Origin of the sequence: Polynucleobacter sp. AP-Kolm-20A-A1 (assembly GCF_018688315.1) — a bacterium.
Taxonomy (GTDB): Bacteria; Pseudomonadota; Gammaproteobacteria; order Burkholderiales; family Burkholderiaceae; genus Polynucleobacter.
Window position 1 is genome coordinate 1,202,351 of record NZ_CP061315.1, and the last position, 57,671, is coordinate 1,260,021.

The window sequence follows — 57,671 nt, forward strand, 5'->3', positions numbered from 1 at the left end:
GCAATTTTCATACGCTAGGTAATCAATATGGGTCCACAAAAATTTACCGCCGCCAATTCTGCTGAAGCCTTAAAAATGGTGCGCGAGAAAATGGGTTCCGATGCGCTAGTACTGGCCACTCGGGATGTTCCTGAGGGTGTAGAGATAGTAGCGATCTCACCAGATGCTTTGGCCCACCTAGCAACACAACGCCCTCACCCAGCCAGCCCAATAACAAGTACTGCCGCACCAGCTGTCACCACTCCTGAGCCGACACCAAGCTTTAATTCGATTGCTAGCTCTATTGCCAATCCACCTACCCCTACTTCAGGCTCTACCCCTGATGTTGGTGGCTTAGTCATTGCTGATGTTATTCAGACTGAACCGCGCGCAAATGTAGTGGATCACCAATTAGGTGTTGACCCAACCCCCGAACAAGCTCCTCGTGTTGAAAAACTCATCGCTGAAGTCGAAGAAGTGAAAAAAATGTTGCAGTCACATTTGGCTGGCAACTACTGGGGAAATCTTCAACAGCAATCCGCAAGCGCTGCAGAAGTGACAAAAGCTTTATTGAGCGCTGGTTTTTCACCAAAGCTTTGCACTCAACTCATGCAAGATCTGGATGGCAGCAATAGCGTGACTACGCTATTAGGCATGGCCCAGAAAAAGCTTGAGCAGATGATTCATACGATTGATCCAATCGCCGCCTTTGATCAAGGTGGGGTATTTGCTTTCATTGGCCCTACAGGCGTTGGTAAAACCACTACCGTTGCTAAAGTGGCTGCGCGTTGCGTATTGCGCTATGGCCGTAATCAAGTCGCCCTACTTAGCACCGATACATACCGTATTGGCGCTCAAGAGCAATTAAAAGTCTTTGCACGCATCCTTGGTCTACCCGTTATCTCCTTGCGTGATAGCGAAGATCTGGCGAGTAAGCTCCAGGAACTTTCCCAAAGAAGAATCATCTTGCTAGATACCGCCGGTGTAAATCAACGCGATGTCTTGATGATCGAGCAATCACAGCTTCTTAAAGAGGGCTCACGCCATGCGCATCGCATTCTGGTAATGAGCTCCACAACAGATCTGCGCACCCAAGAAGATGTAATTACCCTGCACAATCAAGCCTCAAAAGAAGCCAATCAAACTGGCATTTTGGGTGCGATCATTACCAAGACCGATGAAGCAGCACAAATTGCACCGGTATTGGATTCATTAATTCGCCATGAGTTGCCATTAATGTTCCTCTCCAACGGTCAACGTGTTCCAGAGGATTTGAGTCAGGCTAATGTGCCCTATTTGGCACATCGCGCAATGCGCCCACGTCAATTAAGCAGCAATCTGAATATTCAAGATGAGCAAGTGCCAGCACTGATGGCGGACTACCTCAATGACTGGACGAAGAATAACTTTTCATGAGTCTTTCTAGCAAACAGCCCAGCATCGGCAATACAGACCAAGCGGAGGGCTTACGCAATCTCTTTGGCAACAATCTGCCAAAAGTATTTTTTCTAAGTAGTGCGCTTGATCCTGATAGCACCGCTGCTATCGGCCTGGGCGTAGCACATGCCCTCAGAAGATCAGGCTTTAAGGTTCTGCTGGTTGATGAAGTATCTTTTCATAATCGCCAGAGATTGAATTCACAGATCTACAGCACTAAATATGATTTAGGCCAGGCACTGTCAAATTTAGTGTCGTTTGAAAAAGCAGTTATGCAAGTTGAAGATAACCTTTGGTTTACAACTGCCTCACGTGCTCGTCATTACTTTGCAAGCAAACAACTGGTACGCCCTGCTTTAGATGTGCGCACCCAAGAATTCGGCCTGGGCCTTGATTACATTGTTGTGGTCAGCGATGATCCAGCACCAGCTGTAATGCCATATTTAAGCGCTAACCTCAATCACATCGTCTTAGCGTCTTGCAGCAAAAGCAATCAAGCCAAAACGATCGCTCTGATTAATCAACTCATGATTAGCGGTGCCGATGAGCCTGTCTCGATCATGATGGTCGGCGGCAATGATCGTAATGAAGGTGATGAGGCCTTCAGAGCGCTGGCACAAGAAGCCTCTGCGCAACTAGATACCTCATTAGCGCTTTTGCACTGGGTGGGCGCTAAATCACTAAGCGACTTTAATGATGAGGCATCGACCCCAGCACAAGCGCAGATCGAGCCCGTCATTCCGGCTAGCTTATTTAGGCATATTGCCCACCAGATCAGCAGCTAATTACGATGCGCCCTTCCGTAGGAAACCCCTATCAAGCAATCAGCCTCGATGAGGCGATTAAATTGCATGCGCCCTTAGTTAAAAAGATTGCCTATCAAATTGCATCTCGCCTATCCGCCAACGTTGAAGTGGATGATCTCATTCAAGAAGGTATGACAGGTTTATTAGATGCTTTGCAGCGCTATCAACCGCAACCGAATTTAAGTTTTGAGGTGTACGCCAAGACACGTATTCGGGGGGCAATCTACGATTCTTGTAGAGCAAATGATATTTTGCCAAGACACCAGCGTGATCAAATCACCGCTCTTGAAAAAGCAACTCGCTCTCTAGAGCAACAGTTAGGGCGCGCACCAGAAGATACTGAGATTGCGCAGGCTGCAGGCCTTACGCTGGACGAATACTTTAACGTCGTTGCAGGCGCTGTAAACCTCACACCAATTGACGACCTACCCGATGAACTCATTCCACCGGATAAGCAAAATGATCCGATGCAACTGACATCGATGAAGCAGATGGCGAAAAGCTTAGAAGGATTACTGAAGAAGCTTCCTGAAAAAGAGCAGCTTGTGATGGCTCTGCACTACCAAGAAGAGTTGTCTTTCAGGGATGTAGCTACTGTCTTAAATTTGACACCAGGCCGAGTAAGTCAACTCCATACCCAAGCCATGATTCGCATTCGTGCGGGCATGAAAAAAGACGCCTAAGCGCCCTTATAGAATCTGGGTTTTAGGTCCTTAGACCTTTAGACTTTTTTGGAAAAAGTACCAGAGCCGAGACCAGGCACATTACCAGTACTTGAGTAGGTAGCAGAATCTGACTGCTGTGCAATGAAGGCTTGTAACGCCGCATTCTTTTGCGCAGCCAAACGAATCAACTCACCATTGATGTGATGATCTACAGTGGCTTGCTCAAGTTGCGTCTTCACTTCTTCTTTTAGCGGTGAAGGCAACGCATCCATGTCGTTACGGAGTTGCTCTACACCACCAGGATAAGTATTGAGTTTGTCGAGCGCTTGTTGTGCCCCTGCAATGGCATTAGGCAATGCATCAATGTCTTCGGCCTCTAGTGCTGCACGTAATGATCCGACAGCACTAGCTACTTGCGAAATTTGAAACTGAACGGGATTGCTCACTTAGAACTTGGAAGAATTACCGGCAGCGGCAACTGCTTCACGCAAAATCAGCTCAGCTGTTTTAGGAAAATCCACTTTGAATTCACCCTTCTCGATTAGCTTGCGAATTTTCTCTAATGCGTCTGCATCAGAGATAGAGCGGGAACTAGAAATGGATACAGTGCTAGCTGCAGTAACGACTGGATTGAGATCCAGATTTACTCCAGCATTGGGTGTTTTGGCAGCTGAAGTGGAGTTTGATGCGGACGCAGCGCCACCCTGAGAGCTTTTCTTCGCCTCAGTTTGACCTGGTAATACCGATCTGTTCTCGTTAATCTTCACGCTATATATTCCTTGTTTGCTACATTCTTTACTGCATTTACTATCTTCAAAGCTAGTCGATTTTAATCTCAACCGTCGCAGGACCTATTACTTTACCCTGTAAAGCCTGGCCATCTGGCATTTTGACCTTAACGGAGTCACCACTTGACCCCCCTGACTGAGCAACCCCAGACCCTGCGGCCTCAAAGCCAGAACCAATAATTTTGACCTTAACCTGGTCGCCTACCCTTATTACGGATGATTCCCGTAAATTGTTTAGGAGAATCGGATTCCCTGGCGCAATAGGCCGAATAACCTGTCTACCAACAGCATCCTCAGCTTTTTGGACGAATCCATCAGGCAAATCGCTTAAATCCCCCTCGGAAAGCACAAAATCCCCCTGAGAAAGCCTGGAATTGCCCTGAATTTGATGGGAAGTGACCAAATATTGCCCAAAAACCTGGATTTTGACCGGCAGAGAAACAAACCATTTAGCCCCTTTATTGCATCTGACGGGGATATTGACCCGACCCCAGAGGCGCGTACGAGCTGGTAATTCGATTTCATAGCCACCCGGGCAATCTGGCACCCGAATACGGGGATCCACATACTCCACAGAGGTTTTATAACTCAGCATCGCTGGATGCTTGGCCACCAAAGCCTTGATCTCCTTATCCAGCGCCGGAGGCACTTGGGCAAAAGCCTGCCCTACAAAGAAGCTAGCTCCCAGCAAAATGAGTCTCAAAATGGAGGAATGAGTGATTTTTAACAAAACTGACCTTTAATTTATTACCTTAGTGCCACTGAGCACCGCTTACACAGCTACCCAAGAATACGGGGAACTCGCATCATCCAACGCAATACCCTTCATCCAGTATGGTCCTGATAATACCGAAGGAAGCGCAAAGCTATTCATATTCACAATTGGGAACACCTCATTGGCATGCAAAACCTCATGCGTGCAACCGCTACTCAGTCGCAATACTTTATCGCAGCCCACCGCAGAACCCAAGGCATCGCTAGCAGCAAACTGACCATCGAGATTGGAGATGGAGAGGAGCTGAGCCCAACTCACGACGTAATAATCTGAGCCGCGCTTGAATGGCAAAAAGCGCATGCGCTTTAAGCTGGCCGGCATCGTAATGCGTAAGCGGTCATGCTCTTGTCCAATTCTGCCCTGAGCTTTGGCAATAATCTCGCCCGCTAATTGCAAATTGGCTTGATCAAGCTGTACGCCATACAAATCAACAAATAAAGTGAGTGCTTGTTTGTTGGCTACCAAGCGCTGTGCTTTTGGTAAGACGCTAATCGCACTGACTAAAGTATCGACAACATCAGCATCAGCAAAAACGCCATCGACCACCATCTCTGTGGCCAAATCCGTCAGAGCATTTGCTAAAGTCAACTGACCTAAAGCGCTTAATGCGTCCTGATGCTCAGACAACAAAAAATCAATCGGTTTATTTGCTGGTAAATTTTGCGCGCTCAGCATCTGCCGTATACGCTGCACTAAATTGAGACCCATTCTTCGCTGCGCAATAACGGAAGCAGCAGGCACAAACTCTCTTGGATCAATTACCGCTGAATTCAGTGAGGAAGATGTGAGTGCCGGATCGGAAGTCTGCGTGGAAGTAGTCGCTTCAATGTCTGCAGCCGGGGCTTCAGATTCAGTGGCAGCTTGCTGCTCAGGCATACCCCACTCGTCAACCATTGACTGCATTTGAGGCGACTGAAATGATGCACCACCCAATAAAGCCAACATATCAGTAGATAAACGCTGAATCTCTTCAACGTGCGCAGCAGACATGACCATGTCATCAGACTGCTCTAATGCAAATAGCGCCCGCTTTAACAACTCCACCAGATTTTGTGCAATCGGCAGAACAGATGACTGCTCAAGCGAGAGCTGACGAGAGACATCATCAGTCAAGGCACTTAATTGCGATAAGCCAACACTTCCCAAAGCATCCGCTAGGTCACGCGCATGTAAGCCTGCTTGAGTTAACGCCGGTGGATTGGTCTCGATAGACCAAGCCATACCTTCGTAGGCTCGATTGATATCTGCAATAAAGAGACTGAGGTAATCATTTGCCACTATCGACCACCTAAACCATAACCAGAGTCTTCTGTGTCAGCAGGAATATCGCCCTGCACTACTTTATCCAAAGCGGCGCCCATCTCTTCAAGGACACCTTCCATTCTTTCGATCTGACGTTGCAATTGTGTCAATGCAAGAATGAGACCCTCTGAATCTCGTGAGATACGTGATGCATCTTGCAACTCAAAATGATATTTTTGCGAAACGACTTGATGCATCGTATTGCTCATGCCGCCTAATGCGTGCTCTAGATGCTCAACCACCGTATTTAGGCGCATTGACTGCTCTGAGAGGTTCATCTGCATTGGCATGCCCGAGTTATGCAGACCCAACTGAATCGCCTGTTCTCTTAAAGCAACAATCTCCACCTTCATGGCAGCGATCTCAGCATCAATTAATTGAGTAGGATCTGGCAACTCTTGAATTTTCTTACGACGTCCAGAATTTTCATCGGCAAGCACACCATGAAAGCGCTTAGCCGCAACCAATACTTTGCCGCCTAAGTCAGCAATTTGATTTAAAGCGATCTGGGTGTAAGGCAGGATATCGTGCGCGTCTTTTAATGACTCCCACTTTTCTTCATCGAGCTCGCTCTCATCGATACCGCCATATTGATTACGCTTACCGTAAGTAAAGTTCACAACCAGTGCAGCAAGCAAGCTGAGTAAAGTCAAAATCTGCGAAACCTGGAGCATCAAAGTCTGATTGCCGTCGCGTGAGAGCACTTCTAAGCTAGTGGCATAGCTTCCAATGCCATCGCGATCTTGAGTCAGCTCTGCTACTTTGGCTCTGGCAGCGTTAAATTGCTCTAGGGCCTGGGCATAATCAGCCGATTTGACGTACAGCGGGATTTTCTTGAGGGCTTTATAGATTTCTTCTTGGCGTGGATTGAATTTATCACCGCTTGCCAATGCATCTAAGGCAGGCTTTTGCTCTGTTAAGACATTGAGGCCGGTCATGAGCTTGCTAAACGCAGCAGCATCTTGTGAATTGGCCTGCCACTTATATCCAGCATCTACTAGCTCAGGCAAAGTCTCAGCAATCTTGCGATATGGCGACTCTTTGCGAATGCGATCGACATTTAAGAGACCCTTCTCTCCAGTTAATCCCTTAAGAGAGTCAATACCCGCTGGTAAGGCAATCAATAACTTTTCATTATTCGTGAGTTGCTTAAGGCTATCTCGCAATACCGTTAACTTGGCACGAACATGCTGCTCTGATTTGACCTTTTCGCCAGCAAGTTTCTCTAAAGTCGGATTAAGTTTGTCGCTATCGATGTTTTTATCAATTTGCTTAAGCAGTTTATTAATGCGATTAAAGTAATCGGCATTCACTTCTTGCGTGGAGTCACTAATTTGCTTGGCAGAAATAAAGAACTCGTACCAAGCCTTGACCTGCTTGGCTTTGTGCTGAGTTTCGGCAGCCACGATTACCTGCTGGCGCTCTAGCCAATGGCCGGCAACCAGTGAGATCAAACAGACGCCTAGAAGAAGTCCAATCAATAGACGCTTGCTTGCATCTAGACTCATCTGAATTCCAGAACCACCCCATAATTTAGACATTCAATTCCTCCACGGGATTAGCGGCAAGCAAAATTTGATCTCCATACTGGATCGATAAATCAGAATTCATATGCGCCTCAAATGGACCAAATGTTTTTTCAACTCGAAATCCAACAGCTGCATCTTCATTTGTTTTTAAAACGATGACCCAGGGCAGTACTTGATTTTGAAGTAATGATGGGGAGCGCTCGAAACCACACTCCAATAATCTCTCTGGAGGTAGCAAAAAAATAGGTGCGCCTTCGTGCACCTCTAACCCATATGGATGTTTTTGTTTATCCGTATCTGGGGGTGAATAAAACACAGAGGCAACAAGGCCAAGAGGGATCGCAAGCTTATATTGATCGACCTCGAATCCAAGCCACTGCATTAAATTACTTTTCATATATAAAGAGATTCTTAGGGCAAATACGGGTATTAGCAAAATTTATACCAATAATGCAGATAATACCCATAAAAGTACGACTTTTATACTTAAAATATAGCTATAAAAATTATATTGAAGATAAGTAACCATTGGCAAAAATGAAGTCCAGATGAAGATATCACTCGGTCAACTTCAGAGCGGCCAACTTACCCTTACCCCCCAGCTTCAAAAGGCAATCAAACTATTGCAAATGTCCTCGCTCGAGATGGAGCAGGAGCTGCTAGCTGCTGCCGAAGAGAACCCCTTCCTGGAATACGATTCCAGTCCCGAGGAAGAGTATCTAGAAGCCATACCGGAGTTCTCCCACCGGACCTCCTCCACCCAGGCACAACGCATTGATCCAGACGACATGGATCAGTTCTCCACCATAGCCGAGGAAGTCACCCTGCTCGCCCATCTCATGTCCCAAGTTGGCACTTTAAGGGTGGATGAGTCCCAGCGAAAAATTTTGCAGTACTTGGTGGGCTGCCTTGATGACCGCGGCTATCTCAGGGAAAACCTGGATGAGCTCGAGGAGACCTTGAGCCCGGTTTTGGATCACGAGGATGGCAAGCCTCTTGATCAAATTAAAGCCTGCCTAAAGATTCTGCACTCTATGGATCCTGCTGGTATCGGCGCATTTGATTTAGCCGACTGCTTATCGATTCAACTTCACAGACTTCCAGCCACAGCTCAGGATGCCGCAGCATTCAAACTATGCGAAGAGATTATTTATTCCCATTTAGATTTGGTTGGCAGTAAGAACTGGCTCAAACTGAAGCAGATCACCAAGTGCAAAGAACTTGATCTCAAGATTGCGCTGGAGATGATTCAAAAGCTCAACCCCTCCCCTTGCGATGAATTTATTTCTACCAAGCGTCAGATCATCACACCAGATGTCATTGTGAGAAAGACTAGCAAAGGCTGGGAGGTCATCCTCAATCCCAACAATCAGCCCAGAGTCTCTTTGCGCTCAGAGTATGTGGGGATCATTAAGAGCCAAAAGCCAAGCCCTGAAAATGAAGAGTTTTTTCAAAAGTTTGGTGAAGCCAAAATTCTGATTAAGCAAGTTCATCAAAGAAGCGAAACCATTCTGAAGGTGGCAAAGGCGATTGTGAAAAGACAGCAATCCTTTTTTGAGTTTGGCGAGCTTGGCATGAAGCCGCTATTACTTAAAGAGATAGCAGAAGAAGTGGGTGTCCACGAATCCACTATCTCACGAGTCACCAATGAGAAATACCTCACCTGCATTAAAGGCACCTACTCTTTGAAGTACTTCTTTGGAGCCCAGGTTGTACAAGATGAAGGCATGAATCAAGTCTCTTCCAAGGCAATCAAGGCACTCATTAAAAAGATTATTGAGGCTGAGCCAAGTACAAAGCCAATCTCAGATGGCGCTATCTCAGATTTATTGGCCAAAGAAGGCTATCAAGTAGCCAGGAGAACTGTGGCCAAATACCGTGAGGCCTTACGCATTCCTCCGGTGAGCCTGAGAAAAACCTGGCCCGCTAAAAAATAGCGCTTATTAAAGTACGTGTTTCAGGCCGGTGTAGATAGATAAGGCCGTAGTACCGACAGCAACAATAGTACCGCCGTACTCTTCAACCTTCTTAAGCATTTTGTGCATTTTGTCTGGGGAAATTTTCTCTGATGAAAACAAAGAAATCAAATTGCCCAGCAACGAAAGTCGCGCCAAACTCTTGCGACGATGTTTACTTGCATAAGCCATTCCACCTAAAAGCATGCCGGTTAAGAAGCTAAAGGCGATGCTAGAGGAATACTCAAGCAACTCTTTCCACTCGAAATTATTTTGAGGGAATATCGGCGAGCCATCTACCGCAGTGGTAATGGCGCTCATACCAATAACGGTAGCAATGGACATTGCCACAACACCAACAAACCAAGGAAATACCGATCTCGGGTGACTCTTAAATAGAAAGTACCCAAATGGCAAAGGCAATAACATCGAAATGATGCGCAGATACAGAATCTTTGTATCGTAGACGATGGTAATTAAGGCATGTGAAAGCAGCAGCAATGCTAATGGAATAATCAAATAGCAACCAATATCCATCAAAAGCTGAGTAACCTTTCTAGGGTGCTTAGCTCTGAGCTCATACTCCTCAAGCAAAGCCTCTAGATGGGCAATCTTTTCTTCATAAGCTTCATTGCTTGGGATCGCGGCTAATTGCTTTTCAAGCTCTTCAGCTTTTACCAGTGAGGGCTTTAGTAAATACAAGTCCCTGGCACAGGTTTTACATACATTGGCTTTCTCATCTACCTCGGACAAACAATAAGGACACTTCATAAATTATTTTGTCACCACCAAAGTAAATACTGAATTGGTTTCACGACCTTCGTTATCGGCTACGCTCACACGAATGGTATGGCTGCCAGGAGGAACTTCTGCCTTAGAGAAATCAATTCCTTTATCGCTAATAGCATCACGCAATCGCGGTGTCAGATTGACAAATGGTGATTTCATATAAACCACCTTAACAGAATCAACATCAATCTTTGATTCGCCGCGTGGCACAAACACAATTCGAAAATCAAATGGTGACGTAGTAGCTACATCAGGTGCAGGAGAGTTCACTTTGATGGTTGGCCCCCGAGAAATCCCGCGTGTCTGCCCGCCCGCCGAAGGCAAAGCTGCCTCCTTGGCACTAATGAGTGGTGCAGCATATACAGTGCTTGCAGCTTGCATCAATACCGCGAATGAAGAGAGCAAGACTAATTGTTTAATGTTTTTCATAATGATTGCGCGCCGTTCAGTTTGCACTTAATTGTTTTGAACTTTGAAGTAAAAATCACCGCTCAAGCTGGTGTTTTCCCAAGGTGTTTGTGCATTATTGGTTTCTTGCTGCACTGTTCTGCGTACTTCTTTAAATACAATCTCTACTGGGCGATTAGGCACTTCCATCGCTTTGATTAAATTACGGGTATAGGGACTGTTCTTGCCATTGCCATCCATAGCCACTTTGCCTGGCGATGTGGAGTAGGCAATGATGGTTCCGCTGGGTGCTTCCATGCTAGCAAGGCCCCTCGCCCCGGATCGGTATGCCTTCGGAAATGGATTATCACGACAAGCATCCACAATCAAAATATTGACGCTCTTTTTTGCGGTGCCCATCTTCTCCAGGATAGAAGCAACATCTAAGCTTTGATCAGCTGCCTCGTCTTCATGCTGAATATCTGCATTAACTGGAATAAAGTAGTTCTTGCCTTTTACTTCAACGCCATGACCTGAGTAATAAACCAATCCCACATCACTAGAAAGTAGTTGGTCGCCAAATTGACGGACAGCTGCACGCATTTGTTGCAAGTTGCCATCGCGCACATTAATTACGCTAAAGCCAAGACCACTCAATGCTTTTGAAAAGTCATCTGCATCATTTTTAGGGTTACGCAATGGATTTGTTTTGTAACCTGCGTTACCGATGACGAGTGCAATACGTTTTCCACCTGCCGTTGGGGTTGCCGAACCAAGATTCGGTTTAGTGGCTGCATCTGGCGCAGCAGCAGTACTTGTTGGCGGTGTAACTGTTGGGGCCTCAGTAGAGAGCGTGCGAGTAGCTTCGGTGTTGTCGACAACCTTCACAGCTTTCTTAGCGGTGGAATACAGTGCGCGATCTCCTTTGCCATCCAAAATCCAATAAGCAAAATAGAGACAGCAACCAACAACAAAGACGCCAATAATCTTCAACATACGGCCATTTCCCACAAAAAGAATGAGGTCATATTAGCATCAAAGACAGGCTTGGGAAACAAGGCCTTCACCCCTGTTTTAAGGGCTCAGAGGTCGTTTTAGGTACTTAGCGGTCTTTTACGCAGCGAAAACCTATATAGACCACCGCAATATCCCCTGGCTTAGACTCCACATCCGACTCTTGCTGCCTCTCGGGGCCGTACCACCATGAGGCTCCACGGGTGATAAATCCGCTATTTCGCTCTGTGGAGGTCCATTCCCAGACATTGCCGCCCATATCAAATAAGCCGTTAACACCTGGCTTAGTGCTGCCAGTAATGACATGCCCAGTTCCGCGATTCAGAGCTCCAGCTGGGGCTAGGCCTTTGTAATCACCGCAACCGCTGAGGCAATGAGAAACCGCCGGCGTGCTGCCACCCGGAAATGAATAGCGCTGGCCTTTGACATACCCTGATGGAGGATTGGTTCTTTGCTCTAAGAATGCCGCATTCGTCCATTCAGCATCCATTGGCAAACGTTTGCCGTAGTAACGACAAATCGACTCCGCCTCTTTCTGATTCAAATGTACAGCTGGCTCAGCATCTTGCGCAGGAACGCCATAAGGCGTCTTCCAGGTCCACCCCGGTTTTTTGACAAAACCTGCCTCATAAGAAAGACCGCCGCCATTTTTTTCTGCTGCACTAACAAAGCCAGTCGATGATGTGTAAGTTTTAACGTCAGCAATATTCATCTCGGTTTGATCCCAAATCACATTACCGATTTGAACTGTTGGGATAGATGATGAGGGAGCGCTTTGGCTTGGCGTCGATCTGAGCATGAAATACAGCGCAATGGCTGAAAGCAGTAGACCAAAGAGAACGGTGGAGAAATCAAACTTTTTCATAGGACTAGAGATTTAAGCTAACAATGAATCAGGGCAGTAAATATTGAGCCAGCATAAACCTGAATGAAAATCGATGCAGGGGCAAGGGTTAACGACGCCCTACCCCTCTTTTTAAAACTAGGATTGTTCGTTCAGCGGATGTACTTTGACGATTTCTCCATCCGGATTATGATGGGTCCGCATGACTTTATAAGATCTTGCTTTACGCAATTCCTCTAGCGTCAATTTAGTCCAGATCACATCCTTCTCAATCGATGGACTGCGAACTCCGCTGCGACGGCGTTCTGTTTTAAATCGCCAAATATCTTGCAGCGCCCAGAAGATTAAGACGCAACACAGGGCGGCGCCAAATGGTGCGGTGTACTCGAAAAAAGTCAGAAACTTTCTCCAGCCGCCATAAATAATCCAATCTTGATAAGCCAGATTAATTCCAAAATACCAAGCAAACGAAGTGAACAGCACTTTCCAGAAATACAGCCAAATACCCCAGCCAACAGCATTCGTCACGAGAGAGAGCACAAGCTCCGATTTTGAATGATGCTTTACCTTAGAGTAAATCAGGGAACGATTTTCAGGAAGAGTGACCTGAATATTTTTAACTCTTTTCACTGAAGCCCCCGATCTGGACTAACCCAGCGCCCACGAATCTTGTCTCTTCTGATGAGCGCTCTTGGGAATGCAACTACCGTGGTCATCATCGAAAGAAGCCAGAACGCAATTGGATACCAAATGGTAAATCCATAATTGCGCCAAATTTTTTCGTCGTAACGCGAGTCAATCCACATGGCAATACCAATTTGAATCATGGATGTCAGACCAATGAGCAAGCCAGACCACTCTGGAATGAGCCCATGAATCTGCAAATAGTCTGGCAGCGGAATAATGAAATGCAATAGATAAATAATAACCGTGCCTAGCATCGAGAAGGACCAAAATACGCTGAGGGCATACTCAAAGAAGATGGGCCACATTCTGCGGCTTCTCCAATTACCCCAGATAGCTGAGAATTTCACAATCGCTTGAGCGCCACCAGTTGCCCAGCGCAGCCTTTGACTCCAAAGACCCTTGAGAGTTTCCGGCATCAAAATCCAGCAGGTAGCAGCTGGCTCAAATCGCACTTCCCAGTGTCTAAGCTGTAACTTCCAACTAATATCAATGTCTTCCGTAAGGGTCTCGTGAGACCAGAACCCCACGTCCTCTAGGGCTGACTTCCGAAACATTGCACAAACGCCGGACACAGTAAATAGGCGGCCATACGTTCTCTGAGCGCGCTTAATCAAACCAATGATGGAAGAAAATTCACCCACCTGAATTTTTCCCAAGAGCGAAGATCGAGTCCGAATTCGAGGATTGCCTGTGACCGCCCCTACTCGGCTACTCTTGAGAAAATGACTCACCATCCAGCGAGCTGCATTGTGATCAAGTAGCGAGTCGCCATCAATGCACAATAAATATTCTGCGTCAGTAAGCAATGCAGCCGTTGTCAATCCAACCGCTTTACCCTCATTTTCTGCGTGATGCACAACACGCAGATTTGGATTACTCAAGGCCAGGCGATCGAGAATCTTGGCAGTAGCATCCCTACTGCAATCATTTACCGCAATCACTTCAAAATTGGGATAAGACTGATGCAGAAGATTTTGAATCGTTTCTTCAGCGCACTCTTCTTCGTTATAAAAAGGAGCGATTAAAGCAATCTTGGGATAGGAGCCCAATGCCGGCAGTTTGTGGGGGTTGGAAAACTTTCGTTCATAGCGGAACCAGTAGAACAAGCTACCGCTAATCCACACCCAACTCATAAAAAGCGGATATAGGAAACAGAATCCGTAAATAAAGGCGCTAAAAGCTTCAAACATACTCAAGCTTATTTGGCCCGCAGGTGAAAGACTGGGATTCTTTTGTGAATGATGGGCATATAAGACTGATGAATGACGCCCATGAAAGGCACAAAAATGAACTAAAAATCCATGTTAACACTTTGAATCAATCAAAATATTGGAACTTTTAACTGTATGCACCTAAACATACCCAAATTCGGTGCTGGCCCCAACATAAAGCTTGTATTCTTAGGGATAGAAGCCCATACCCTCATTTAATAGATACATTGCAGCACTTTAGACACCTTCTTCCGCACTGCCTCATTTTGGCGCTAAGCATTAGCCTGGCACACGGCCAAACACCATCTGAAGAATCTGAATACCAAAAAGCCTTGGCCCTGAACAAGGCCTCCCAATACAAAGAAGCATCCTCGATTCTCAAAACGCTCATGAGTGCTCACCCAGAGATCGAGCGCTATAAGTCGGATTACATTGCAGTAGCAAGCAATGCAAAACTGTGTGCCGATGTTATTGCTGTAAGTAATCAGTCCTATATCGATCGCGCCCCCCTCTACGCACAAGAAGCAATTTTTAACTGCTACGTTAGTACGCAGCCATTCCCTAAAACAGAAGCATTGGCTAAATTAATCTTAAAAGCCCATGGCAATAATGAGTCCATCGAACTCAGTATGGTTACGCTGGCGCGAGATCAAAAAGAATTTAAATCCGCCCTATTTTGGAGTGAGCGTTTTATTCAAGACTTTCCTAATAATGTTTCTGCCTGGGAGTTAAGAGCTGGGACGCTACAAGATATTGGCGATCGCTATGCGGCATTGCAAATCTACGAAGATATCAATCGACTAAAGCCCAAAGACCCAAGCAATCAACAACAAATTATTCAAGTGCTTTTAGACATGGGAATCTCCCATCTAGCACTTGATCTTATCGATAACAAAGGCTGGAATGCCAGCAAGAACCAAAAACTACGGGCCATGCATGACGCTGGAGCGATCGATCTTCGTTGGTCGGCCGCAGATTCGGCGGTAGCGCCCAATCGATTTAACTCTACTGATGCTGGAATCCAAATACTGACTGAGGCCTTGAGCTACGCCAAGTCTATTAATGCGCCCAAAGATCAAATACTGGCAATTCAATTTGATTTCGTGGTTGCCTATGCCCGCCGCAAGCAATGGGATAAAGCACTTGGTCTTTACGATCAATTGTTGTCAGAAGGAGTGGCTGTCCCTAGCTATGTTCAGTCAGCAGCTGCCACAAGCTATAGCGCCAAACATGAGTACGCCAAGGCAGAGGTCATTCTCCAAAAACTCCATGCTCAAAATCCAAAGGATTTAGATACCCTTGAGGCCCTCTACTACAGCTTAGTTGACCAAGATAAGTTCCCCGAGGCAAAAGTTGCTTTAGATAACCTGACGGCACAACTTAAAGTTAGACCAAAGCATTTACCAAAAAGAAACTTTGACTACACCAGCGCAGTCATTGAAGCAGCTAGCTTTGAGGCCTACCAAGAAAAGTATGAAGAGGCCAATAAAAAACTGGTTCCCCTACTGAGCGAAATTCCTTCTAATGCCGACTTACTCAAAACAGCTGGCAGCGTAAGAGATTCAGAGGGAATGCACAGAGCTGCGGAAGACTATTACGCTATCGCAGCCAAGCAAGACCCCGAGGATGTAGAGGCTAAGGTGGGTTACGCAAATGCCCGTATGAGCCAAGGGGATATCGCCACATTTACATCGACCGTAAATGAATTAAAACCTGGGTACTCGGATTTAACGGCAGTGAAAAATGCCTCCGATAGGCTAGATGTCTTTAATGAGGGTTACGTTACCGGTAACTTTGTATTAGGTAATGGTGACTACGGCTCCCAAAAGAACAATAACCGTACCAGCGATTTGAGAGTCTATAGCGCGCCCATTAATGAAAATTTCAGAGGCTTCGCACGCTACCGCGACTTAAACAGCGGACCCGCCATACCAGTTACCGACCAAGGAGTCGGCGGAGGCTTCCAATACACAGGCATTGATCAAGAGGCAGAAGTAGAAGTGGGTAGCGCTGGCTATGCCCGCCTAGAAGGTACGCAGACTTTAAATGATAACTGGGCGGTAGGAGCATCTTACGAACGCAATGCCTTCTATCTTTTCCCTGGATCACTTTATGCAACCTATGGCGGCAACGTTGGGGGCTTAGATCTCAAATGGAAAGATGGAGAAACCAGAAATGCTTCGATTGGCTACCGTTACTGGGTGTTGCCTAGTAATAATCGCCAGCAAATCTTCGGCACAGCGAATCAACGCCTATTAACCGAATACAACTACAAGGTTGATGTATCGGGATGGATTGGCAATCAACAAAACACGAACTCGAACGTCAGCTACTTCTCACCTATCAATCAAACTGAATATTCGGGAACACTGAATCTGCGACTTTTGCAGTGGCGCGATATCGCTACCAAGAAATATGATTTCTGGCACAGATTCTTTGGCTCTTACGGTGTTGTTACGCAATCTGGCTATAGCACTCTACCCATGAATAACTACGGATATGGCCAAGACTTTAATATTGGCGACAGAAGAACGCTGAGCTGGGGCGTTGGTAGAACCAGCTTTCCATTTAATGGCGCAAAATCAAGCTATATCACTGGATACCTCAATTTTGAGTCTCGCTTTTAAATGAAATTATTTAAATACCTTATCTGTCTACTGGCCCTACTCAGTAATGTGGCCTGGGGACAGTCCAACTTTAAAGTATTAAGCTTTCATGACATCGTTCAACAAAAAACAGTGGCATCTGAACCTGATGATGTAACGGCAGATAACTTAGTGAACTATTTTTCCTGGCTTAAAGCGAATGGTTATAACGTCATCTCACTTCAAGATGTCATTAACGCTAAGAATAATGGCAAGAAACTTCCTGAAAATTCTATCGTCCTCACCTTTGACGACGGCTATAAGAGTTTTTATACCTATGTGATGCCATTGCTTAAGGCATTCCAGTACCCCGCCACACTTGCTATTGTGGGCTCATGGCTTGACGTGCCTGATAACGGCACGGTCTTATATGCCGATAAAAAAGTTCCTCGCTCTAAATTCCTCTCCTTAAAAGAATTGAAGGAAGTTTCTCGTAGCGGCTTAGTAGAAATTGCTTCACACACCTATGATTTACACCATGGCGTATTAGGCAATGTGCAAGGCAATACCATGCCTGCCCTAACGACCTTCGAGTACAACAAACAAACCGGGGAATACGAGTCTGAAGAGCACTACAGACAGCGCATTGAATCCGACTTAGTTAAGAACAACGCCTGGATAAAGCAACACACCGGCAAAGCCCCCAGAATTATTGTGTGGCCTTATGGGCGTTATAACGGCATGGCTCAAGCCATGGCCAAAAAACTAGGCATGGACATTGCAATCACCTTAGATGATGGTGAAAACTTTGAGTTGCAGCCAGTAGATAGTATTCGCCGCATTTACCTAATCAACAATCCTGAAATTGATGACTTTGTCGCCAACCTCAGAAAGGCTCCTCCTGCTCTTGAGCGCGTGATGCATGTGGACCTCGATTATGTTTATGACAAAGATCCCATTCAGCAGGAAAAGAACTTGGGTTCTTTGCTTGAGCGCGTAAAAGAATCCGGCGTCACCACTGTATACCTACAGGCATTCTCTGATGATGATGCAAGTGGCGTTGCTAAAAGCCTCTACTTCAAAAATAACTATATGCCGGTTAAGGCGGATATCTTTGGACGGGTGAGCTGGCAATTAAAGACTCGTGTTGGAGTCAAGGTATTTGCTTGGATGCCACTACTAGCCTTTAACCCCGGCCCTGAAAAATTACGCGAGCTTGATGTCGTTACCTCAACCGATGGCAGCAAAGGCATAGGCTATCTACGTTTAAGCCCATTCTCCGAGCGCTCGCGGCAATTTATCAAGGGTATTTATAAAGACCTCGGTCGCCATGCCAGCTTTGAGGGCATATTGATTCATGACGACGCCACCCTATCCGATAAAGAGGATGCTAGCCCTGTCGCGTTAAATTACTATGCGAAACATTGGGGCTTGCCTGCCAACATTGCGGCGATCACACAAAACACCCAATACAACGAGAAGTGGTACAAAGCCAAAACCCAAATGTTGACCCAGTTTGCGCTGGATATGAGAAGTGCTGCCGAGTTCTATCGCAAACCAATTAGCATCGCCCGTAATTACTACGCTGAAGTAGCGCTTAATCCAAATTCTGAAGAATGGTTTGCGCAATCCATCCCGAATGGTCTAGAGCATTTCAATTGGGTGGCACTGATGGCCATGCCTTATATGGAAAATGCGAGCAACCCTTCTCAATGGCTCAGCAACCTGGTGGATAAAACCCAGGTCTACCCCAAAGCCAAGAAGAAATTAGTTTATGAGTTCCAGGCCAAGGACTGGAAGACTGATAAGCCCATCCCCACAAAAGAACTAAGTAGTTGGATGAGAACAATGCGGGTTCGGGGAATCTATAACTTTGGCTACTATCCAGACGATCAGTTTACGAACAACCCAAAAATGGAGATCCTTAAGCGGGAGCTCTCCACCAAAGCAGCACTTCAATAGATATCTTTAGATAGAGACTTGGTTTCTGCCGGCTTGCTTTGCCCGATACATCGCCTGATCGCAAAGTGCATAGTATTTTTTCAGAATAGCGCTAGAACCCAATACGCTATCAATCTGGGGATCAAAGGTTGCAACGCCAGTACTGATCGTGATAATAATTTCCTTGTCATCGACGAAGGCGCAGGGCTTGGAGGCGATAGACTCTCTTAGTCGCCCCGCTATCTCCATCGCCTGGCTCTGATTGGTTTCTGGCAGAACAATCAAAAACTCTTCTCCGCCAACGCGCCCAAATATATCAATTTCACGCAGCTCTTCTTGGCAGCGCTGCACAAGACCTACCAACACCTTATCTCCGGCGGGATGACCATAAGTATCGTTAACAATCTTGAAGTGATCGATATCAGCCATCAAAAAAGATATGCACTTTTTACTTCTAAAACTTTTTTGAAGCTCTAGCTCTGCTCGAGAAAATGTTTCTATCCTAGACATGGCGCCAGTTAGTGCGTCGGTTTTTGAAAAGCGATCAAGTGCAAAATTCTTATCTTCCAGCTCTATCAATAAGCGCCGAAACTGAAACATACCGAACAGCAAAAGAAATGAAATTGGCACCGCAAGCCAAGCATCAGTCATATTTATATGACCATTATTTAAAGCATGTAGTAACGGAGAAATACGGCGCCCAACCATCAAGCTGAGTCCAGCCGCCATAAATCCACAGGCAAGCCGATAGGATTTTGAGCGAAAGAATAGATTAATAGCATAAAGAGCTGCTATCACTTGCGCACATAAAGAAATCGAGTACAGAAAAATACTCAGCATCATGACTTAGGTAGACTCAAGAATGTCTTGCAACTGATTACCCTCAGCCAGCAACTGATTAGCAGCCTCTACCACCTTGGCGTCCAGCTTTGGACCAGCCTCAGCATTAATCTCTTCCATCGCAGCAGTTAAACCTCGTGCAGGACGGTATGGTCTATGTGTTGCCATTGCCTCTATCGTATCGGCCACCGCCAAAATCCGTGATTCAAGGCAAATTTGATCGCCCTTTAAGCCTCCGGGGTAGCCTGTGCCATCCAGTCTCTCATGATGTTGGCGAACCATTTCAGCTATAGGCCAAGGAAACGGAATATCTTTCAATATTTGATACCCGGCCTCAACGTGCCCTTGGACCATCTGCATTTCTAGGTCAGTTAAGCGGGTTGGCTTAGTCAATATCTCAGAGGGAACCGAAACCTTACCAATATCATGAACCATTCCAGCCATGTACAAAGTCTGAGCAACCTCATCAGATAAGCCCAACTTTCTAGCAATCGCAACTGAAATTAATGCAACGCGTCTTTGATGGCCGGCAGTATAGGGATCTCTCCACTCCATCGTTTTTGACATTGCCTCAATCGTTGAGCGTAAAGCATTGGCAAGGCGTTCTTGAGTCTGCTCTTTCTCATGAATTTGATCGTCTAATTTATGCTGACGCTCAATAGAGCGCAGGCCAAAACCAATCTCCTTAGCCAAACTCTCAAAGAGCTGCTCCTCGGATGGCCCAAAAGCATGCGGCGCTTTGGAATAAACCAGCAATACACCAAAAGGATGGGAGTCATTGCCATCTGGGATAGGACACCCAATTGCAGATCGAATACCAAATTCTCGAGCCCGTATTCGCCAAGGCAAGAATCCCTCGTCAATTTCAGAGTCAGTGATAACGCTGCATTTTCCTGTGCGAATAGCAGTGCCCCCGGGGCCCAATCCTGTGAGAATTTCATCCGACCAACTAACAACAATATCTTTTAGGTAATTAGAGGCGGATCCCGCACTTCCTAAAACTGATACCGTTTTATCTTGATCCTCTTCTGCCTTGCCAACCCAAGCAAGTACATAAGGTCCTTGAGCGGCTATAGCGGTGCATACCTCCTGCACCAATAGATCGACTGAATCTGCGCGAGCCAAAGCTGCCGCAGCCTCAGAGAGTGCTGAAAGCGCCCAACCTCGTTTCTCGAGCTCCCGCTGAACCGCTAGCGCGGAAACATTTTCCCTCTTTTTATTGCCGTCATTCATATTCCTATTATGGCGCCAAAACATACACTAACAACACGTATCTAGCTTTTTTTATGCACCCCACCAAAAGCTGCAAATGCCTTGCTATTCAAGCATAAGTGGGGGAGTATGGGACGACAAATAGGAATTATTAAATGAATAAAGAAATAGAAAACATCTACTCTAAGCTGGTAAACCTGGAAACAGAGGTTAACAACCTACGACAGGGTTATGCGGTGATTAACCAACGCTATTCAGAGGCTATTGGGACACTCAAAAACCTTACATCAAGCGCGCTAGAGGCTGCTAAACGAGCTGCCATAGCCGCTGAGAAGGCATTGCTTGCTGCCCGCAATTCTGCAAAAGCAGCAAAGCTGGCGGCATCAGAAGCGGTAATTGATGCGGCAGAAGCAGCAGCAGACGCAGCGGCAGCATCCGCAGAAGCCTCAATTGAAGCAGCTGCAGCCGCGTCAGCAGCAGCAGCGGCAGCGGCAGCCGCCGTTGCCCATCAAGCCGAAGAATCTTCCGTAAAAGCGTCTGCCGAGGCGGCTGAGGCAACTAAGCGTGCAGCAGATGCAGCGGCAGAGGCAGTACGCATGTCGAATGCGGCCGCAGAATCAGCTCGTAGCGCTAGAAAAAAGGCTGGTTAACCTAGAGTATTGATTACTTCCGCAATTACCGGCTCACCAAATACTTGGATCGCATTTTTGCCGCTAGCCTTGGCGGAATACATAGCCACGTCGGCGTTATTGATCAGTTTATTTTCATCCAAACCATGATCTGGATAAACGGCAATACCGATGCTGGCACTTGAATGAAGTGCCTGCCCTTCAAAATCAATTGGGCTAGACATTACCTGAAGAATTTTTTTGCCTACCGTGATTGCGTCCTGTTCACCATCTATCGTGGGGAGTAAGATGATGAATTCGTCGCCGCCAACCCTAGCCAAAGTATCCGAATCTCGAATGCAAGATCTCATCCTCTCTGATGCTTCTTTCAGTACGGCGTCGCCCGCAAGATGTCCAAAATGATCATTGATCGTTTTTAAATTATCTAAATCAATAAATAGAATGGCAACCTTTTCTAAATTTCGCCTTCCTAAAGACATGGCATGCTGAAGTCTGTCAGAAAATAAGAGGCGGTTAGGCAAGCTTGTAAGAGAATCATGATGTGCTAAATACTGAGCCTTGGCATTCCTATGATAAGTACGCAATAAAAAGAATGAGCCGATGAATATCACTGCCAAGCTAAAGATGGTGGTATATAAAACCCCCCAAAGACTGGAGTACCAGCTCGCCAAGTACAGATCCTTGGTCACGGTAGATCCCACGATAAGAGGATAGTTTTTTACACTGCGAAATGATGCCATTCTCTCTACAGGCTGGTTGTTCATATTAAAGCCCGGAGCGTTTGTAAAGATGACTCCACCAGTGTTATCGCTATTTAATGAATTTTGAATCACGCTGCCTGTATTGAGCTTTCCAATCATGTTGTCCACAAAAGGCCAGCGTGTTAATAGACGTTGATCTTTGCGATATAAGGTTACAGATGAGCCATCACCAAGGCTTGAGCCAATGCGTTCATAAAGATTGGAGAAGACCTCAACCGATACCCCAACGAGGATTACCCCTAAAAACTGATTCTTTGATCCGTTGACTCGTTTGGCGAGATAAAACACCCACTTGCCATTGCCCTTGTTTTGGACTGGAAGACTAAAGAATGTATCTGAATCATCATGAGAGCTTAACCACTGAAAGTAATCACGATCGGCTAAATTAATTTTTGGCGCAGGATATGATCTTGAAAAGTTAATGACCTCTCCGTCTTTAGCCACAAATGTAGCGACATCAATAATAGGATTAGACTTGGTCTTTTCTTGAAGTAAATTAAATTGCTGCTGGTCGCCAGCAAACTTTCGATAATCTTGGTCAGACTGGACATTGGAGACTCGTAATACATCTTCAATGCTATCCAATGCGATTTTTGCGGAGTAAATAGTTTGCGAAGTGTGTTCCGCCAAAATAACAGTTAAGTTGGCAAGTTGATTCACGCGTGATTTGATGGTATTTTCACGCAATAAATAAGCCGATACCACCGCATTGATGATGAAGATCAGGGCCAATACAAAAGCTGTCAAGATAATTAATCTTGAATTACGCTTTACATCTGGTGGGGCTATATAGACCATATCAGTTACTTTGATTAAGCATCACCATAACGAGAGGCGATCTCGCTAAAGTAATCTTGCTCGTTTATGAATGCATCAACAACAGCTGGGTCAAAGCGCTTGCCTTTATTTTGAATGATCTCCTGACAAGCCTCTTCATGAGACCACTTCTTCTTGTAGACCCTTTCACTGACTAAGGCATCGTACATATCTGCTAGAGACATAATTCTGGCAGCCAAAGGAATATCTTGGCCTTTTAGTCCATTGGGATAGCCGCTACCATCCCAATTTTCATGATGTGAACCGGCAATATCAATGGCAACGTCTAACACCTTGGCGCTTTTTGTCTCTTCGAGTTTGGCCGCCCTCAAAACGCGCTCACCCAAAGCGGCATGAGTTTGCATAACAGCCCACTCTTCCGCGTCAAGACTACCTTCTTTTTTCAAAATATTATCCGGTATGCCAACCTTGCCAATATCATGCAACGGTGCAGCATGAACCATGTGCTCAATTGCGCGATCAGATAAATCATCGACGTAGTGCCCGAGATCTCTTAGGCTTTCAGCAAGCCTTTTAACGTATTGCTGGGTTCGCAAGATGTGATTGCCAGTCTCGTTATCTCTCACCATGGATAAAGCGTTTAAGCTCTGAAGCATACCGCTCTCAATTGCTCTGGCGTTACTACGATGCTCTCTCCATAGAGACTCCAAATAATAGTTGGTAATGATCACGCAAACCATAAGCAGCAACAGAATCGAAACTACGCGCAGAGAAAAACCGATTGCATCTTCTTGATACAAACTTCCCAGATTGGAATCAGCATAAAAACGTAGGTATATGGAGCGCATGACTCTGACCAATATCTCTACAAGCTCTATCACCATCAGAATTTTGATTTGGTATGCTTTAACCCTCTTCCTGACCAATAAAGCCAACTCAATTACTTGCCAAAATGATGCAAGCGCAAGGATGCCATTCATCAAATAGATTCGGTCAGCCGTAGTTCCAGTCGCAAGAAAATAAAAATAGGCAATTGAGGAAACAACAAAGGCGACTGCTGAAATTACCAATGTAGATTTATTAGCTTGACCACGCCAAGATCTAAATAAGATGCCGATACAAATTACGCCGCCGACAAGTGAGAGATTGGCTATTGCTAAAACAGCCTTACCACCCCAAGAGCCGATGAAAAAACAAGCCATCGATACAGCTAGCAAGAAGAGGCTTAGGGGCCAATAGAAAAGCTGCTTATTAGCTGCTGCACTATCGTGACGCGATAAGGAGCCTGCCAGCAGTCCAATAAGGATGACCAGACTTGAAAAATAAAAGGTTTGATTGGCTAATTGCATCTCTCTAAATTCTAATTCCAAGAGATGATTTACCAAAAGACGCAATTACCCTCGCTTTGACCGTATCAAAGAGGTAGGTGAGGATGTTTTGGGTGGGGATAATCTGAAAATCTAGGTGGGGCGAACGACGGGGCTCGAACCCGCGACAACCAGAATCACAATCTGGGACTCTACCAACTGAGCTACGTCCGCCGTTGTAGAGGTGACATTATAGCTTTTTGCTCAAAAACCTGTCAAAAACGCTGTTTATTGGGCCAAGTTAGGCACTTTCGTACTCAAAAGCAGCCCAATCCCCAAGGGTGAGACTGGCATCGATGAAGAAATCTACAATGGCCGCTTTACTTTGAACCTTGGCTAAAGCGTGGTGATCTGAAAGCCGTTGGCGCCAATAGCGCGAACCCGCCCTGCCATGGGCCAGACCCAAAATGTGCCTTGTGAAGGCGCCGATATAAAAGGGCTTGCCTTTTGCCTGACATTCATCAAACCAGGCTATGACCTGATTTACCAATCCGATCTGAATGCGATGCCACTCTGTCTCGCTAAAAAGATAGCCAGCTGCATCACCATCTGTGTTGATCATGTCGTCCCAGCCTAATAACAAAGCTGGGAAGTGATAAGCCGCCCTACCCACCATAAAGCCATCAAAGTCATTCCAGTGACCAGCAATTTGTTCGTTTGTTTCTAGACCGCCGTTGAGCAATACTTTGAGATTCGGGAATTGCTTTTGCGCATCCAATCGAAGTTTTGCAGCCACTTCATAACGCAACGGTGGTTTGCTACGATTTTCTTTTGGCGATAAACCTTTAAGCACGGCATTGCGCGCATGAATCGTGACTTGACTTGCGCCAGCATCCGCTACAGCGAGAATAAAGTTCAGCGCAAATTGATAATCAGCGTCTGAATTCGCAGCATCCATAGAGTCAAGGCCTAAGCGGTGCTTAACCGAGATTGGAATATCTACTGCGCCCTTCATTGCCTTGACGCACTGAGCCACGAGATTGGGCTCAGCCATGAGGCAGGCCCCAAAGGCACCCCGCTGTACACGCTCTGACGGGCAACCGCAGTTCAGATCTATTTCATCGTAGCCCCACTGCTGAGCAAGTTCGGCGGACCTTGCCAAATCGCTTGGCTCTGATCCGCCTAATTGCAGGACTACCGGGTGCTGATCTTGTGAATAATCTAAATGGCGCGGGACATCGCCATGCATAAGCGCCCCTGTCGTTACCATTTCGGTATAGAGGACAGCTTCTTTAGTAAGGGTGCGATGAAAAGAGCGGCAATGACGATCTGTCCACTCCATCATTGGAGCTACTGCTAGGCGTTTTTTATTGTTAACACTCATATCGACTTAACCCAGCACTCTCTTGCTAACAAATGATCTACCCTCATTAGTAATGGGATCATTGAAATGGATTTCTTTAGCCAAGAGCTGCAATGGACTGGAAAAGTCCAAATCATACTCTTGGTACGGCGTCAGAATTGGGTAGATCTGATCACCTTTAATAGGGACCCCCAAGGCATTGAGGTGGCAGCGCAACTGATGCTTCTTGCCGCTACCCGGCGTTAGTCGATATCTGGCCCATGGCTTCGTGATTTCAATGAGTTCGACTTGGGTGTCGGCATTGGGTTCGCCCTCTACTTCCTGCATCTGCAAGAAATGCTCTGATTCTTCTAGCCTGCTTTGATAGATGATTGGAAGCTTTTTTTCCAACGCCTCTGAGTATGGCGCAATTGCCTCATACACCTTCTTCACCGCCCGATCTCGAAATAGATTTTGGTATTGCGCTCTCTCATTAGGATTAATTGAGAAGATGACTAAGCCCGCGGTATCGCGATCAATTCGATGAATGGGGCTCAGGGTTTGAATGCCGGTTTTTTTCTTAAGCCGATTGAGCAATGTTTGATGCAAGTACAAACCACTCGGTGTGACTGGCAGGAAGTGAGGCTTATCTGCTACGACGATATGCGCATCCTGAAACAGAATGGTTTCCTCAAAAGGGATTACTGGCTCCTTAGCAAGTCGCCTGAAGTAGATTAAATGAATATTGGGCTGATAGGCGTCTTGCGATGCAACTGCCTGCCCATCTGCAGTCATCACTAGACCTTCGCTAAAGCGCGCTTCCCACTCACCCTTTTCAATATGGGGAAATTGATGGATAAAGAACTCCAAGAGACTGGGGTACTGCTTATCTGCTGGCAGATAAACGCGTGATGAGGATACCCCCTCGGAATTAACTTTCATGTTTGTAGCTTAGGATTTCAATAAGGTAATTTTAAGTGATTTGAGTGAATCCAATAAAAATGGGTGGCTAGGCCACCCATTTTGCTTTCTTCTTTCCTAACCAGGAAATGCCTATTTACTTCTCTTGGCCAACTTAGCTTCTAACTCCACTGCGAGATCAAGAGCGCCCATATAACCGGATTTCAGATGGTTTGGAAGATCGGGATCACCAACCATGGCACCCAGAGTCTCTACCAGACTAAAGACAATACCCTTGGCAGCACCAATCGCAATAGTCTCGCTAGCAACTGCCTCATCAATATGATTTACGGCATCTAAGAAATAATCATGGCCAGGCAATCCGTCTGGACCCAATGCTTCTTTAGTCATAGTCATCCTTTATTCAAGACGCAAGTCGCTACTACTAATCTGCAGCTGACCATTGTGAGTTAAACCTTTAATAAACTTCTTCTCTGCAGCCGATAAGAGCATCAGCTGATGTTTAGAGAAATGCTCTAAAGCATCTCCAAAAACAGAATCGGGGTCAACATCCTCTAGCGCCTCATAACTGAAGTGGCATTGGACATCTTTGCCGTCTAGTTTGGCGATATAAATAACACCACCATCAGCAGCCAGACTTGCTGGCCCTACAAACTCAATTTTCATAACATCTGATCCACTTTATAAAAGAACTTACGTGCGTAAGCCAAAATTTCTTTATCCGTTGGATGATCGACTGTTTCAACGCCAACAATCTTCTCTGCAACTTTAGGATCATGGTGGTGTGCATGCTTAATTAACTCAAGCTTGGCAGATCCTGGGCCAATAACCAAAATCTCTTTAGAGAGATTGACCGCCTGAATAACTGAATGCAGGTATTTAGAATCTAATTCTAATTTGCCGCTACCAACCACCCCACCCTTGTGGTGCAAATGTGCATGGCTAGACTTGGTTTTGATGACTTCTGCTTCGCTAGCGTCAGCACTTAAAAACATGACATGGGCTTCTTTATGGTCGATCCAAATAACTGCGTGATTTAAAGACATTGTTTTCCTATTATTTATAACGATGAATCTTTCACCATACTCCTTATTGGGCCCTGAAGCACGTTTAGAGTTGATTTAAGTCAAATTCCTACGTAGTCATGGGGGAATGCCTTGCAAATAGTCAAAATTAGATAAATCCTTATACTCAGATCATGTTAATGAGAGTTCGCCATGGTTAATCCACTGAATAAACTGATCCCCCTAAGATACCTTCCTTTTCTACTTTGTATTTTTGGGGCTTTATTTAGTTTTGCCACTTTAGAGCTCAATGAGAACCCTTGGGATAGTCGCGCTTGGCGTTACTTTTTTCTCTTTGGCGCATTAACTCTAGTGGGTATATATGACCTACTGCAAATTAGAATGTCGATCTTGCGTAACTACCCTGTCATTGGGCACTTACGCTTTATGCTCGAATACATCCGCCCTGAAATTCGCCAATACTTTATTGAAGGTGATAACGATGAGGCACCGTTTTCTCGTGAGCAAAGAACTTTGGTGTACTCACGAGCAAAGGCAGTCTCCGATTCCATTCCATTCGGCACAACTTTAGATGTCATGGCGCCTGGGTATCAGTGGATCAACCAGTCACTCATGCCAACGAAGTTACCAAGCCATGACTTTCGAGTAACGATTGGTGGCAAAGACTGCAAGCATCCCTACTCTGCCAGCATTTTTAACATCTCTGCCATGAGCTTTGGTTCATTGAGCGCCAATGCCGTGATGGCATTAAATCTGGGCGCCTACAAAGGGGGTTTTGCTCACGACACCGGTGAAGGATCGATCTCTATCTACCACCGCGTGCATGGCGGTGATTTGATTTGGGAGATTGGCTCTGGCTATTTTGGCTGCCGCAATCCCGATGGCACATTCAATGCCGATAAATATACTGAAAACGCCGTTGATCCTCAGGTGAAGATGATTGAAATCAAGCTCAGCCAAGGTGCTAAGCCTGGCCATGGCGGAATTCTGCCAGGCTCCAAGGTCACTCCAGAAATCGCTGAGGCTCGTGGTGTCAAAGTGGGCGAAAGTTGTATTTCTCCGAACTCACACAGCGCATTCTCATCCCCTTTAGAGCTGATGCATTTTATTCAGAAGCTACGCGACTTATCCGGCGGCAAACCAGTGGGCTTCAAGCTTTGCATTGGCCATCCCTGGGAGTGGTTTGGCATTGTTAAGGCGATGCTAGAGACCAATATCACACCAGACTTTATTGTGGTCGATGGCTCCGAAGGTGGTACCGGTGCCTCCCCAGTTGAATTTACCAATCACGTAGGTACGCCACTCCAAGAAGGTCTGCGCTTAGTGCACAACACCCTTGTTGGCACAAACTTACGAGATCAAATTAAGATTGGTTGCGCTGGAAAAATCATTAGCTCATTTGATATGGCAGTCGCCTTTGCTCTAGGCGCTGATTGGTGCAATAGCGCTCGAGGCTTTATGTTCTCAGTCGGGTGTATTCAGGCGCAAGTTTGTGACACAGGCTTTTGCCCTACCGGCGTAACAACACAAGATCCCGGTCGTCAAAAAGCCCTGGTAGTTCCCAATAAAGCTGAGCGCGTCTATAACTTCCATAATGAAACCCTAAAAGCCCTAAAGGAATTAGTAGAAGCTGCAGGCTTAAATCACCCGGGTGAAATTGATGCGCCCCATATTGTGCGTCGCATTAATAAGAATGAGATACGCCTTCTATCCGTATTGTTGCCAGAGATGCCTGCTGGGGAGTTACTCAAGAATGAACTCATTAGCGAGTCACTGAATCTGCCTAGAGCCTACAACCTCTATTGGAATAAAGCGCAAGCCAGCAGCTTTGGAGCGCTAAAAAGTTAAATGAAATTGAGTGCAGGTGGTAGATAGGAAGTTTTAGAGCAATAAAAAACCGCCCGTAGGCGGTCTTTTATTGAAGTAATTTACTTCTAGATGCTTAGTCTGCGTAAATGCCTGCAGCCTTAATGATCGGCGTCCACAATTCAATCTGCGCCTTCAGATTCTTTTTTAACCCTTCAGGAGTTGCATTTGCTTGTGATGGAATCTCAACACCTAACTCAGCCATGTGCTGCTTGTAGAGCGGATCTTGAATGGCGCCTTGCAATGCTTTAGCCAACTTATCCATCTCTGCTTTAGGCGTACCTTTTGGAGCGTACACACCGTGCCAAACTTTAACTTCAAAGTTTTTCAAGCCCTGCTCATTCAGAGTAGGAATCTTGTCAAAGGCTTTGATACGCTGCATGGTTGTTGTGCCGTATGGCTTAACTGCGTTGGTAGCCAACTGACCAGAAAGATTGGTTGTTTGGTCACACATCAATTGCACTTGTCCACCGATCAAATCGGTCAATGCAGGCGCTGTACCTTTGTATGGAACTGTAGTTAAGTCCAACTGAATACGGCTCATAAAGAGCAAGCCGCACAAATGGCTAGCAGAACCTACACCAGCATTTGCGTAAGCAATCTTGCCAGCGTTTGCTTTCATGTACGGAAGAAGTTCTTGATAGTTCTTAGGAGGTAAATCCTTATTGCCAACCAAGATCATCGGTACGTCAGCAACCTGCCCCACGTACTCATAGTCATTCAGCGGATCAAAGCCTAAGTTCTTGTACAGAGCTGGAGCTGTTGACATACCAATGTGGTGAATGAGGAGTGTATAGCCATCATTCTTCGAATTAATGACACGCTTTGCAGCAATCGTGCCACCAGCACCAGGGCTGTTATCTACGATTACCTGGCCTTTGAGTTGCTTACCCATTGCCAAAGCAAGTTCACGAGCTACTTTATCTGTTGGGCCGCCAGCAGAGAATGGCACTACCAAAGTAATTGGGCGGTCACCAGGAAAATCCGCAGCTTTTGCAGCAGAAATGCTGACGCTTAATGCACACAGCGATATTGCTGCAATACGGAAAATTGATTGAGACATTTTCACAGGATTCCTACCTTTCGCGATTAAACATACAAAGTAGTAGTTTAGAGAATTTGTCACTTGAGTGGGAGAAATTCTAGGTCAAAGGCGGTCAAAACATCATAAAGCTTTGAAATATCTATCTTTTATCCACAGGGCAAGCGCAACCAATCCAATCATGATGGGCACCTCAACCAGGGGGCCGATCACTGCCGCGAATGCCGCCCCAGAATTAATCCCAAAAACAGCAATGGCCACAGCGATAGCTAATTCAAAGTTATTACTTGACGCTGTAAATGACAAAGTACAGCAGCGCTTGTAATCGATACCCATCTTGCTAGTGATTACAAAGGTAATCAGGAACATGACACCAAAATAAATAAGCAATGGGATGGCGATCGTGAGGACATCGCCTGGCAACTGAAGAATCAACTTACCTTTTAGACTAAACATCACCACGATAGTAAACAATAAGGCTATTAAAGTGATCTTTCCAATTTTTGGCACAAAGTGTTCGTGATACCACTCCTTCGATACGAATTTAAGCGCCAGGAATCTAGTGAGCAAGCCAGCAATACAAGGAATGCCCAAATAGATAAATACAGTTTTGGCAATTTCAGCAATCGTAATATTGATATTTGAACTTGCGAGACCAAAGAATGGTGGCAATACTGTTAAGAAAACGTAGGCATACAAACTAAAGAACAGCACTTGAAAGATGGCGTTGAATGCCACTAGGCCTGCAGCATACTCAGTGGAGCCCTTTGCAATATCGTTCCACACAATCACCATGGCAATACAAGGTGCGATGCCAATCAAGATAAGGCCAGCCATATATTCCGGTTGATTTGGCACGAAGGTGATCGCCAGCAGAAACATGAATACTGGCGCAATAATCCAGTTCATCAAGAATGCAATAACAAAAATCTTCTTATCCCTAAATACATCCGGTAAATCTTCATAACGCACCTTCGCAAAAGGTGGATACATCATCAGAATTAAGCCTATTGCAATCGGGTAATTGGTGCTACCCACTTGAAAGGAGTTAATTAAATTCTCCACCCCAGGGAAGAAATAGCCCAGGCCAATGCCAAGGGCCATTGCGGCAAAGATCCATACCGTTAGATATCGATCGAGAAATGAGAGTTTTTTAGTTAATGAAGTCATGATGTTTATAACTGCGCGTGAATATTCTTCAGGCTCATAGAGTCCAATTTATCTAATGGCATTGCAGCCAAGATATCCAGACGTTTTTGAAGGCCGTTCATCACCTCATTAAACGCCGCCCTCTTCTCTAGATCAGTGCCTTGAACTTGTGATGGGTCCGGGAATCCCCAATGCGCTGTTACGGGGTTACCGGGCCAGAAAGGGCAAACCTCTCCAGCAGCGTTATCGCATACCGTGACAATGAAATCCATCTTAGGAGCTCCTGGCAGAGAGAACTCGTCCCAACTCTTGCTTCTCAGCTGGGATTCTGGATAGCCCAACTCTTTAGCGATTTGCGCGGCAAACGGGTTTACCTTGCCACCAGGGGTTGAGCCTGCAGAGTAGCCAACAAACTTTCCGCTTGGATGGGTTGATGCCAGTGCTTCGCCCAACACTGACCTTGCTGAATTATGAGTACACAGAAACAGGATGTTATATCGCTTCATACCCCTACTATCCCACTCTTTTATGACAGTTTGCTTAATATCTATCGATACTTATTTCTTAAGCTTGCCAAAGGCCGCAGCCATCGCATTATTGATTGGGAGCGCAGAGCGTCTGTCTTCCTGGGGCTTTCTGGCATCTGTTGCTCTAGGTCGGTTAGGTGCTCTTTGTTCTGGCTTAGCGCCTGGCTTAGGCGCCTCATCGCTTAAGCGCATAGTCAAGGCGATCCGTTTGCGCTTCTCATCAACCTCAAGCACCTTGACCTTCACCACCTGCCCCGCCTTGACCACGCTATGGGGATCTTTAACAAAGGTATTCGATAGCGCTGAAATATGCACCAGGCCATCTTGATGAACGCCAATGTCCACAAAGGCACCGAATGCGGCTACGTTAGTTACAACCCCCTCCAAAATCATGTCTGTTTTAAGATCGCTGATTTTTTCAACGCCATCTTTAAAAGTGGCAGTAGTGAATTCTGGGCGCGGGTCACGGCCAGGCTTTTCTAATTCCTTAATGATGTCAGTAACGGTTGGCACACCAAACTGACCATCGGCATATTTTTCTGGCGAGAGTGATTTGAGGAGGTTAGCATCACCAATGACTTCCTTGACACCCTTTTTAATGTCTTTCAGAATCTTCTCAACCAATGGATAGGATTCAGGATGGACTGCTGAAGCATCTAAGGGATCATCGCCATTCATGATGCGTAAGAATCCAGCGGCTTGCTCGTAGGTTTTATCTCCCAAGCGCGGAACACTCTTGAGGTCTGCCCTTGATTTAAATGCACCCTTGCTATCACGATAAGCAACAATACCTTCAGCCACTGTAGAGCTCAACCCTGAAACCCTCGCTAGCAATGGCGCTGAAGCAGTATTGACATCCACGCCTACAGCATTCACGCAATCCTCCACCACTGCTACCAATGACTTCGCCAATTGGGTTTGCATCACATCGTGCTGATACTGACCAACGCCAATCGATTTAGGGTCAATCTTAACCAACTCAGCCAATGGGTCCTGTAAGCGACGTGCAATCGATACCGCACCACGCAATGACACATCCATGCCTGGTAATTCTTTGGAGGCATATTCTGAAGCGGAGTAAACCGATGCACCTGCTTCAGAAACAACAATCTTAGTTAACTTGAGTTCTGGCTTAGCCTTAATGAGCTCCTGCGCTAATTTATCCGTCTCACGTGAGGCAGTGCCATTGCCAATCGAGATTAAGGTAGCGTTATGCTTCTCTGCCAATTTAGCCAAGGTATGCAGTGAACCTGCCCAATCGTTTTTTGGCTGATGGGGATAGATCACATCAGTATCAACGACTTTGCCAGTGGCATCCACTACAGCCACCTTCACGCCAGTACGCATTCCAGGGTCCAAGCCAATCGTTACCCTCGGACCTGCCGGTGCCGCCAAGAGAAGATCCTTAAGGTTGCGAGCAAACACATTGATCGCTTCGGTTTCTGAGCGCTCACGCAGTGCTGTCATCAACTCTGATTCCAAATGTAATGAGCACTTAATACGCCAGGTCCAGCGAACTGTGTCAGCTAACCATGCATCAGCTGGGCGACCTTCGTTTTTAATCTTAAAGTGATTAGCGATACGGTTTTCACAAGGATTATGTGGCGCATCCCACTTCGGCTTTTCCTCTTCAGTATCTAGGCGCAGATTAACCATCAACATCTGCTCGCGACGACCTCTAAACAAGGCTAAGGCACGATGCGATGGAATTGCTTTAATTGGCTCGGAATAATCGAAGTAATCAGCGAACTTCTCACCCTCTTGCTCTTTGCCGGCAATCACTTTGGATTCGACAACACCATGATCTTGTAAATACGCTCTTAATGACTGGACCAATGCCGCATCTTCGGCAAATCGCTCCATCAAAATTTGACGAGCGCCTTCTAGAGCGACTTTGGTATCCGGAACTCCAGGATTAGCAGTGCCGTCCACCTGAAAGGCTTCCTTAATGTATTTGGCCGCTTCGGTTTCTGGATCTAAATTTGGGTTATTGAGTAAATCATTAGCCAAAGGCTCTAAGCCGGCCTCTAGAGCAATTTGCGCCTTTGTTCTTCTCTTAGGTTTGTATGGAAGATAGAGATCTTCTAGGCGTGTCTTATCTTCCGCCAACATGATGGCTTTGAGTAGCTCTGGTGTCATCTTGCCCTGCTCTTCTATTGAGGCAACAATCGTTTTACGACGATCTTCCAACTCACGTAAGTACGTTAAACGCTCCTCCAATAATCGCAACTGAGCATCATCGAGTCCACCGGTTGCTTCTTTACGATATCGGGCAATAAAGGGAACTGTGGCACCCTCATCCATCAGGGCAATTGCAGCAGCCACTTGAGCAGGTTTAGCAGAGAGTTCTTGGGCAAGACGTTGTTCAATGGATGGCAGCATGAGGATCTATTTTTACTATTATTTTTGGAATATGGATTTCAATGAAGAACAAAAGCCACCCGGAGGTGACTTTTGTTGTGTAGCTTAGAGCGGCTTAGTCGCGTGATGCCTTCTTACGCTCATGCTCCTTGAGGTAGCGCTTACGAATACGAATGCTCTTCGGCGTTACTTCAACCAATTCATCATCATCAATAAACTCAACTGCGTATTCCAAGTTCATGGCGATTGGTGTAACCAAGCGAACCGCTTCGTCAGTACCAGAGGCACGAACGTTGGTTAATTGCTTACCTTTGATTGGGTTCACAACTAAGTCATTGTCGCGACTATGGATACCAATAACCATACCTTCGTACAAAGGATCTCCAGGGCTCACAAACATACGGCCGCGATCTTGCAACTTCCACAATGCGTATGCAACTGCTTCGCCGTCGTCCTGGCTAATCAATACGCCGTTATGACGCTCACCCAAGATACCGTCTTTGGCTGGTGCATAAGAATCAAAAGTGTGACTCATCAAACCGTTACCACGAGTCATGGTCATGAAATCACCTTGGAAGCCGATCAAGCCGCGTGCAGGAATACGGTACTCGAGACGTGTACGACCTTTACCGTCGCTCACCATGTCGAGCAATTCACCTTTACGTTTACCCAAGTCTTCCATCACAGCGCCTTGAGTTGTATCTTCAAGGTCAACTGTTAAGTTTTCGTACGGCTCCATCTTCACACCATCTACTTCATGGAACACAACGCGTGGACGGGAAACTGCCAATTCGTAACCTTCACGACGCATTGTCTCTACCAAGATAGTGAGGTGCAATTCGCCACGACCTGACACTTCAAATACGGTGTCATCGTCAGTTTCTTTAACGCGCAACGCCATGTTTGACTTCAACTCACGATCTAAACGCTCACGAATCTGACGGCTAGTAACAAACTTACCTTCACGACCAGCCAATGGGCTAGTGTTCACCATGAAGTTCATGGTCAATGTTGGTTCGTCAATCTTGAGCATTGGCAAAGCTTCTGGAACGTCTGGTGCACAGATCGTTGTACCAATCGCTAAATCTTCAATACCGTTTACCAATACGATGTCACCCGCTTGAGCTTCATCAACCAACTCACGCTCTAAGCCGCGGAATTTCAATACTTGGTTAATACGGCCTTTACGTTGCACGCCATCAGGACCATCCATAAATACCACGTCCATCAATGGCTTAACTGTTCCGCGGTTTACGCGGCCAACACCAATCTTACCGACATAAGTGCTGTACTCAATCGAGGTAATTTGCAATTGCAATGGACCTTCTGGATTGTCATCACGCACTGGAACATGCTTAAGTACAGTGTCAAACAAAGGACGCATATCGCCTTCGCGTACATCATCAGTCAAACCGGCATAACCGTTCAAACCTGAAGCGTACACAACTGGGAAGTCCAACTGCTCTTCAGTTGCACCCAATTTGTCAAACAACTCAAATGTTGCATTGATTACGTAATCAGTACGCGCGCCTGGACGGTCAACTTTGTTGATCACCACGATTGGCTTCAAACCTAAAGCCAAGGCTTTTTTGGTTACGAAGCGGGTTTGCGGCATTGGGCCTTCAACCGCGTCAACTAGCAGCAATACGCCGTCAACCATCGAGAGTACGCGCTCTACTTCACCACCGAAGTCCGCGTGTCCTGGGGTGTCAACGATGTTGATGTGTGTGCCGTCATACTCCACCGCACAGTTCTTGGACAAAATAGTAATACCACGCTCTTTTTCCAAGTCGTTTGAGTCCATGACGCGTTCGGTCATTTTTTCATTGGAGCGGAATGTGCCAGATTGGCGCAAGAGTTGGTCAACCAAAGTAGTTTTACCGTGGTCAACGTGGGCGATGATGGCGATGTTACGAAGTGCGCGTTTAGTCATGTGAAGCTTCTAAAGTTAAAGATAAGTAAAAAGGTTATAAATAATCAGTATTAGTGGGCCTGGGAAATCAATCGTTTCGGATGTAAAACTCCGGAACGCCAATCAGCAGTACCAATAAAGTTGTGGGGAGCAGCGGTCGCGCGATAGATGCGTACCAATGCTTCGATGGAGGGTAAATTGAGTGGAACACGTTGCCCCATCTCAAGGCGCTTAGCTTGTTGCTCATCCACAGTTAAGTGGGGCAAGGTTTGCAAAAGCGCATCAACCGGCAAAATATAGTCTGCTGTATTTTGCAAGCCGCTTTGAATGGATTCAATCGTAAAGGACTGCTCAAGCGTGAGATGCCCTACTTCGGTACGGCGTAAGCCAACCAAGTGAGCGCCGCAACCCAGCGCATTGCCAATATCTTCAGCCAAGACACGAATATAAGTGCCCTTGCTGCAACTCACTTCTAATGTAGCTTCTGGCCACTGGATATCAGTCCAACGAATTGCATGAATTGTGATGTCTCTTGGTGTGCGTTCTAATTCAACACCAGCACGAGCATATTCATATAAAGGTTTACCGTCGCGCTTGAGAGCAGAGTACATTGGCGGCACTTGAGATATTGCCCCTGTGAATTTCGGGAGCAAGGCATCTAGAGCTATTCTGATTTCCGCTTCGCTAGCAAATACAGGCAAAGACAATTCTTCAATGATTTGGCCTTCAGCATCACCGGTGTCGGTACGTGAACCAAATTTGACGCGTGCGATATAGGTCTTATCAGCTTCGAGTAAATCTTGGGAGTACTTAGTAGCCTCACCCAAACAAATAGGAAGCAAACCCGTTGCCATCGGATCCAATGTACCCGTATGACCAGCTTTGTCAGCATTAAATGCACGCTTAACTGCAGTAACTGCACCCTGTGAACTCATTCCAGCGGGTTTATCTAGCAGCACTACGCCGTCGATTCTGATAGCCATGAATTACTTATTCTCGTCTTTATGATCGCTCTCAACTGCTTGATCGATCAAACGAGACATTTCTATGCCATGCTCAACTGAGCTGTCATAGTGAAAATGCAATGTAGGAACAGTGTGAATGTGCAAACGCTTAAACAATAATGAATGCAAATAGCCTGCTTTTTCTTGAAGTGCTTTTAAGGCATGCTCAGGCTCAGCGCCCAAAACAGTAAAGAACACTTTGGCGTGCGCCAAGTCTGGTGTGAGCTCGATACTTTGCAAAGTAATCAAGCCCAGGCTTGGACTACGCAATTCACGTGGAATAAGCTCGGCCAGGTCTCGCTGAATTTGATCGGCGAGACGCTGGTTACGATGCGGGCTAGTTTTATGCATATTGCCTAGAACGCTTAGAGTGAACGAGCAACTTCAGTAACTTCGAATGCCTCAAGCTGGTCGCCTTCTTTAATGTCGTTGTAGCCTTTTAATGACAGGCCGCACTCAACACCGGCGCGAACTTCTTTAGCGTCATCCTTGAAGCGCTTTAGAGAATCCAATTCGCCTGTCCAAACAACCACGTTATCACGCAAGAGACGAACGCTTGAAGTACGTTTAACGATACCGTCAACAACCAAGCAACCTGCAATTGCGCCAACTTTAGATACCAAGAAGACTTGACGGATCTCAACCAGACCAGTGATTTCTTCTTTCTTATCTGGAGTCAACATGCCGCTCAGAGCCAGCTTCACTTCATCTACAGCGTCATAAATAATGTTGTGATATCGAATATCTACGCCATTGTTCTCAGCCAACTTACGCGCTGCTGCATCTGCACGAGAGTTAAAGCCAATGATGACTGCCTTAGAAGCAACCGCTAAGTTCACGTCAGTTTCAGTGATTCCACCTACCGCAGCGTGAACGATTTGAACCTTCACTTCTGGTGTAGATAACTTCATCAATGATTGAGCCAAAGCTTCTTGTGAGCCTTGAACGTCTGCCTTGATGATGAGTGGCAACAACTTCGCTTCGATAGCGCCTTCTTCCATGTTTTCCATCATGGTTTCGAGCTTGAATGCCTGCTGTTTAGCGAGCTTCACGTCACGGAACTTACCTTGACGGAAAAGTGCAATCTCACGAGCCTTGCGCTCATCAGGAACCACTTGTACAGCTTCACCAGCAGCTGGCACCTCTGCCAAACCTTGAATCTCTACCGGAATAGATGGGCCAGCTTCGTTACATGGCTTGCCGTTCTCATCCATCATGGCGCGTACGCGACCAAATGTAGAGCCAGCTAGCAACATGTCTCCACGTTTGAGTGTGCCGGACTGAACCAATACAGTTGCAACCGGTCCCTTACCTTTATCCAAACGTGCTTCAATCACCAAACCTTGAGCAGGAGCATCTTTCGGTGCTTTCAATTCCAAGATTTCAGCTTGCAAGAGTACGTTTTCTAGCAAAGCATCAATGCCTTCGCCAGTTTTTGCGGACACTGGAATAAATGGCACATCGCCACCGTATTCCTCAGGAACCACTTGCTCTGCAACCAATTCAGTTTTAACGCGCTCAGAGTTAGCTTCTGGTTTATCAATCTTATTGATCGCAACAACCAATGGAACGCCACCAGCAACCGCATGGTGAATCGCTTCTTTGGTTTGCGGCATCACGCCGTCATCAGCAGCCACCACCAAGATCACAATATCGGTTGCCTTCGCACCACGAGCACGCATTGCCGTGAAGGCTTCGTGACCCGGGGTATCGAGGAACGTGATCATGCCACGTGGTGTTTCTACGTGATATGCACCAATGTGCTGAGTAATACCACCGGCTTCACCAGTAGCAACTCGTGCAGCACGAATCTTATCGAGCAAAGAAGTTTTACCGTGGTCAACGTGACCCATCACCGTAACAACCGGAGGACGTGGCAACAATTCTGCATCATGACCATCTGTACCCAAATCTAAATCTGGATCATCCAATTTCGCAGCAAAGGCTTTGTGTCCCATTTCTTCTACGATGATCATCGCAGTATCTTGATCAAGCACTTGATTGATGGTGACCATCTGGCCCATACCCATCAACAACTTAATCACTTCTGCACTCTTCACCGCCATCGCATGAGCTAACTCAGCAACAGTAATGGTTTCTGGAACGTGAACATCACGCACCACTGGCTCTGTTGGAACTTGGAAATTCGTATCAACGTTCGCTTCAGCGATTTGACGCTGCTTCTTACGACCGCCGCCTGAACGCCAACCACCAACACCACCAGATGAATCACCACGAGTCTTCAGACCACCAGGCTTCTTGGCGCCTTCTTCTTGCCAAGTGGATGATGTTTCAGAAGACTTGATTGTTTTACCGCCAACTTTAGCAACGGCTTTTTTCTTGTCGTCTGCACCTTCAGCTTTAGCAGGCTTATGCAAAGTGCCTTTTTTCGCCTCTTCAGCAGCAATTTCACTTGGTGCCTTCAAAACACGAGCCGGAGCACTCATCATGTCGCGAATTGCTAAAGCCTCAGCTTCAGCAGCGGCACGGCGAGCACGAATATCAGCAAGTTCTTTTTCTTTGCTTGCGGCCAATTCTTTTGCAGCTTTATCAGCAACCGCTTTTTTCTCTGCAGCGGCAGCTGCAGCAGCTGGAGCTTCATCGGCAGGTGCCACTTCCTTTTCAACTGCAGGAGCGGCAACTTCTTTCTGACGAGCATCTTCAGCAGCCTTCATTTCGGCTTCTTGACGAGCTAACAACTCAGCTTGGCGAGTTGCCTCAGCTGCGCGCTTCTCTAACTCTTCTTCAGAAATGATTGGCTTGGCTGGTGCGGCTTTAGTTTCCGCTTTCGCTGGAGCAACTTCTGGGGCAGCTGCCTCAGGAGCTTTATCACCCGCCTTAACAAGCACACGCTTTTTACGAACTTCAACTTGCACGGTACGTGTACGTCCAGCAGAGTCTGCTTGACGAATTTCTGAACTTTCGCGCTTGATCAAAGTAATCTTTTTGCGCGCGCCAGTGTCAGCGCTGCCATGTGCTTTTTGCAAATGCTCGAGCAGGACAGTTTTGTCCTTTTCGGTAATGCTATCGTCCTCAGAACCTTTTTCGATACCGGCCGCCTTCAACTGCTCCAAGAGGTCTGGCGCGGTACGTTTTAATTCTTTAGCGAGTACTTTTACTGTTGTTGCCATGCACTACTTCCTCTCATGAAGTAAACCAATGTTCGCGCGCTTTCATGATGAGCGTTTTCGCAGTTTCTTCGTCAATTTGTGTCGCCTCAACCAGCTCATCAACAGCTAGTTCAGCAAGGTCGTCACGGGTATGAACTTGATTGTCAGCAAGCTTAGCAATCAGTTCTGTTGTCATTCCTTCTAAGGAGCGCAAGTCTTGTGAAACTTCACCAACGCGCTCTTCTTTTGCCAACTCCATAGTCAACAAAGAATCGCGAGCACGCGTACGCAACTCGTTCACAGTGTCTTCGTCGAAAGAGTCGATCTCTAACATTTCAGACAATGGCACATAAGCCACTTCTTCCAATGTGTTGAAACCTTCTTCAATCAAGATGTCAGCCACTTCTTGGTCCACATCCAACTTGTCCATAAACAACTGGCGTACAGAGGATGCTTCTTTTTCAGTTTTCTCAGCAGACTCTTCTGGAGTCATGATGTTGATCTGCCAACCAGTCAAGTCGCTCGCCAAGCGAACGTTTTGTCCGCTACGGCCAATTGCGATTGCCAAGTTCTCTTCGTCCACTACTACGTCCATGGCATGACGCTCTTCGTCAACCACGATAGAAGAAACTTGAGCTGGAGCCAAAGCACCAATCACAAATTGAGCTGGATCTTCAGACCACAATACGATATCCACTGCTTCACCAGCAACTTCATTACGTACTGCAGTAACGCGAGTGCCACGTACGCCAACACAAGTACCGATTGGGTCAATACGCTTGTCATAAGTAATCACAGCAATTTTTGCGCGGACACCAGGATCACGGGCTGCGCCCTTGATCTCTAGCAAGCCCTGCTCCATCTCTGGAACTTCGTTCTCAAACAACTTGATCAAGAAATCTGGGCAAGTACGTGAGAGTTCAATTTGTGGGCCACGTGCTTCACGATCCACTTTGAGGATGTATGCACGTACACGGTCACCAGAACGTAAGTTCTCTTTTGGAATCATTTGATCGCGACGGAGCAATGCTTCAACACGACCAGATTCAATGATGAGGCCATTCTTGTCGGCACGTTTGACGGTACCGGTCATGACTTTTTCGCCACGCTCAAGGTAGTCGTTCAAAATCTGCTCGCGCTCAGCATCACGAATGCGTTGCAAGATCACTTGCTTAGCAGCTTGTGCACCAATACGACCGAAAGCTAAAGATTCGATTTGCTCTTCGATGTAGTCGCCAACTTCCATGTCAGCGAGTTGCTCTTGAGCTTCAAATTGCAAAATCTCTTTATCAGGCTCTTGCAAACCGGCTTCGTTAGGAACAACCAACCAGCGACGGAAGGTTTCGTATTCACCAGTTTCGCGATCAATCGAAACGCGGATATCCACGTCTTCTGTTGCATAACGCTTCTTAGTTGCAGAGGCCAAAGCCATCTCCAACGCCTCGAATACGATAGCTTGATCAACGTTCTTTTCACGCGCTAACGCGTCTGCCAACATGAGAACTTCTCGGCTCATGACTTTCTTCCTTTGAAATCAATAACAGGGACCAACCGAGTCTTATCGACCTCGGCTAAAGAGAACTCCAATTGAGAGGGCTGACCATCAGCACCCTCAAATACCAAACCAAACTTTGCATCCGGTGAATTCAATTCACCACTCAGCAAACCTTGCAACTCACCACGAAAATTCTTGCGGTTACCAACGGCAACACGCAACTTCAAATCCACTTCCATTCCAGCGAAGCGCTCAAAATCAGCGGCACTTTTCACTGGACGATCCAACCCTGGAGACGAAATCTCTAAACGCTCATAAGGAATGTTTTCAACTGGCAAGGTGTAGCTCAACTGATGGCTCACCTTTTCGCAATCCAAAACAGTAATCATGCGTTCGTAATCTGGGTTTTCAATCGTGACGCGCAGCAATCCTCCGGCTTCACGCTCAATATCAACTAGCGTGTAACCCAAGTTTTCCAGCTCTGCAGAAATAACCTGCTGATCCTTCACGACTCCCCTTCATACCAAAATGGCAAAAAAAAATGGGCTTCAAAGCCCATATTCTCGAAATTCAGAACAGGCCGACTTACGTTGATCGCAACATCAGTCGGTAACAACTAAAAACAGCAGAATCCTGCTGTAAGACCAAAATTATAGCCTATTTAGGAGAAAACCGATACAAATCAGAAGCTTTCGCCCGGATTTCGCGGTTTTCTAGGCCCTTTATTGAAGGGTTTTCGCCCTTTTGGTGCGCCTCTTTTAGGCCCGTTTCCAGGAGTTTGAGGGTTACCGGTCACAAAAGCAGACTGTCCATGGTGCACTTTGCCGCCTTTACTACGATTTTGACCCTGGCCACCTTGACCGCCCTGTCCACCCTGTCCGCCACGGCCACCCTGACCACCCTGGCCCGGTCTACCGCCTTGGGTACGACCCCGGAATGGTCCGCGCCCTTCGCCAGAGCCGCCTCCACCGCCAGGTTTGCCGCCTCTGCCCTGGTGCGTTAGGCCGTTGTGGCCACTAGCAAGGGTTAAGGCGTCGCGAGAGCCCCAGTAAGAAACCGAGGTTTGCATTGGATCGGGCTGAAAGTCTTCCCCCATAGGACGACGATCGCGATTATTGGCATTGGGGTTGCGGCCCTTATCTTGTGGTTGCGGCATTTTTAAGCCAGCAGACTTCATCAAGTTGTAGATACCGCCAGCCTCAATCTCTTCCCATTTGCCACGCCTTAAGCGTGGAGGCAACAAGAAGATTCCGTAACGAGTTCGGATTAAGCGGGATACCGTATGACCGACTGCTTCAAACATACGACGTACTTCGCGATTACGGCCTTCATTTAATGCAACGTGGTACCAACGGTTAGCGCCTTCGCCGCCACCCATCGCTAAACGTAAGAATTTTGCTTGGCCATCATCAAGCGTAATACCGCTCTTTAATAGTGAAGTATTTTCTTGACTCAAGTCGCCCAAGATACGCACGGCATATTCACGTTCAACACCGTAACGTGGATGCATCAAACGATTTGCTAATTCACCTGAAGTTGTAAATAACAACAGACCTTCGGTATTAAAGTCCAAGCGACCTACTGCAATCCAACGACCTTGGCGTGGTTTTGGCAAACGATCAAATACGGTGGGACGACCCTCTGGGTCTGACTGGCTCACGATTTCGCCGGCAGGCTTGTGATACATGATCACGCGCGGCGGCTTCGTCTGAATCTTGCGATGCACTGGCTTGCCATTAATGCGTACTTGATCTGTTGGTCCGATGCGTTGACCAATATGAGCTGGTAATCCGTTAACCGATACACGTCCTTGAATAATCAAGTCTTCCATATCGCGACGTGATCCCATGCCAACGTCAGCTAATACTTTGTGCAACTTAACAGTATCTTCGTCGTCAGCATCGTCATCTAAGCCGTCAAGGTCTGACCATACTTCATCACGCAAACTGAGAGGCAAATCATCGACGTTTGCAAATTGCAAGCTACTCACTTCATCTTCTGTTGGCGCATCCGGATCTTCATCTTCACGTGAACGCTGTGCACGTTGTGCGCGACGCTCTGCACCCGTTTGATGAGAGATCTCATTCTCATTGACACCATCAGGATTTTTGACTTCTTCTACTTCAGGTGCATCCAATGCGGCATCGAATTCGCCGGACACCACTGAAGCAAATAAGGCTTCGCTCTCAGCTGGGTTTGGGGCTAGTTTTGAAGATTGGTTATTCCCTGGATTGTTGCCACCCTCGCGCGGCCCATTGGTATCGCCACCTTCGCGGCGTGGCCGATCTTTATTAAATGGGCGCTTCTTATTAAATGGATGCTTGCCACTACCTTGTCGGCGCGGACGACGCTCTCCACGCTCGCCACGTTCTCCACCTTCAGTCTTTGGGCCATCAGAATGCGATGGCGCAGCGTCTGAATTAGAAGGGGTTGCCGATGGATTTACTACCGGGGATGAATCGTTTTCGTTGGAGCTTGTCATTAATAATTATTTTGTTTCGTCTGTTTTATCTTCAGACTCAGGGGTAGCTTCTTCAGCCACTTCGATAGTTGTTTCTTCTGCAATCATCTCGATTGCTTCTACTTCTACTGTTTCTTCAACAACAGCAACTTCTTGTGCGTCAGCATCAATGACTACTGTTTCTACTGTAGCTGATGGATCAAATTCCATTACAGCTTGACCTAATTGTTCTGCAGCAGCCATTGGCGCAGCATCTTCCAAAATTGGCAAGCTTTGTAAATTTGTCAGACTGAGATCATCTAAAAATTGCTTGGTGGTTGCATATAAGCCTGGGCGACCAATTGTTTCTTTATGGCCAATGACTTCAACCCAACCGCGATCTTCCAACTGCTTCATGACGTTGCTACTCACTGCAACACCACGGATCTCTTCAATCTCACCACGTGTTACAGGCTGACGGTAAGCGATGATGGCTAAGGTTTCCATCACGGCGCGTGAATACTTTGGCGGCTTTTCTGGGGTTAGGCGATCAAGGTATTCGCGCATTGAAAGGCGGCTCTGAAAACGCCAACCCGTAGCGATATGCACTAACTCCATGCCCTTGTCATCCCAAGCGCGCTGCAACTCGACCAATGCTTCATCGATATCAGCCGTAGTGATGTCATCAACAAATAAGCGAGACAAATCAGCAACGGTGAGTGGCTCCTGCGCGCACAGGAGGGCTGTTTCAATTACGCGCTTATTGTGATCGTCCATAAAATTCGGGCTACCAGGAGTAATCCTGATTAGGCTTTAAAAATGTATTCAGTAATGGGTTTTGGTGTTTTCTAGCGACTACGGACAATCCATCTCATCAGTTCTTATGGGAATATGCCCGCGCTCCAACGAAGTCCTTTTCGTTCACCTTGCACCCATTATAAGGTAGGCTCAATACAATAGCCACATGCATAAGAATTCCACAAAACCCCCGTTATCAGCCCCTAGCGCACCAGATTCCATGGATCGCCGCAGACTTCTCGGTCTAGGTATTGGGGTGGGCGCCCTTGTTGGAGGTGCAAGTCTAAGCTCCTGCAGCCTCATTGGGAGCAAGAAACCAGTTGTGGGTTTAGTTCTAGGGGCTGGAGCAGCCAGAGGCTTTGCCCATGTGGGCGTGATTAAGGCGCTTGAAGCCCAGGGCATCAGGCCGGATATCGTAGTTGGCAGTAGCGCGGGCAGCGTCATCGCCGCCCTGCTAGCCTCGGGTGCCACTGGTAATGATCTCAATCGTCTTGCTTTGAACTTGGACGAGGCCACGATTGCTGACTGGGGGCTTCCCTTTGCTGGTCGCTTTGGGGGGCTGATTAAGGGAGATGCACTTCAAAACATGGTCAATCGGGAAGTGCAAAACAAATCCATTGAACAAATGCGCATTCCCCTAGGAATTGTTGCTACCGAATTACAGTCTGGCAAAGGTGTTTTATTCAGATCCGGAAATACAGGTCTTGCAGTGCGCGCATCTTGTAGCGTGCCTGGAGTATTTCAGCCGGCCATCATCAGCGGCAAAGAATATGTCGACGGCGGTTTAGTTGCACCAGTACCAGTGAGCTATGCAAGGCAGATGGGCGCGACACTAGTCATTGCAGTCAACATCTCTTCAGAACCCGTTCATCAAGATGCCAGCGGAACGTTTGGCATCCTCCAGCAAACTATCTCCATTATGCAAAGAAGCATTAATCAGTACGAACTGAAAAGCGCTGACATTGCGATTCAACCGCACTTAAAACAAATGAGTAGCGGTGATTTCAAATCCAGAAATGCTGCAATTCTTGCTGGCGAAGTTGCAACGCAAGAGCAAATGGGGTTGATTAAAGAAAAGCTGAGAGGCTAATAGCCATAAACCTGAAGGGCCAAAGCCTTCAGGCGCCTTAGTTAAAGGCTGCGCGACTTACGCTTGAGGTTTTTAACTTCGTTAAGAAGCTCTTGACGCTCAGCGTCATCGAGATTGTCGCTGCCGTCTAAACGACGTGCGCCATCAAAACGTTTATCCCAATAAAGACTGCCGAGATCATCGACACGAACATTCGTACCTTTAGAAGGCGAATGAATGAACTTGTTATCACCCACGTAAATACCAACGTGAGAAAAAGTTAAGCGCATGGTGTTGAAGAAAACCAAATCGCCGGGTTGCAACTCATCACGATTGATAGGTTTGCCAACACGACTCATTTGCGTAGATTTGCGTGGCAATAAAAATCCGAGCTTGTCTTTAAAGACATAGCCAACAAAACTGCTACCGTCTAATCCCGACTGAGGCAACTCAGCATCCCAGCGATAGCGCACACCAACGACTTCCATGGCGCGATTAATAAGTTCTTCTGATTTACCGGTTACGGTATCTGCCAAGCGATCTGAAACGCGCGCGATATAAGACCTACCCGCCTGGAACATACTCTCCTTAGGCACCACAGCATCAGAGGATGCTTCGACCACAGGATCAGCAGCTTGGGCGGAGATGCAAATGAAAACGCCCAGACCTAAGCCTAGGAGTTTAGTAAGCAGCGCTTTTTTCAGTGACATCGAACCAGTTTAACAAAGAACCCTCAATTAACCAAGTACTGAGTCTAGAGATAAGTCTTTGTTTATAAAGATAAATTTGTCTTAAATAGGGGCAAATGCACCAATTTAGCCCATTTGAGAGGGGTTTTCGCCCTCCTCTAGCCCTGCCTTAAGTCAGCTCGGCGGCTGCAAAAAGCTCTTTGGTATAGACCTGACGAGGGTGCTTAATGAGGGTTTCGGTATCCCCGAACTCCACCACCTTGCCACCCTTGAGGACCATCACCTCATGCGACATTGCTCTGATTACTGCCAAATCGTGACTAATCATCAAATAAGCCAGGTTGTATTTTTTCTGCAGCTCGGTCAGCAAGGCCAGCACCTGCTTCTGAATAGATACATCCAACGCAGAAGTGGGTTCGTCTAAAACTAATATTTGCGGCCGCAAAATGAGTGCGCGCGCAATCGCAATGCGTTGACGCTGACCACCAGAAAATTCATGGGGGTATCGCAGAAGTGCCGAGCGATCTAAACCTACCTCTTTGAGCATATCGACTACGCGAGACTCTCTTTCCGCAGCAGACAAATTTGGAAAGTGCACATCCAAACCTTCGGAAACAATTTGCAACACATTCATGCGGGGCGATAGTGAGCCAAACGGATCCTGAAAAATAACCTGCAAGCTAGAGCGCATTGCACGTCGTTCAACAGGCTTGAGTTTTTGCCAATCACTACCCAGCACATCAACATCACCAGTCACTTCTGCTGCTGAATCCCCCAATAGACCGAGGACGGCCATACCTAAAGTGGTCTTGCCAGAGCCTGACTCACCGATCACGCCAATCGTTTGTCCTTGCTTTAGCGCAAAACTCACTTTTTTAAGGACCTTATGAGACGGAGCCTTTTTAAGCCAAGAGGTGGACTCAGAGCTTGGGTAAGCAACCGATAACTCTTCAGTTTTCAGCAGCACTGGGGCTAATGGCATAAGCGGTGCCAAGTCACGAACGGGTTCACTATTGACTAAGGCGCGGGTGTACGGATCTTCTGGATGCTCAAAGACCTGTTTAGTAGGGCCGGTTTCCATCAAGACGCCTTGATTGAGAACTGCCACTCGCTGCGCAAAATGTTTCACCATGTTCAGATCATGCGTAATTAACAGAATACCCATGCCGCCATCGCTTTTAGATTCTTCTTGCAGCTCTTTTAATAAATCCAAAATCTGCAAACGCAAACTCACATCCAATGCCGTAGTCGGCTCATCCGCAATGAGAAGTCTTGGCTTACATGCCAGCGCCATTGCAATCATGGCGCGCTGTCTTTGACCACCGGAAAGCTGATGGGGATAGGAGTGAAAGCGACGTTCAGGCTCCGGGATGCCGGTCTTACGAAGCAAATCAATCGCAGCATCAATCGAATCCGCCTTAGAAATTAAAGGCTGATAGATTTGTACCGCTTCGATAATTTGATTGCCTACAGTAAACAATGGGTTTAGCGCAGTCATGGGCTCCTGAAATACCATGGCGATTTCACGACCACGAATTTCCCGAATATCTTGTATCGACATTGAGAGCAAATCGACTGTGCCCTTCCCGTCTTTCTTGTTCCACAGAATCTTTCCGGAAACTTTGGCGCCTTCAGGCTCAAGTCTCAATGGCGCCAATGCAGTCAGCGTCTTGCCTGAACCCGACTCCCCTACCAGTGCAACCCGCTCACCGATACCAACCTCTAAATCGAGATGGTTGACGGCAAACTTTTCACGGCGACCCGTCCCAAAAGAGATGCTAAGGTCCTCATAACGTAGCAGACTCATGAGCGACCTCCGTTCATTACGCCAGCTTTGCGTGAATCAAAAGCATTGCGTAATGCTTCGCCCATAAAGGTTAATAGCAACAAGGTTGCCACCAAGACCACAAAAGTCGATAAGGAAATCCACCAAGCATCTAGATTGCTTTTTCCTTGAGAGAGCAGCTCCCCAAGACTTGGCGTGCCTGGGGGAACACCTAAGCCCAAGAAGTCCAGGCTTGTCAAAGACAAAATGGCGGCACTCATGCGGAAAGGTAAAAAAGTAATCACTGGCGTCAAGCTATTAGGCAAAATGTGACGCCACATGATTTGCACATTCGTCAGGCCCAACGCTCTTGCGGCCCTCACATACTCTAAAGCGCGATTGCGGAAAAATTCTGCTCGTACGTAATCCGATAAGCCCATCCATCCGAAGGCTGCTAACAAAATAATCAGCAAGGAAACGCTGGGATTAAAGATTGAGGCAAAAATAATCAACAGATAAAGCTCGGGCATAGCCGACCAGATTTCGATAATGCGTTGCGAGACTAGGTCAAACTTGCCACCAAAAAATCCCATTAAAGATCCCGTGATGATGCCCACACTCACCCCAACAATCGTGAGCGCCAAACCAAAGAGGATGGACAGACGGAAGCCATAAATTAAGCGCGCCAGAACATCACGCCCGCGATCATCAGTTCCTAACCAGTTCTCCCAAGAGGGTGGAGCTGGATTTGGCACTTGAGAAAAATAATTTAGCGTCTCGTAGCTATAGTGAACTGGCGGATAGATTGCCCAATTTCCATTGCTAGTAATGTTCTGACGAATATCCGGGTCCAAGAAATCTGTAGGCGTAGAGAAATCTCCACCAAAAACCGTTTCTGGCTGGCTCTTAATAATCGGGAAATAAAAATGGCCTTCATAACGCACCACTAAAGGTTTGTCATTTGCAATTAGCTCGGCGCACATTGATAAACCAAAGAGCACCATGAAGATCCATAGGCTCGCATAACCCATGCGACTATTTTTAAAGCGCTGCCAACGACTCATGAGCCCCCTCCTGCACCAAACTGAATGCGTGGGTCTACATAAACGTAGCAAAGATCTGAAATTAATTTAGTGAACAGACCAATCAAGGTGAATAAATACAGAGTGCCAAAGACTACTGGGTAATCGCGACGCATCACGGACTCATAGGAGAGCAGACCAAGCCCATCAAGAGAAAACAGCGTCTCGATCAATAGTGACCCAGTGAAAAATGCCCCAATAAATGCTGCCGGGAAACCAGTTACCAACGGCAAGAGTGCATTACGAAATACATGCTTCCATAGAACCTGCTTCTCAGTAAGCCCTTTAGCTCTTGCGGTCAGAACGTATTGTTTGCGAATCTCTTCCAAGAAAGAATTTTTCGTAAGCATTGTCACTACCGCAAAGCTGCCGAGAACAGACGCAGTAATTGGCAGCACCAAATGCCATAAGTAATCCATGACTTTGCCAATCAAACTGAGATCGCTCCAGTTATCCGAAGTCAGTCCTCGCAGCGGAAATATCTGTAAGAAACTACCTCCGCCAAACACCACCAGCAATAAGACTCCAAGCACAAACCCTGGAATGGCATAACCCACCAGAATCATGCTGCTCGTGATTGCATCAAAGCGTGAGCCATCGCGTACGGCCTTTGCAATACCCAAAGGAATGGATACCAAATAAGTAATAAAGAAGGTCCACAAGCCAATGCTGATGGACACCGGCAATTTAGAAACTACCAATCGCCATACGCTCTCATGCTGGTAATAGCTTTGACCCAAATCGAATCTAGCAAAACGCCCCAACATCATGAAATAACGCTCTAAGGGTGGCTTGTCAAAACCATACAGCGCTTTAACTTCTTCTAAGCGCTGCGCATCGACACCTTGTCGACCGCGATAAGTTGAACCAGAGCCGGAAGATTCAGAGCCACCAGTTGCGGCACTGCCTTTACCTTTTAACTCAAGCACCATTTGCTCTACGGGACCACCTGGAACAAATTGCACCACCGCAAAGGTGAGAGTTAGCACGCCCAAGATGGTAGGAATCATCAAGAGCAAACGTTTGAAAATATAGGCGCGCATTTGACCTTGCATTATTTAGCCTCTTCTTTCCACCAATTTTGCATGATCCATGCTTCAGCTGAGTAATACAAAGGAGGCTCTGGATAGCGCATCTCGTGACGGAAGGCAACGCGATGCGTCGGGTTGTACCACTGAGGAACAACGTAATAACTATTCCACAAGACTCTATCTAACGCCCTAGTCGCCGTTCTTAACTGATCACGATTTTGTGCCTTGGTGATTTCATCAATCAAGGCGTCCACTACCGGTGATTGCACACCAATCACATTGTCAGATCCTTTTTCTTTGGCGGCTTGACTGCCAAAGCGATCCCAAAGCTCATTGCCAGGGTTTTGGGAATCCTGGAAACGTACTGTGGTCATATCAAAGTCGTACTCATTCATGCGCTTCTGATGCAGGGCAAAGTCGCTTGTACGAATGTCAACCTGCACACCTAACTTTTCTAAATTGCGCACATAAGCAGAAATGACTCTCAAGAAAAATCCACCGTCTTCGACTATCTCAAAACGGAACGGTTCGCCCTTCTCATTACGCAATGCACCGTCGCGATATTGCCAACCAGCATGCATCAGTAATTCGCGCGCTTTCTTCAGGTTTTGACGCAAGCTGGCTGGTGACTTTGTAGATGGTGCAGCAGGCATAGGACCAAAGACAGCGTCAGGAACCCACTGAGGGTATTTCGCTTTTAAAGGCTTGAGTAACTTTAATTCTGCCTCAGTAGGTTTGCGTGGACCATCAAAATTGGCGCTTAAATCGCTGTTAGTGAAATAACTATTAATGCGACTGTATTGATCAAAAAATATTTGGCGATTGAGCCATTCAAAATCTAGCGCATAACCTAAAGCCTCACGCACACGTGCATCTTTAAAGATGGGGCGGCGTACGTTCATGGCAAAGCCTTGCATGCCAGCGCCATTGTGATTTAAGAATGCTTTCTTTAGCAGAATGCCCTTATCGAACTTGGAGCCCACATAACCCTTGGCCCAGATCTTGGCGCGATACTCGACTAGAGCATCAAACTCCCCTGCCTTAAAGGCTTCCAACCTAACAGCATCATCGCTATAGAGCTTGTACAAAACGCGGTCAAAGTTATAGAAGCCAACACGGACATTGAGTGGCTTGCTCAGTTGATCAACCCAATAGTTTGGATTCTTTTTGTAGACGATCGACTTGCCAGCTTTAAAAGATTCAATTAAATACGGGCCGCTACCAATAGGAGGCTCAAAAGCCAGCTTCTCAAATGGGATGATGGTGCCATCAGCTTGCTTACCCCAGTTGCGAGAGAAGACTGGAAATGTTCCCGCCAAAATTGGCAGCTCGGCATTGTCATTCTTAAAATCAAATCGAATGGATCGATCAGACAAAACCACTGCGTCTTTGATATCAGCAAACGTGGTTTTGTAACGCGGATGCGCTTTACCGCTCATCAAAGTATCAAAGCTGTGCTTAACGTCAGCAGCCAATACTGGACTGCCGTCTGAAAATTTTGCCTCTGAGCGAATATGAAAAGTAACTGACTTGCGGTCTTTGGCCACCTGAATATCGTCGGCCAACAATCCATAAATACTGGAGACCTCGTCCGCACTACCCTCGGCTAAGGACTCAAACATAAGCTCAATGCCTGGAGCAGTGATGCCCCTTAGCGTAAATGGATTGAACTTATCAAAACTGGTTCTCTGCCCAGGATTTGGCAAAACCAGAGTTCCGCCACGGGGCGCATTGGGATTGACGTAATCAAAATGGCTAAATCCCTCGGAATACTTAGGCTTTCCGTACTGCGCAATCCCCTGTCCCGCCTGAACTGTATTGGCTCCAAGCCCTACTAGCAGGGCTAGCAGCACGAAATGGGCGATTTGGCGAATGGGTTTTAGGGTAGGCATATATGCAACAATTGTAGATAGCTAATCATATTTGAAGCAAAGGACACAACATGGGCTTTCTCACCGGCAAAAAAATCCTCATTACCGGCCTCCTCTCTAACCGCTCTATCGCCTATGGCATCGCCAAGGCCTGCCACCGTGAAGGCGCTGAACTAGCCTTTACCTACGTAGGTGAGCGCTTTAAGGACCGTATTGTTGATTTTGCAAAAGAATTCAATACCGAACTGATTTTTGACTGTGACGTTGGCAGCGATGAGCAAATCAGCGCCCTTTTCAAGGATTTGGCTAAATCTTGGCCCCAGTTTGATGGTTTTGTTCATGCTATTGGCTTTGCACCACGCGAAGCCATTGCCGGTGATTTTCTGGAAGGTCTTTCACGCGAAGGCTTCAAGATTGCTCACGACATTTCTGCATATAGCTTTCCAGCAATGGCGAAAGAAGCATTGCCAATGTTGCGCGACAAATCTTCATTACTGACTTTGACGTATTTGGGATCAATGAAGAATGTTCCTAACTACAACACCATGGGCTTAGCAAAAGCATCGCTAGAGGCTTCTGTTCGCTACCTCGCCGGTTCAGTTGGCCCTAAAGGCATTCGTGCTAACGGCATCTCTGCTGGCCCAATCAAAACTTTGGCAGCGTCTGGCATCAAAGGCTTTGGCAAAATTTTGGAAGCGGTTGAGCAAACTGCACCACTACGTCGCAACGTCACTATTGATGATGTTGGCAACACGGCTGCATTCTTATTGTCTGACCTCGCCAATGGCATTACCGCTGAAATCATTTATGTCGATAACGGCTTTAGCCAAGTAGTTGGCGGAATGGACGAAGTTTGAGTGTTCCACTACGCGAAGCCCTAAAGTTCTGGGCTAAGCTTGGTTTTATAAGTTTTGGTGGGCCTGCAGGACAAATCGCAGTTCTTCATCAAGAATTAGTTGAAAAGCGTCGCTGGGTTTCTGAGCGGCGCTTTTTACATGCGCTCAATTACTGCATGCTGTTGCCCGGGCCTGAAGCCCAACAGTTGGTAACTTACATTGGTTGGCTCATGCACCGCAGTTGGGGTGGCATTCTGGCGGGCATACTTTTTGTACTGCCTTCTCTATTTATATTAATTGGCTTGTCTTGGGTATATCTCACCTTTGGACAAGTTCCATGGATTGCGGCAATCTTTTTTGGCATTAAACCCGCAGTCACTGCGATCGTATTGCATGCTGCAGTTCGTATTGGTAGGCGCACAATTCATAACCAAGCATTGCAATGGGTTGCGCTAGGATCTTTTCTGGCTATCTTTATTCTGAACTTAGCCTTTCCCATCATCGTTTTGATAGCTGCCGCTATCGGCTACTGGGGTGGCAAACGTTACCCAGAATATTTTCAACAAGGTGGCGGCCATGGCACAAAAGAACTGAAGCAATATGGCAGCGCCATCATTGATGATCACACACCAACGCCTGAGCACGCCAAATTTAGTTATTCAAAAACGATTCGCAATAGCTTGGTTGCATTTGCATGCTGGTTACTTCCAATTGGCGCCCTAATTGGCATCTTTGGTTGGAAAACCTTATTCCCCAACATTGCATGGTTCTTTACAAAAGCAGCCTTACTGACCTTTGGTGGTGCTTATGCCGTGCTTCCTTATGTTTATCAAGGTGCAGTCGATCATTTCCACTGGCTAAGCGCCAATCAAATGATTGATGGATTAGCGCTTGGAGAAACTACACCAGGACCACTCATTATGGTGGTGGCTTTTGTTGGCTACCTCGCTGGCCATATTCAATACCTCATTGGAAATAGCAATCCATTTTGGTTTGGTGTAATTGGCGCCTGCGTTGCTACTTGGTTTACTTTCTTGCCCTCTTTCTTTTTTATCTTAGTGGGCGGACCCTTAATTGAGTCGACTCATGGCAAGCTTGGATTTACTGCACCACTTACCGCCATCACTGCTGCAGTAGTTGGCGTAATTGCCAACTTAGGGTTATTTTTTGCGTATCACGTGTTTTTACCAAGAGGCTTTGGCGGCTCAATCTCATGGATATCGATTCTGATCTGCGCTTTGGCTGGTTTAGCCTTATTTAAGTTTCAAAAAGGCGTTCTCTCGGTATTAGGTGGATCAGCCTTGGCTGGATTGCTCTTTTATTGCATCTCTGTTTTGATGGGATGAGTTTTCCTACAAGATTGGCATAATGGAATGTATGCGAATCGAACCTCAAACCATTACCCACCTACAAGAATGGCTTGGTAAAACCGAGTCTTTTCAAGACACCGTCACAGCCGCCCCAGTGCGCGCCCTGTCGGCAACCTTAGATCGTAATGATCCCTCACCTCAGAAGGGTTCTTTCCTTCCTGAGTTATGGCATTGGCTGTATTTCTTGCCTCACGCTCGAGAATCTGAGATTGGTCCTGACGGCCACCCAAAACGCGGTGGATTTCTGCCGCCAGTTCCACTCCCTCGTCGCATGTGGGCAGGCAGCCGTATTGAATGGTTACAACCACTCACCGTAGGTGACGAGATTGAACGTGTCTCCACAATTAAATCAGTGACCCATAAAGCGGGCCGCACTGGTGATTTGATTTTTGTATTGGTCAATCATCAGATCTCCAACCAAAATGGTCTGGCCATTATTGAAGAGCATGACATTGTGTATCGCGATGCGCCAGGCCCTGACGACAAACCCGTAGCACCTACTCCAGCACCTACCGATGCCAAATGGAACAAAACAATTACCCCAGATGATGTGCTGCTGTTTCGCTATTCAGCGCTCACCTTTAATGGTCACCGCATTCATTACGATCGCAAATACGTTACTGAAGTTGAAGGCTATCCAGGCTTAATCGTACATGGCCCGCTGATTGCCACGATGCTAGTTGATCTGGTGCGTCAAAGCATTCCAGGCTGCAAGCTCAAAAGTTTTGAGTTCCGCGCTATTCGCCCTACTTTTGATATCAATATTTTCAAAGTCAATGCCAAACCTGATTTAGATAAGGATCCAAGCGGAAAAACTATCTCCATTTGGGCGCAAGATCATGAAGGTTGGCTCACGATGCAAGCTACTGCAGTTTTGGCGTAATTCAGAAAAGATATTTATGACTACTGAACACTTATCTCGTGAATTAGCCAGCTTTGCAGCCAAGCTTCAGGCCAAAGATATTCCCAATGAGGTAATGAACCGCGCTGAAGATTTATTGGTTGATTGGTTTGGCTCGGCGATTGCTGGCAAAGGCTCTCGCCCTGTTGAACTCATTACCCAATTTGCACAAAACATGGGTGGCTTTGATGCAGTACATACTGGCCCATCAGAAGTATTGGTAACACGCAAGACTTCTAGTCCGTTCTTGGCGGCAATGGCTAATGCAGCCGCATCGCATGTCGCAGAACAAGATGATGTTCATAACGGCTCAGTCTTCCATCCGGCAACAGTAGTGTTTCCACCTGTTCTAGCTTGCGCTCAAGCTGTTGGCGCTTCTGGTGAAGATGTATTGGTTGCTGCCATCGCCGGTTATGAAGTAGGTATTCGGGTTGGCGAATTCTTAGGTCGCTCTCACTACAAGGTATTTCACACCACTGGCACTGCAGGCACAATAGCCGCTGCTGCAGCGGTTGGGAGACTTCTTAAGCTCACCCCAGAACAAATGCTCAACGCTTTTGGTTCTGCAGGCACTCAATCAGCTGGCCTTTGGGAATTCTTGCGTGATGCTGCGGACTCCAAGCAACTGCATACCGCACATGCAGCCTCAACTGGATTGATGTCTGCCTATATTGCTCAAGCAGGCTTTACTGGTGCCCAACATATATTAGAGGGCAAGCAAGGTTTGGCAGCAGGCATGTCTAGCGATAGTGATCCAAGCAAATTGGTAGATCGCTTAGGCAGTCGCTGGGCTTTAGCAGAAACCAGTTTTAAGTATTACGCCTCATGCCGTCACACCCATCCCGCTGCTGATGCCTTATTGCAAGTGATGCTCACAAACAAACTTACCCCGAGTGATATTGCCAAGGTAGAAACCTTGGTTCATCAAGGTGCTATTGACGTTTTGGGTCCAGTGACCGATCCAGCCACCGTACATCAATCAAAGTTCTCGATGGGTACCGTACTAGCCCTGGTGGCTCACTACCAATTTGCTGGACTGCAAGAATTTGATCAGCACTTCCACGATGATGAGATCTGCAGTTTCCGCGAACGGGTATCCATGACACTAGACCCCGAAGTAGATGGCGCTTACCCACAGCGCTGGATCGGCAAAGTAAAGGTGCACTTAAACAATGGCCAGATTTTGGATGGTCGCGTTGATGAACCCAAAGGCGATCCTGGCAATACCCTCTCTCGCGCAGAAATTACCGATAAGGCGATGCGTCTTGCCGCCTTTAGCAATGGTGCTACCCCAGCAGAAATGAGCAAAGCAATTGATCTCTTGTGGAATGTCCGCAAACAAGCCAAGATAGGCTTTTTACTCCCCTCTAACTAAGTCAGCGACTTTCATATGAATCCACTTGATACGCCATTGGGCTTTAGCACCAATTTTCTGTTTGTACCTGGGACTCGCCCAGAGCGCTTTGCCAAGGCCTTAGATAGTGGCGCTAGTGGCGTCGTATTGGATCTAGAAGACGCAGTGGCAGAAGAAGATAAAGAATCTGCACGCAATGCTATTCGCGCTGCATGGCCAAGCTTTACTCCCGAACAAAAGAAACGCCTAGTCATTCGCACAAATTCTCCTGGTAGCAAGTTCTACTCAGCTGACTTAATCTTGGCGCAAGAACTGCAGGTTGGCTGCTTACTGATTCCCAAAAGTGAATCACGCGATCAAATTAATGGCGCCGCTTTGATATTGCCTGATACCGCCATCATTCCGATGATAGAAACAGCGATTGGCTTAGACCAACTGAAAGAAATTGCAAACTCCAACCAGGTGATTCGCCTTGCTATAGGAAATTTAGA

At 46.7% G+C, this 57,671-nt stretch carries 52 protein-coding genes and 1 tRNA gene (1 of these 53 cut by a window edge); 14 read left to right on the forward strand and 39 right to left on the reverse strand.

Annotated elements, in window-relative coordinates; all coding sequences use genetic code 11:
• Window positions 1–27: 27 nt before the first annotated feature.
• From flhF to C2745_RS06015, 3 genes are read left to right on the forward strand one after another with little or no spacing between them, the layout of a single operon-like run.
• Complete coding sequence (gene flhF, locus C2745_RS06005) at window positions 28–1,395, forward strand: flagellar biosynthesis protein FlhF (RefSeq protein ID WP_215383473.1); 1,368 nt, start codon at window positions 28–30, stop codon at window positions 1,393–1,395.
• Window positions 1,392–2,201, forward strand: a complete 810-nt coding sequence (locus tag C2745_RS06010) for a hypothetical protein (RefSeq protein ID WP_215383474.1) — start codon at window positions 1,392–1,394, stop codon at window positions 2,199–2,201. Before flhF ends, C2745_RS06010 begins: the two co-directional genes overlap by 4 nt.
• Window positions 2,202–2,206: 5 nt before the next feature.
• Complete coding sequence (locus tag C2745_RS06015) at window positions 2,207–2,905, forward strand: FliA/WhiG family RNA polymerase sigma factor (RefSeq protein ID WP_215383475.1); 699 nt, start codon at window positions 2,207–2,209, stop codon at window positions 2,903–2,905.
• Between the two features lie 38 nt (window positions 2,906–2,943).
• On the opposite strand, the gene C2745_RS06020 is transcribed toward C2745_RS06015, so the two are convergent.
• Genes C2745_RS06020 through C2745_RS06045 form a run of 6 tightly spaced genes read right to left on the reverse strand, consistent with a single transcriptional unit; the run spans window position 2,944 to window position 7,678 of the window.
• Window positions 2,944–3,333, reverse strand: a complete 390-nt coding sequence (locus C2745_RS06020; protein WP_215383476.1) for a hypothetical protein — start codon at window positions 3,331–3,333, stop codon at window positions 2,944–2,946.
• Window positions 3,334–3,654 (reverse strand): hypothetical protein, encoded by a 321-nt coding sequence (locus tag C2745_RS06025; protein WP_215383477.1) that lies wholly within the window; start codon window positions 3,652–3,654, stop codon window positions 3,334–3,336.
• A 52-nt stretch (window positions 3,655–3,706) separates the two neighbouring features.
• The gene (flgA, locus tag C2745_RS06030; RefSeq protein ID WP_215383478.1) at window positions 3,707–4,405 is read right to left on the reverse strand and encodes a flagellar basal body P-ring formation chaperone FlgA; all 699 of its coding nucleotides are present in this window, start codon (window positions 4,403–4,405) and stop codon (window positions 3,707–3,709) included.
• A gap of 42 nt (window positions 4,406–4,447) precedes the next feature.
• The gene (locus C2745_RS06035) at window positions 4,448–5,728 is read right to left on the reverse strand and encodes a hypothetical protein (protein ID WP_215383479.1); all 1,281 of its coding nucleotides are present in this window, start codon (window positions 5,726–5,728) and stop codon (window positions 4,448–4,450) included.
• On the reverse strand, window positions 5,728–7,293 hold the full coding sequence (locus C2745_RS06040; RefSeq protein ID WP_215383480.1) for a hypothetical protein: 1,566 nt from the start codon (window positions 7,291–7,293) through the stop codon (window positions 5,728–5,730). Before C2745_RS06040 ends, C2745_RS06035 begins: the two co-directional genes overlap by 1 nt.
• Window positions 7,286–7,678 (reverse strand): hypothetical protein, encoded by a 393-nt coding sequence (locus C2745_RS06045; RefSeq protein ID WP_215383481.1) that lies wholly within the window; start codon window positions 7,676–7,678, stop codon window positions 7,286–7,288. Before C2745_RS06045 ends, C2745_RS06040 begins: the two co-directional genes overlap by 8 nt.
• A 151-nt stretch (window positions 7,679–7,829) precedes the next feature.
• Here C2745_RS06045 and rpoN point away from each other — a divergent pair, with 151 nt between their 5' ends.
• Window positions 7,830–9,218 carry an RNA polymerase factor sigma-54 gene (rpoN, locus tag C2745_RS06050; RefSeq protein WP_215383482.1) on the forward strand — a complete coding sequence of 463 codons (1,389 nt, stop codon included), beginning with the start codon at window positions 7,830–7,832 and terminating at the stop codon, window positions 9,216–9,218.
• 6 nt (window positions 9,219–9,224) lie between these two features.
• On the opposite strand, the gene C2745_RS06055 is transcribed toward rpoN, so the two are convergent.
• From C2745_RS06055 to pgaC, 6 genes are all read right to left on the reverse strand, one after another.
• On the reverse strand, window positions 9,225–10,007 hold the full coding sequence (locus C2745_RS06055; RefSeq protein WP_215383483.1) for a hypothetical protein: 783 nt from the start codon (window positions 10,005–10,007) through the stop codon (window positions 9,225–9,227).
• 3 nt (window positions 10,008–10,010) lie between these two features.
• Window positions 10,011–10,454, reverse strand: a complete 444-nt coding sequence (locus C2745_RS06060) for a hypothetical protein (protein WP_215383484.1) — start codon at window positions 10,452–10,454, stop codon at window positions 10,011–10,013.
• A 27-nt stretch (window positions 10,455–10,481) separates the two neighbouring features.
• Complete coding sequence (locus tag C2745_RS06065) at window positions 10,482–11,408, reverse strand: caspase family protein (RefSeq protein ID WP_215383485.1); 927 nt, start codon at window positions 11,406–11,408, stop codon at window positions 10,482–10,484.
• Window positions 11,409–11,514: 106 nt separating this feature from the next.
• Window positions 11,515–12,291, reverse strand: a complete 777-nt coding sequence (locus C2745_RS06070; protein ID WP_215383486.1) for an SUMF1/EgtB/PvdO family nonheme iron enzyme — start codon at window positions 12,289–12,291, stop codon at window positions 11,515–11,517.
• 117 nt (window positions 12,292–12,408) lie between these two features.
• Window positions 12,409–12,900 (reverse strand): poly-beta-1,6-N-acetyl-D-glucosamine biosynthesis protein PgaD, encoded by a 492-nt coding sequence (gene pgaD, locus C2745_RS06075; protein WP_215383487.1) that lies wholly within the window; start codon window positions 12,898–12,900, stop codon window positions 12,409–12,411.
• On the reverse strand, window positions 12,897–14,147 hold the full coding sequence (pgaC, locus tag C2745_RS06080) for a poly-beta-1,6-N-acetyl-D-glucosamine synthase (protein ID WP_215383488.1): 1,251 nt from the start codon (window positions 14,145–14,147) through the stop codon (window positions 12,897–12,899). The genes pgaD and pgaC overlap by 4 nt, the downstream gene beginning before the upstream one ends.
• Before the next feature lie 287 nt (window positions 14,148–14,434).
• Here pgaC and C2745_RS06085 point away from each other — a divergent pair, with 287 nt between their 5' ends.
• Both C2745_RS06085 and pgaB read left to right on the forward strand, forming a co-directional pair.
• Entirely contained in the window at window positions 14,435–16,795 is a 2,361-nt protein-coding gene (locus C2745_RS06085) for a hypothetical protein (RefSeq protein ID WP_215383489.1), read from the forward strand.
• On the forward strand, window positions 16,796–18,715 hold the full coding sequence (gene pgaB, locus C2745_RS06090; RefSeq protein WP_215383490.1) for a poly-beta-1,6-N-acetyl-D-glucosamine N-deacetylase PgaB: 1,920 nt from the start codon (window positions 16,796–16,798) through the stop codon (window positions 18,713–18,715).
• 6 nt (window positions 18,716–18,721) lie between these two features.
• Here pgaB and C2745_RS06095 read toward each other — a convergent pair whose 3' ends face one another.
• Both C2745_RS06095 and C2745_RS06100 read right to left on the reverse strand, forming a co-directional pair.
• Window positions 18,722–19,537, reverse strand: a complete 816-nt coding sequence (locus C2745_RS06095) for a GGDEF domain-containing protein (RefSeq protein WP_215383491.1) — start codon at window positions 19,535–19,537, stop codon at window positions 18,722–18,724.
• Window positions 19,538–19,540: 3 nt separating this feature from the next.
• Window positions 19,541–20,767, reverse strand: coding sequence for an HD domain-containing phosphohydrolase (locus C2745_RS06100; RefSeq protein WP_215383492.1), 1,227 nt, complete (start codon window positions 20,765–20,767; stop codon window positions 19,541–19,543).
• A gap of 134 nt (window positions 20,768–20,901) precedes the next feature.
• On the opposite strand from C2745_RS06100, the gene C2745_RS06105 reads away from it, so the two are divergent.
• Window positions 20,902–21,396 (forward strand): hypothetical protein, encoded by a 495-nt coding sequence (locus C2745_RS06105; protein WP_215383493.1) that lies wholly within the window; start codon window positions 20,902–20,904, stop codon window positions 21,394–21,396.
• On the opposite strand, the gene C2745_RS06110 is transcribed toward C2745_RS06105, so the two are convergent.
• From C2745_RS06110 to C2745_RS06145, 8 genes are all read right to left on the reverse strand, one after another.
• The gene (locus C2745_RS06110) at window positions 21,393–22,934 is read right to left on the reverse strand and encodes a diguanylate cyclase domain-containing protein (protein WP_215383494.1); all 1,542 of its coding nucleotides are present in this window, start codon (window positions 22,932–22,934) and stop codon (window positions 21,393–21,395) included. The genes C2745_RS06105 and C2745_RS06110 overlap by 4 nt on opposite strands.
• Before the next feature lie 14 nt (window positions 22,935–22,948).
• Window positions 22,949–24,262, reverse strand: a complete 1,314-nt coding sequence (locus C2745_RS06115; protein WP_215383495.1) for an HD domain-containing phosphohydrolase — start codon at window positions 24,260–24,262, stop codon at window positions 22,949–22,951.
• A 116-nt stretch (window positions 24,263–24,378) separates the two neighbouring features.
• Window positions 24,379–24,454: transfer RNA gene (locus C2745_RS06120), tRNA-His, on the reverse strand.
• Window positions 24,455–24,521: 67 nt separating this feature from the next.
• A complete protein-coding gene (gene dusA, locus C2745_RS06125) occupies window positions 24,522–25,604 on the reverse strand; it encodes a tRNA dihydrouridine(20/20a) synthase DusA (protein WP_215383496.1) in 1,083 nt (360 codons plus the stop codon).
• Between the two features lie 6 nt (window positions 25,605–25,610).
• Window positions 25,611–26,504, reverse strand: coding sequence for a pseudouridine synthase (locus C2745_RS06130; RefSeq protein ID WP_215383497.1), 894 nt, complete (start codon window positions 26,502–26,504; stop codon window positions 25,611–25,613).
• Window positions 26,505–26,615: 111 nt separating this feature from the next.
• Window positions 26,616–26,873, reverse strand: coding sequence for a hypothetical protein (locus tag C2745_RS06135; protein ID WP_215383498.1), 258 nt, complete (start codon window positions 26,871–26,873; stop codon window positions 26,616–26,618).
• A 9-nt stretch (window positions 26,874–26,882) separates the two neighbouring features.
• Window positions 26,883–27,149 (reverse strand): DUF1488 family protein, encoded by a 267-nt coding sequence (locus C2745_RS06140; protein ID WP_128113664.1) that lies wholly within the window; start codon window positions 27,147–27,149, stop codon window positions 26,883–26,885.
• Entirely contained in the window at window positions 27,146–27,529 is a 384-nt protein-coding gene (locus C2745_RS06145) for a translational machinery protein (RefSeq protein WP_215383499.1), read from the reverse strand. The genes C2745_RS06140 and C2745_RS06145 overlap by 4 nt, the downstream gene beginning before the upstream one ends.
• Window positions 27,530–27,700: 171 nt before the next feature.
• Between C2745_RS06145 and C2745_RS06150 the strand changes: the two genes are divergently transcribed.
• A complete protein-coding gene (locus C2745_RS06150) occupies window positions 27,701–29,356 on the forward strand; it encodes an FMN-binding glutamate synthase family protein (RefSeq protein ID WP_215383500.1) in 1,656 nt (551 codons plus the stop codon).
• A 94-nt stretch (window positions 29,357–29,450) separates the two neighbouring features.
• On the opposite strand, the gene C2745_RS06155 is transcribed toward C2745_RS06150, so the two are convergent.
• The 12 genes from C2745_RS06155 to scpB form a co-directional block, all read right to left on the reverse strand.
• A complete protein-coding gene (locus C2745_RS06155; RefSeq protein ID WP_215383501.1) occupies window positions 29,451–30,437 on the reverse strand; it encodes a tripartite tricarboxylate transporter substrate-binding protein in 987 nt (328 codons plus the stop codon).
• Between the two features lie 102 nt (window positions 30,438–30,539).
• A complete protein-coding gene (gene arsB, locus C2745_RS06160) occupies window positions 30,540–31,586 on the reverse strand; it encodes an ACR3 family arsenite efflux transporter (protein ID WP_215383502.1) in 1,047 nt (348 codons plus the stop codon).
• A 5-nt stretch (window positions 31,587–31,591) separates the two neighbouring features.
• Window positions 31,592–32,071 (reverse strand): arsenate reductase ArsC, encoded by a 480-nt coding sequence (locus C2745_RS06165; protein WP_215383503.1) that lies wholly within the window; start codon window positions 32,069–32,071, stop codon window positions 31,592–31,594.
• Window positions 32,072–32,122: 51 nt separating this feature from the next.
• Window positions 32,123–34,474, reverse strand: coding sequence for a Tex family protein (locus tag C2745_RS06170; RefSeq protein WP_215383504.1), 2,352 nt, complete (start codon window positions 34,472–34,474; stop codon window positions 32,123–32,125).
• Window positions 34,475–34,568: 94 nt separating this feature from the next.
• The gene (gene typA / locus C2745_RS06175; RefSeq protein WP_215383505.1) at window positions 34,569–36,386 is read right to left on the reverse strand and encodes a translational GTPase TypA; all 1,818 of its coding nucleotides are present in this window, start codon (window positions 36,384–36,386) and stop codon (window positions 34,569–34,571) included.
• A gap of 50 nt (window positions 36,387–36,436) precedes the next feature.
• The gene (gene truB / locus C2745_RS06180) at window positions 36,437–37,348 is read right to left on the reverse strand and encodes a tRNA pseudouridine(55) synthase TruB (protein ID WP_215383506.1); all 912 of its coding nucleotides are present in this window, start codon (window positions 37,346–37,348) and stop codon (window positions 36,437–36,439) included.
• Between the two features lie 3 nt (window positions 37,349–37,351).
• Window positions 37,352–37,720 carry a 30S ribosome-binding factor RbfA gene (gene rbfA / locus C2745_RS06185; RefSeq protein ID WP_215383507.1) on the reverse strand — a complete coding sequence of 123 codons (369 nt, stop codon included), beginning with the start codon at window positions 37,718–37,720 and terminating at the stop codon, window positions 37,352–37,354.
• A 14-nt stretch (window positions 37,721–37,734) separates the two neighbouring features.
• A complete protein-coding gene (gene infB, locus C2745_RS06190; RefSeq protein WP_215383508.1) occupies window positions 37,735–40,500 on the reverse strand; it encodes a translation initiation factor IF-2 in 2,766 nt (921 codons plus the stop codon).
• Window positions 40,501–40,513: 13 nt separating this feature from the next.
• Entirely contained in the window at window positions 40,514–41,995 is a 1,482-nt protein-coding gene (nusA, locus tag C2745_RS06195; RefSeq protein ID WP_215383509.1) for a transcription termination factor NusA, read from the reverse strand.
• A complete protein-coding gene (gene rimP / locus C2745_RS06200; RefSeq protein WP_215383510.1) occupies window positions 41,992–42,483 on the reverse strand; it encodes a ribosome maturation factor RimP in 492 nt (163 codons plus the stop codon). Before rimP ends, nusA begins: the two co-directional genes overlap by 4 nt.
• Before the next feature lie 173 nt (window positions 42,484–42,656).
• Window positions 42,657–44,456, reverse strand: a complete 1,800-nt coding sequence (locus C2745_RS06205) for a pseudouridine synthase (RefSeq protein ID WP_215383511.1) — start codon at window positions 44,454–44,456, stop codon at window positions 42,657–42,659.
• A gap of 6 nt (window positions 44,457–44,462) precedes the next feature.
• Window positions 44,463–45,191, reverse strand: coding sequence for an SMC-Scp complex subunit ScpB (gene scpB, locus C2745_RS06210; protein WP_215383512.1), 729 nt, complete (start codon window positions 45,189–45,191; stop codon window positions 44,463–44,465).
• A 187-nt stretch (window positions 45,192–45,378) separates the two neighbouring features.
• Between scpB and C2745_RS06215 the strand changes: the two genes are divergently transcribed.
• Window positions 45,379–46,302, forward strand: coding sequence for a patatin-like phospholipase family protein (locus C2745_RS06215; protein WP_215383513.1), 924 nt, complete (start codon window positions 45,379–45,381; stop codon window positions 46,300–46,302).
• Between the two features lie 41 nt (window positions 46,303–46,343).
• Here C2745_RS06215 and C2745_RS06220 read toward each other — a convergent pair whose 3' ends face one another.
• The 5 genes from C2745_RS06220 to C2745_RS06240 form a co-directional block, all read right to left on the reverse strand.
• A complete protein-coding gene (locus C2745_RS06220; RefSeq protein WP_215383514.1) occupies window positions 46,344–46,991 on the reverse strand; it encodes a C40 family peptidase in 648 nt (215 codons plus the stop codon).
• A gap of 148 nt (window positions 46,992–47,139) precedes the next feature.
• Window positions 47,140–48,777 (reverse strand): ABC transporter ATP-binding protein, encoded by a 1,638-nt coding sequence (locus tag C2745_RS06225; protein ID WP_215383515.1) that lies wholly within the window; start codon window positions 48,775–48,777, stop codon window positions 47,140–47,142.
• Window positions 48,774–49,799 carry an ABC transporter permease gene (locus C2745_RS06230; RefSeq protein ID WP_215383516.1) on the reverse strand — a complete coding sequence of 342 codons (1,026 nt, stop codon included), beginning with the start codon at window positions 49,797–49,799 and terminating at the stop codon, window positions 48,774–48,776. The genes C2745_RS06225 and C2745_RS06230 overlap by 4 nt, the downstream gene beginning before the upstream one ends.
• Window positions 49,796–50,860, reverse strand: a complete 1,065-nt coding sequence (locus C2745_RS06235; protein WP_215385639.1) for a microcin C ABC transporter permease YejB — start codon at window positions 50,858–50,860, stop codon at window positions 49,796–49,798. Before C2745_RS06235 ends, C2745_RS06230 begins: the two co-directional genes overlap by 4 nt.
• Before the next feature lie 11 nt (window positions 50,861–50,871).
• The gene (locus tag C2745_RS06240) at window positions 50,872–52,740 is read right to left on the reverse strand and encodes an extracellular solute-binding protein (protein WP_215383517.1); all 1,869 of its coding nucleotides are present in this window, start codon (window positions 52,738–52,740) and stop codon (window positions 50,872–50,874) included.
• A gap of 50 nt (window positions 52,741–52,790) precedes the next feature.
• Between C2745_RS06240 and fabI the strand changes: the two genes are divergently transcribed.
• The 5 genes in view from fabI to C2745_RS06265 are tightly spaced (at most 22 nt apart) and all read left to right on the forward strand, a layout consistent with a single transcriptional unit that may run on beyond the window.
• On the forward strand, window positions 52,791–53,576 hold the full coding sequence (gene fabI, locus C2745_RS06245; protein ID WP_215383518.1) for an enoyl-ACP reductase FabI: 786 nt from the start codon (window positions 52,791–52,793) through the stop codon (window positions 53,574–53,576).
• Complete coding sequence (gene chrA / locus C2745_RS06250; protein ID WP_215383519.1) at window positions 53,573–54,901, forward strand: chromate efflux transporter; 1,329 nt, start codon at window positions 53,573–53,575, stop codon at window positions 54,899–54,901. Before fabI ends, chrA begins: the two co-directional genes overlap by 4 nt.
• A gap of 22 nt (window positions 54,902–54,923) precedes the next feature.
• A complete protein-coding gene (locus C2745_RS06255) occupies window positions 54,924–55,808 on the forward strand; it encodes a MaoC family dehydratase N-terminal domain-containing protein (RefSeq protein ID WP_215383520.1) in 885 nt (294 codons plus the stop codon).
• A gap of 16 nt (window positions 55,809–55,824) precedes the next feature.
• Window positions 55,825–57,201 (forward strand): MmgE/PrpD family protein, encoded by a 1,377-nt coding sequence (locus C2745_RS06260; RefSeq protein ID WP_215383521.1) that lies wholly within the window; start codon window positions 55,825–55,827, stop codon window positions 57,199–57,201.
• 15 nt (window positions 57,202–57,216) lie between these two features.
• Window positions 57,217–57,671, forward strand: partial view of a CoA ester lyase gene (locus tag C2745_RS06265; RefSeq protein ID WP_215383522.1) — the 5' portion only. It continues 391 nt past the right edge of the window; 455 of the gene's 846 nt are visible here — the first part of the coding sequence; it begins with the start codon at window positions 57,217–57,219; its stop codon lies beyond the right edge, outside the window.

Coding starts and splice junctions, on each gene's coding strand:
- C2745_RS06260 (WP_215383521.1), top strand. CDS start 55,825: ATGACTACTGAACACTTATCTCGTGAATTAGCCAGCTTTGCAGCCAAG.
- C2745_RS06240 (WP_215383517.1), bottom strand. CDS start 52,740: ATGCCTACCCTAAAACCCATTCGCCAAATCGCCCATTTCGTGCTGCTA.
- fabI (WP_215383518.1), top strand. CDS start 52,791: ATGGGCTTTCTCACCGGCAAAAAAATCCTCATTACCGGCCTCCTCTCT.
- C2745_RS06140 (WP_128113664.1), bottom strand. CDS start 27,149: ATGAAAATTGAGTTTGTAGGGCCAGCAAGTCTGGCTGCTGATGGTGGT.
- C2745_RS06220 (WP_215383514.1), bottom strand. CDS start 46,991: ATGTCACTGAAAAAAGCGCTGCTTACTAAACTCCTAGGCTTAGGTCTG.
- C2745_RS06015 (WP_215383475.1), top strand. CDS start 2,207: ATGCGCCCTTCCGTAGGAAACCCCTATCAAGCAATCAGCCTCGATGAG.
- C2745_RS06115 (WP_215383495.1), bottom strand. CDS start 24,262: ATGCAATTAGCCAATCAAACCTTTTATTTTTCAAGTCTGGTCATCCTT.
- C2745_RS06170 (WP_215383504.1), bottom strand. CDS start 34,474: ATGCTGCCATCCATTGAACAACGTCTTGCCCAAGAACTCTCTGCTAAA.
- C2745_RS06100 (WP_215383492.1), bottom strand. CDS start 20,767: ATGAATGACGGCAATAAAAAGAGGGAAAATGTTTCCGCGCTAGCGGTT.
- C2745_RS06060 (WP_215383484.1), bottom strand. CDS start 10,454: ATGAAAAACATTAAACAATTAGTCTTGCTCTCTTCATTCGCGGTATTG.
- C2745_RS06155 (WP_215383501.1), bottom strand. CDS start 30,437: ATGTCTCAATCAATTTTCCGTATTGCAGCAATATCGCTGTGTGCATTA.
- pgaB (WP_215383490.1), top strand. CDS start 16,796: ATGAAATTATTTAAATACCTTATCTGTCTACTGGCCCTACTCAGTAAT.
- C2745_RS06145 (WP_215383499.1), bottom strand. CDS start 27,529: ATGTCTTTAAATCACGCAGTTATTTGGATCGACCATAAAGAAGCCCAT.
- C2745_RS06230 (WP_215383516.1), bottom strand. CDS start 49,799: ATGAGTCGTTGGCAGCGCTTTAAAAATAGTCGCATGGGTTATGCGAGC.
- flhF (WP_215383473.1), top strand. CDS start 28: ATGGGTCCACAAAAATTTACCGCCGCCAATTCTGCTGAAGCCTTAAAA.
- infB (WP_215383508.1), bottom strand. CDS start 40,500: ATGGCAACAACAGTAAAAGTACTCGCTAAAGAATTAAAACGTACCGCG.
- arsB (WP_215383502.1), bottom strand. CDS start 31,586: ATGACTTCATTAACTAAAAAACTCTCATTTCTCGATCGATATCTAACG.
- C2745_RS06055 (WP_215383483.1), bottom strand. CDS start 10,007: ATGAAGTGTCCTTATTGTTTGTCCGAGGTAGATGAGAAAGCCAATGTA.
- C2745_RS06045 (WP_215383481.1), bottom strand. CDS start 7,678: ATGAAAAGTAATTTAATGCAGTGGCTTGGATTCGAGGTCGATCAATAT.
- C2745_RS06105 (WP_215383493.1), top strand. CDS start 20,902: ATGAATAAAGAAATAGAAAACATCTACTCTAAGCTGGTAAACCTGGAA.
- C2745_RS06110 (WP_215383494.1), bottom strand. CDS start 22,934: ATGGTCTATATAGCCCCACCAGATGTAAAGCGTAATTCAAGATTAATT.
- C2745_RS06135 (WP_215383498.1), bottom strand. CDS start 26,873: ATGACTAAAGAAGCATTGGGTCCAGACGGATTGCCTGGCCATGATTAT.
- C2745_RS06065 (WP_215383485.1), bottom strand. CDS start 11,408: ATGTTGAAGATTATTGGCGTCTTTGTTGTTGGTTGCTGTCTCTATTTT.
- C2745_RS06215 (WP_215383513.1), top strand. CDS start 45,379: ATGCATAAGAATTCCACAAAACCCCCGTTATCAGCCCCTAGCGCACCA.
- C2745_RS06150 (WP_215383500.1), top strand. CDS start 27,701: ATGGTTAATCCACTGAATAAACTGATCCCCCTAAGATACCTTCCTTTT.
- C2745_RS06010 (WP_215383474.1), top strand. CDS start 1,392: ATGAGTCTTTCTAGCAAACAGCCCAGCATCGGCAATACAGACCAAGCG.
- C2745_RS06070 (WP_215383486.1), bottom strand. CDS start 12,291: ATGAAAAAGTTTGATTTCTCCACCGTTCTCTTTGGTCTACTGCTTTCA.
- C2745_RS06130 (WP_215383497.1), bottom strand. CDS start 26,504: ATGAAAGTTAATTCCGAGGGGGTATCCTCATCACGCGTTTATCTGCCA.
- C2745_RS06095 (WP_215383491.1), bottom strand. CDS start 19,537: ATGATGCTGAGTATTTTTCTGTACTCGATTTCTTTATGTGCGCAAGTG.
- truB (WP_215383506.1), bottom strand. CDS start 37,348: ATGGCTATCAGAATCGACGGCGTAGTGCTGCTAGATAAACCCGCTGGA.
- C2745_RS06255 (WP_215383520.1), top strand. CDS start 54,924: ATGGAATGTATGCGAATCGAACCTCAAACCATTACCCACCTACAAGAA.
- scpB (WP_215383512.1), bottom strand. CDS start 45,191: ATGGACGATCACAATAAGCGCGTAATTGAAACAGCCCTCCTGTGCGCG.
- C2745_RS06205 (WP_215383511.1), bottom strand. CDS start 44,456: ATGACAAGCTCCAACGAAAACGATTCATCCCCGGTAGTAAATCCATCG.
- C2745_RS06040 (WP_215383480.1), bottom strand. CDS start 7,293: ATGTCTAAATTATGGGGTGGTTCTGGAATTCAGATGAGTCTAGATGCA.
- rpoN (WP_215383482.1), top strand. CDS start 7,830: ATGAAGATATCACTCGGTCAACTTCAGAGCGGCCAACTTACCCTTACC.
- C2745_RS06235 (WP_215385639.1), bottom strand. CDS start 50,860: ATGCGCGCCTATATTTTCAAACGTTTGCTCTTGATGATTCCTACCATC.
- typA (WP_215383505.1), bottom strand. CDS start 36,386: ATGACTAAACGCGCACTTCGTAACATCGCCATCATCGCCCACGTTGAC.
- nusA (WP_215383509.1), bottom strand. CDS start 41,995: ATGAGCCGAGAAGTTCTCATGTTGGCAGACGCGTTAGCGCGTGAAAAG.
- dusA (WP_215383496.1), bottom strand. CDS start 25,604: ATGAGTGTTAACAATAAAAAACGCCTAGCAGTAGCTCCAATGATGGAG.
- C2745_RS06165 (WP_215383503.1), bottom strand. CDS start 32,071: ATGAAGCGATATAACATCCTGTTTCTGTGTACTCATAATTCAGCAAGG.
- pgaC (WP_215383488.1), bottom strand. CDS start 14,147: ATGTTTGAAGCTTTTAGCGCCTTTATTTACGGATTCTGTTTCCTATAT.
- C2745_RS06225 (WP_215383515.1), bottom strand. CDS start 48,777: ATGAGTCTGCTACGTTATGAGGACCTTAGCATCTCTTTTGGGACGGGT.
- rbfA (WP_215383507.1), bottom strand. CDS start 37,720: ATGCATAAAACTAGCCCGCATCGTAACCAGCGTCTCGCCGATCAAATT.